Below are 55,669 nucleotides of genomic sequence, written 5' to 3' on the forward strand. Positions count from 1 at the left end.
GGCCTTGACCTCGGCCGGGGTCTCCTCGGCCTTGACCTCGGCCGGGGTCTCCTCGGCCTTGACCTCGGCCGGGGTCTCCTCGGCCTTGACCTCGGCCGGGGTCTCCTCGGCCTTGACCTCGGTGGCAGCCTCGGCGGCTTCCGGCGCGGTCTCGATGACGGCGTCGGTCGCGACCGGCTCGGTCAGGACATCAGCGGCCGGGGCTGCTGCCTCGGCGGCCGGGGCGGCCTTCTCGTCGGTCTTGGCGGTGCCGTTCTGGCTCTCCAGCAGCTCGCGCTCCCAGGCGGCCAGCGGCTCCTCCTGGCCCAGCTCCTCGCCGGACGCGGCAGCACCCTGGCCGGAGCGGCCCATCAGGCCGTCGGCGACGGCGTCGGCGACGACCCGGGTGAGCAGGCCGACCGAGCGGATCGCGTCGTCGTTCCCCGGGATCGGGTAGTCGACCTCGTCCGGGTCGCAGTTGGTGTCCAGGATGCCGATGATCGGCAGCTTCAGCTTGCGCGCCTCGTCGACGGCGAGGTGCTCCTTCTTGGTGTCCACGATCCACACGGCGGCCGGAACCCGGGCCATGTCGCGGATACCGCCGAGGGTCTTGAGCAGCTTGTCGTGCTCGCGGCGCTTCTGCAGCAGCTCCTTCTTCGTGACACCGGAGGCGGCGACGTCGTCGAAGTCGATGAGCTCGAGCTCCTTGAGGCGCTGGAGCCGCTTGTTCACGGTCTGGAAGTTGGTCAGCATGCCGCCCAGCCAGCGCTGGTTCACGTACGGCATCCCGACGCGGGTCGCCTGCTCGGCGATCGCTTCCTGGGCCTGCTTCTTGGTGCCGACGAACAGGATCGCCCCACCGGAAGCAACCGTGCTGCGGACGAACTCGTACGCGCGGTCGATGTAGGACAGCGACTGCTGCAGGTCGATGATGTAGATGCCGTTGCGCTCGGTGAGGATGTAGCGCTTCATCTTCGGGTTCCAGCGACGGGTCTGGTGCCCGAAGTGCACGCCGCTCTCGAGCAGCTGCTTCATGGTGACTACGGCCATGATTGTGTGGGTCTCCTGTCACGCTTTCCCGGGTGCTCTTCCGGGTCGGCGCGTATCTCGGTTGTCTCACCACGCACCGGGTGGTGCGCTGTGCCTGATGCCCGTCGCGCCGGTCCACCCGAAGTAACTCCGGGACCGAGGATCGTCACAGTTTGTGCGGGCATGCGTAGTCGCCCCACCTAGATGGGGCGCCACCGGAAGTGTACGTGACCACCCGCGGGCAACGCGAACCGGCCCTGGTTATCCACAATCCCGCTCGAGCGGGTCCGCGGCCGGTGCCGACAACGGCATCTTCCCTGGCATGAACCTCGCCCTGCTCTCCCTCGCCATCCTGCCCGCCACCGCCTCCGACTGGCCACTCCAGCCCCGCCCGGAGGTGGTGCATGGCTTCGAACTGCCCGCGAAACCGTGGCTCCCCGGCCACCGCGGCATCGACCTCGCCGGCCACCCCGGCCAACCCGTCCTCGCGGCAACTCCCGGCACGATCACGTACGCCGGACCGCTCGCCGGCCGCGGCATCATCACGATTACCACCGGGACTCGTCGTACGACGTACGAGCCGGTCGTGCCTGTGGTGTCGGTCGGAGCCACCGTCACGACCGGAACCATCATCGGCCGCCTGTCCACCGCCGGCTCGCACTGCCTACCGAGAACCTGCCTGCACTGGGGCCTACTCCAGGGCAAGCAGTACCTGAATCCACTGACCCTCGTACCCAACCGCCCGGTCCGCCTACTCCCCCTCACAAACCAACTCCCACAACCAGCCCAGCCGATAGGCGCCCTAACTCAGCCGGCTCAGCCGGTGGGCGCCCCAGCCCAGCCAGCTCAGCCGGTGGGCGCCCCAGCTCAGCCGCCACCACAGCCACTAGCCCAGCCGCCAGTCCAGCCACCGCCGTCCCCACCACCGGCTCCGGCTCCGGCGGATGCCTCGGCGGCCCGCGCCCGCGCCGCGGAGGCGTCCGCTGCGACCAACCAGCGAACGGCCAAGCTGATCATCGCGGCGACGGCAGCCCTCACCCTCACCGCCGGCCTGCTGATCAGACGCGAGTAGCCGCCACAGGTGCGCCCGGCTCAGCCGATCAGCTGCCGGGGACGCGGGCCTGCCAGGCGTCCTCGTCCTTCGAGCGGCGTTCGACGCCCGCCGGGAGCTTGTTCTTGGCGAGATCGATCAACGTCGTGTTCTCGAGTACGTCGCGCAGGCTGGCGCGCGCCGCGATCCAGACCCGTTGGAGGACCACCGCATGTTCGTTGTACGAAACGCTCTCCGGCCGGACACCGGAGATGCTCACGATCGGACCGTCCACCGCGCGCATCACGTCGGCGACGGAGATGTCGTTGGGGTCGACGGCCAGCCGCCACCCACCCGACTGTCCACGCTGGCTGGAGAGCACACCGGCCCGGCGCAGGTCGGCGAGGATGCCCTGCAGGAAGCCGTGCGGAATGCCCTGCGCCCGGCTGAGCTCCTCGGCCGACACGACCGAAGGGTCGTCGGCCACCCACCGTTGGGTGATCTCGATCAGAGCTCGCAACGCATAGTCAGACTTCGCCGAAACCCGCATGTCCCGCAGTCTGCCGCATCCGGCCACCCGCGCGCCGCATCCCCCGCAGACAGACCCGTTCTGAGCCGGGTCTCGTGGTCAAGCGCGCGGATGCGCCTGCTGGTAGGCCTTCCGCAGCCGATCGCTGGAGACGTGGGTGTAGACCTGCGTCGTCGCCAACGACGCGTGCCCGAGCAGTTCCTGCACGCTCCGAAGGTCTGCCCCACCTTCGAGAAGATGCGTGGCCGCCGTATGCCGCAACCCGTGCGGACCCAGATCCGGTGCGTCGACGACCGCGATCCGCTCGTGCACCATCCGCCGTACCGCTCGTTGATCGATCCGGCCACCACGAGCGCCGAGGAACGCGGCCGGTCCGCTTCCCTCGCGCGCCAGCTTCGGCCGCGCCTCGGCCAGCCATCGCTCGAGCGCCTCCCCGGCCGGTACGCCGTACGGCACCGACCGTTCCTTGCGGCCCTTGCCGAACACGCGGACGACGCGACGCGACCGGTCGATGTCATCGACGTCGAGCGCGCACAGCTCGCCGACCCGGATCCCGGTCGCGTACAGGAGTTCCATGATCGCGAGGTCACGCAGCCCGACCGGACTTCCGTCGGCGGCGGCAACGGCTGCCGCATCGAGGACAGCTCGCGTGTCCGCCTGGCCGAGCACGCCCGGCAGGGTTTTGTGCGGCTTGGGGCTGGCGAGCAATGCTCCCGGATCCGTACCGATCCGCCCGGTCCGCTGCGCCCAGGCCGTGAACACCCTTGCGGCCGTGGCCCGCCGAGCCATGGTGCTGCGGGATTTCCCCAGACTTTGCTGTTTGGCCAGCCAGGACCGCAGCCCCCGGATGTCCAGCCCGCCCAGATCATCGTGACCAAGCCGAATCAAATGTTCGAGTAAATCCGCGACATCCCCGATGTAGGCTCTGACCGAGTGAGTGCTGAGATCTCTTTCCGCCGTCAGATGCCGTTCGTAGTCAGCCAGTAACTGAGTGAAACCTTCCGGCCAGGAAGGGTTCCCGCTGACATCGTCCGGCGTCATGCCACGACGATGCGTGAGGCGACCCGGCATCGCAAGCCACCGCGCGGAGACCGGCGAGAGGAGGTCTGGTCGATAACCCGACGGTCGACTACTGTTCGGCCCGATTGCCCTAGTAGCAACGGAGGCACCCCTGACCATGGCCCCCTCAGCGAACGGACAGACCGTAGGCCGGCGCCTGCCGGTCGAGTCGGCGTTCACTCGAGTCGAGGACGCGCGGCACCGTCTGCCGCGCTTGTTCGGTCGTCGCGACCTGGTCGTACTCGGCCTGGGCGTGATGATCGGCTCCGGCATCTTCAGCATCAGCGGCGTCCAGGCGGCCAATGTCGCCGGACCGGCAGTGATCCTGTCGTTCGTCATCGCCGCGATCGTCTGTGTGCTGGCCGCGGCCTGTTATGCCGAGCTGTCCTCGACGATCCCGGTCTCCGGTAGCGCGTACACCTTCAGTTACGTGACTTTCGGCGAGATGTGGGCCTGGCTGGTCGGTTGGGCGCTCGTGCTCGAGCTCGTCACCGCGGCGGCGATCGTCGCCCGCGTCTGGTCGGCGTACTTCCTGGCCACGCTGGACGGATTCGGAGTCACGCTGCCCAGTGGGGTAGCGCAGTTCTTCGGTCCCGAGGCCAAGGTGAACCTCGTTGCCCCGTTGCTCCTGCTGGTCCTGACCGCGCTGATCGTCACCGGTACCAAGCTGTCGTCGCGGGTGCTGACCGTCGTCGTGATCGCGAAGGTCGCGGTGATCCTGCTCGTGGTGATCGTCGGTGCGGCGCATGTCAGCATGTCGAACTACCACCCGTTCGTGCCGCCGGCCCGCGCCGCGCCCGCGACCGCGAGTCCGACCTTGCTCGGCTGGATCCTGGACTCGTCGTTCGGCTCGTTCGGGACGATGGGCATCTTCACGGCCGCGAGCACGATCGTGTTCGCGTACATCGGCTTCGACCTGATCGCGACCGCGTCGGAAGACGCCCGCAGCCCGCGGAAGACTGTCCCGCAAGGGATGCTGCTCGGCGTCGGCGCGGTGACGATCCTGTACATCGCGATGGCGGTTGTCCTGGTCGGCATGCGCCCGTACGGCAAGCTCGGTGGAGCCGCACCGGTCTCCGAGGCATTAGCCGCGGTCGGAGTCGGATGGGCCGCAAAGGTCGTCAACCTAGGAGCTTTGCTCGCGTTGATGACCGTGATCATGGTTGTTCTGATCGCGCAGAGCCGCGTCCTGTTCAACATGGGTCGTGACGGCCTGCTGCCGAAGAGCCTCGGCCGGGTCAGCCGGGTGTACTCCTCCCCTGCCCGCGCCGCAGCCTTCGCAGGTCTCGCCGCGCTCGCACTCACGCTCTACCCGAAGGTCCTCGAACTAGAAGAGCTCCTGGTCATCGGCGCCCTGTTCTGCTTCGCTTTCTGTGCCGTCGGCGTATTGACCCTCCGTCGCTCCGAACCCAACCTCGAACGCGGCTTCCGGGTCCCGATGGTCCCGCTGATCCCGCTGCTGTCGCTGGCCGCGACGGTATGGCTGATGCTCAACCTCAAAACGAGCACCTGGACCAAGTTCGGCGTCTGGATGGTCATCGGCATCGCGATCTACGCCCTCTACGGCCGCTGGCACAGCCGCCTGGCCAACGAAGACAGCTGGGACTTCGACCTGGGCGACACCGACCCCGGCACCGGCGGCCTACAAGCCATCCGCCCCGACCCCGACCGCGAACTCCGAGCCATCCGCACCCCACCCGACCAGCAACACCCCCCAAAACCCACCCGCGGCAAACACATGCGCAACTAACCCACCCCACCTGCAGCACGCTGTTCCAGCCACTCCGCGGTGCCCCAATCGCTGTACCCGCGCCACCCACGCCACGGCCCTCTACCCGCTCCGCAGTTCCCCACCTGCAGCACTTGCTCGCCGGCGAGCAAGTGCTGAGATGCGCATCCTGAGCACGCGCCGAAGTCCACGCACCACAGGGGACGCGGGAGCTCGATCATGACGCCAGGCTGGTCAGGGATGTCCCGCCCACCGCGCCATTGGCTCCGGGCCCGAGGCGGCGCCGCCTTTCGGGCCTCAGCTACCCACCCAGGGAGCGCGCCCGAGGCCGCGCGGGACCAGCTGGCCGTACGCGATCACCGCGCGGGACATCGCCGGCTGGTCGCTTGGCCGATGCGCGATCAACGGGAGGGGCCAGGTGCCTGATCAGGAGACCGCTGTTCGCTCGGCCGGTGCGGTCAACGGGCGGGTGGGCGCAGGTGCTCGGTCGGGATGTCGTGCTGTTTGGTCAGTCGTTCGGTGATCAGGGAGCGATGGCAGGCCGCGGGCTCGGCCTCGATACATAAGAGGGCCGCGGTCCCGTTGGTCGGCAGTGCTGAGACGATTGAGGTGAGGTCAGCGTCGTCGAGGATCTCGGTGGTGTAGCGCTGGATGTACTCGGCTGCGAGTTCGCGGCGTGAACGCTTGCCCACCCCTTGGCGATCATCCTCGGCGTACTGAAGCGTCCGCAGTTCGGTGGTTGGCGCGAGTTCAGGGTGATGTTCGTAAGCGATCCCCGCATCTGCCAGAGCCGCCTGCAGCCGACGCGAGTTCGCCCAGGCGTACTCAGCCCCCCGCACACCGCGCCGCTGGCGCACGTCGAGCAGCAACCGGACGTCGGCGTCCCGCAGCCGGTGGAGAAACGACGCCCAGTCGAACCCGTAGACGCCGATCGTCACCACCCTCAGCACCGGAAATCACGCACCGCCAGCCGAGGGCACGACGACGCCCGCATCAGCCCGTCGCTTGTGCCTAGCAACGAATTCACCCGACAGCCGTCCCCTCGAGTTCGACCATCAGCGTGGGGATCGCGAGTCGTGTCACGCCGAGCATCGTGGTCGGCGGTGCCACCCCGGCAGCACCTAACCGCGCCGCCAGCACTCCGTAGTGCTGGAACAGTAGCTCGATGTCCGTCGAGTACACGTTGAGTCGGACGAGGTTCGCCAGGGACATACCCGCGTCACCGAGAACGGCCTCAAGGTTGTCGAGGCTCAGCGCCAACTGTGCCGCCATGTCACCGTCGTGCTCGGGCTTGCCGTCGCCGCTCATCGCGGTCTGACCGGCGCAGTACAGCGTCCGGGTCTGCCCGGAGACGATCTCGCCCTGGTTGTACCCAAGCTCCAGCGACCACGTCCACGGGTTGACGGTCGTTCGCTCCACAGCCACATCCGCTCCATTCGATTGATCGACAGTACGTAGGCCGACCGGCCCAGCAGCCGGCCCACGTCGTACTGAAAGCCTCCCAACGAATCACGACATCTCGTGTCGTGTATGGCGGTAGAGTCTTCGGATGCGCGCCGACCGGTTGGTCTCACTGGTCCTGCTGCTGCGCCAACGCGGTCGGCTGTCCGCGCCGACGATCGCTCGCGAGCTGGAAGTGTCCATCCGCACAGTGCTGCGCGACATCGAGGCTCTGTCCGCGGCGGGCGTGCCTGTTTATGCCGAACGCGGGAGGTACGGCGGGTTCGAGTTGCTGCCTGGTTTCCAGACGGAGCTCACCGGACTGAACAACGACGAGGCGCTCGCGTTGCTCGTCGCCGGATCGCGCCGCGGAGCGCAGGTGTTCGGACTTGGCTCGGCGCTCGCTTCGGCCATGTTGAAGGTGGTTGACGCCTTGCCAGAGGGATATCGGGACACGGCGGCCGGCGCAGTACAGCGGTTGTTGATCGACCCGGATACCGATCTTCTCTCGCGTCGGCAGGTCGTCGAGGAGGTGTCGGACGCCGTCGCGGCCGAGATCCGGAGCGCTGTGTTCGCCGGGCACAAGCTGCGGATCCACTACGCGGCCGTGGATCAGGCTCCGAGGTGGCGCACGGTGGACCCGATCGGGCTGGTTACCGTACGAGACCAGGGCTACTTGCTGGCCACGAGGTCTGGCGAGGACCGCACGTATCGGCTGTCGCGGGTGCTCGCCGCTGAGGAACTCGAGGAACCCGCGCAACGATCGGATCGGGTTGATCTGCAGCGCACCTGGCAGGAACGCAGCACAAACTTCCGAACCGGCGGCGACCAGATCACCGTGCTCCTGCGCGTCAACCCAGCACGGCGGGAGGATCTCATGCTCACCGTGCTAGCCGTCACTGCGGACGAGGTCGATCCAGACGGCTGGCTGCGCCTCGAGGTCACCTTCCAAGACACACGCCATGCCGAGTGGGCCCTCTGGCAACTCGCCACCAACGCAGTCCTAGCACCCCAGTCCCTACGCACCACCCTCCACACCCGAGCCACCACAATCGCCACCCGCTACGCCCCACCCTCCTAACAGTTGCCACCAGCACCAACCGAAGCCGAAGCGGACCCAGAGCCGCCGCTCCGGACGAAGGGCGGGTGGGGTGGTGGTCAGGCCGGTGGAGCGGGGCACGCCCGCCGGAGTGGGTCAGGCGCGTGGAGTGGGCGGGGTGCGCTAGGTGGGTGGGGGTGATAGGTGGTAGCCGGTTGGGGTTTGGGTTATGAGGGTTAGGGCTGTCAGGGCTTCTAGGGATTGTTGGGTGGTGGGGAGGTCCAGGCCTGCGGTGACGGCTATGCGGGTGGCGGGGGCGGGGTGGTGGACGGGGACGGCGTCGAGGGTGCGTTGTAGGTCGGCGTCGAGGGTGTCGGTGAGGGATTGGGGGGCTCGTGGGGGTTGGGTGAGGCCGCTGCCGTACGGGGAGATTGCTTCGATGATGTCGGCGACGTTGGTGGCCAGTACGGCGTTGCGTTCGCGGACCAGGAGGTGGCTGCCGGCGGACATGCGGGAGGTGACGGGGCCGGGCACGGCGAGTACGGCGCGGCCGCATTGTTCGGCCCAGCCGGCGGTGTTGAGGGCGCCGCTGCGGATGGCGGCTTCGATGACGACCGTGCCCTGGGTGGCCGCGGCGATCAGGCGGTTGCGGGCGAGGAAGCGGAGCTTGGTCGGCGAACACCCGGGAGGGAGCTCGGCAACCACCAGACCCGCCTCGGCGACACGGCTGAACAGGGCTGAGTTGCGTTTCGGGTAGCTGACGTCGACACCGCAGGCGAGGACGGCGATCGTCGTCCCGGGAACTGCGAGCGCGCCGCGATGGGCAGCCGCGTCGATGCCGAATGCGCCACCCGATACCACAGTCACACCGGCCTCGGCCAGGCCGGCGGAGAGCTCGGTGGCGACGTGTTCGCCGTACGACGAGCAGGCGCGGGCACCGACCACCGAGACCGCACGAGTCAGGGATTGGCGGAGGTTGGCTTGTCCGCGGACCCACAGGCCGAACGGGACGCCCGCGCGGCGGGTCAGCTGTCCGGCCTCCTCGAGGATCTCGACCTGGTCCGGCCATTCGTCGTCGCCGGGAATCACGAACCTGGCTCCGGCGGTCGCAGCTCGCTCGAGGTCGCGGTGAGGGTTGGCGTCGGCGAGCCGGGTGGACCAGCGCTCCAGGCCGGGCGCGTTCTGCTGGAGGCGATCCCAGATCTCCACCGCCGGCAGCCCGTCGAACACCTTCAGCGCGGCAAGGTCTCCCGGCTCGATCACGCGGGACAGACCGGCCCGGGCCAGCCGTTCTTCATCGCCGTTGCCGCCAGCAACAACCGGGCTACCGCCGTCGCCTCCCCCGGAGCCGGCTTCCGCACAGGTGAGTGTGGTGTTCGTGATCATGCGGGGAGTCCTTTGAGGGAGCGGACATCGGCGAGCGGCGTCAGCGACTCGCCGGAACGGAGTTGGAAGGCTTCGTGGGTCTGGTCGGTGGTGGGCGTCGTCAGACCGGCCAGATCGGTGAGGGTCCAGGCCAAGCGGACTACTCGGTCGAAACCTCGGGCCGTGAGGCGGCCGGCGGCGTAATGGTCTTCGAGGAGTTTCTGGCTGGCGTCGTCGATCGGGTGCTCGCGGCGCAGAACAGGTCCGGGGACTTCGCTGTTGAGGGTCCAGGCGGTATCGCGGTATCGATGCGCCTGGCGGTCGCGGGCGAGCTGCACCCGGTCGGCAACGGTGGCGGTCGACTCCGCAGGTTCGCCGTCGGTGATGGTGCGCGCCGCCGGGAGGATCTGGCGCTGGATGTCGAGGCGGTCCTTGATCGGGCCGCTGATCCGTTGGCGGTAGCGAGCCAGGACCTGCGGCGTGCAGCTACAGATGCCCTGGTTGGTGCCGGACAGGCCGCAGGGGCACGGGTTCGCGGCCAGCACGAGCATGAAGCGGGCCGGGAACTTCGCGACCGCGGCGGCTCGATGGACCTCGACCATCCCGGACTCGAGCGGCTGTCGCAGGGTGTCGAGCGTGAGCGGATGCATCTCGGGCGCCTCGTCGATGAACAGGATGCCGCGATGGGCGCAGCTGATTGCACCGGGCCTCGGCACACCTGAGCCCCCGCCGACGAGGCTGGCAAGGGAGGCTGTGTGGTGCGGCGCAATGAACGGTGGCCGGACGACGAGCTCGGCGTCGTTGGTGAGCAGGCCGGCGAGTGAGTGCACGGCCGATACCTCGAGCGAGTCGTCCGTGCTGAGGTCGGGCATCAGCCCGGCGAGGCGTTCGGCGAGCATGGTCTTGCCAGAGCCGGGCGGCCCGTGCAGGAACAGGTGATGGCCACCGGCCGCCGCCGCTTCGATGGCGCGGCGGCCTTCGCGCTGGCCGATGACGTCGTCGAGATCGACCGCTGGGACTCGGGTCAGCGACTCCGACACGAGGCGTGGCTCGGCGCGGGGTGGCGCCTCGTCGGGGACCTCGGTCCCGCGGAGTAGGGCGAGGACCTGACGCAGCGAGCGTGCGCCGTACACCTCGATGCCTGGGACGAGGCGTGCTTCGCCGACGTTGAGGTCTGGTACGACGATCCGGTGGAAGCCGGCTCGGGCAGCCGCCAGGGTCATCGCCAGAGCGCCGCGGACCTCGCGGATGCGGCCGTCGAGGCCGAGCTCGCCGATGATCGCCGTCTGACGGAGAGCACCGCGATCGACGACGCCGGCCGCTGTGAGGAGTGACAGGGCGATGGCGACGTCGTAATGCGAGCCGGTCTTGGGCAGCGTGGCAGGTGAGAGCCCGATGGTGACCTTGCGGTCAGGGAATCGCTCACCGCTGTTGACCACAGCCGCGCGGACGCGGTCGCGGGCTTCGGACAGGGATGTGTCGGGGAGACCGATCAGGGTCGTCTTCGGCAGGCCTTGGGCGATGTCGGCCTCGACTTCGACGAGATGGCCTTCCAGACCGACCAGTGCGACGGACCAGGTCTGTGCGAGCGCCATCAGGCCACACCTCGCACGTGGTCCACGGTGGGTGGCGTGTTGTGGTCGAACAGCACGCCGACGACGTCGATCCGGATCGCCGCCGGTTTGAGCTGATGGGCCTGCAACCAGCGGCCGGAGAGCTTCCTGAGCGTGGCCAGCTTCCGGTAGGTGATCGACTCCAGCGGGCTCCCGTAGTTGAGCCCGCGCCGGGTCTTCACCTCACAGACGACGAGCGTGTCGCCTTCGCGCGCGACGATGTCGATCTCGCCGAGCTCGCAGCGCCAGTTACGCTCGAGCACAGCGAAACCGTGCTCGCTGAGATACCTCACGGCGAGATCCTCGCCGTACCGTCCGACGGTGTTCCTGGTCCGCATCGATGTCCACCTCCGGCAGAGAAGATGCCGGGATCAGGCCATCGAAACGGGCCTCCGCTTCAGAATGTGGAAAAACTCAGCGACCGAAGTCGGAGTCCTTCGGGACTTCCAGGTCGGACTTCGCGAGCTCTTCGATGTTGACGTCGCGGAAGGTGACGACCTTGGCGTTCTTCACGAACCGGGCCGACCGGTAGACGTCCCACACCCACGCGTCGGCCATCGTCACCTCGAAGTACACGTCGCCGCCCTCGGTGCGCACCTTCAGGTCGACCGCGTTGCAGAGGTAGAACCGCCGCTCGGTCTCCACCACGTACTTGAAGATCCCGACGACGTCCTTGTACTCCCGATAGAGCTGCAGCTCCATATCGGTCTCGTACTTCTCGAGGTCATCGGCACTCATCGATTGCTCTCCACTCCGGTGGGACTGGTCACATTCTGTCCCATATCGGGCCGCAGACTGCGGCGGACATTCTCAAACCGCCGTCGATGTTGCGGGCACGGGCCGTATTCGTCCAGTGCCGCCTGGTGTTCGGGCGTGCAGTACCCCTTGTGGATCGCGAACCCGTACTGCGGGTACACGGTGTCCCAGTGCTGCATCACCCGGTCCCGGGTCACTTTGGCGATCACGGAGGCGGCTGCGATACAAGCCGCCACGCGGTCACCCTTCCAGATCGCCAGTCCCGGTACGCCGAGACCGTCGACACCGAACCCGTCGGTCAGCACGTACGACGGGCGCACGTCGAGGCGGAACAGCGCCCGGCGGAGCGCCTCCACGTTCGCGACGTGCATGCCGAGCCGGTCGCATTCGGCGGCCTCGATCGAGACCACCGACCAGGCCAGGGCCCGCTTGCGGATCTCCTCGTAGCAGCGGTCCCGCGCCTTGGCGGTCAGCAGCTTGGAGTCGGCCAGCTCGGGGATCTGACCCCGTTTGCCCTCCGGCAGGATCACCGCAGCCGCCACCAGCGGGCCCGCACACGGCCCGCGACCGGCCTCGTCGACACCGGCGATCGGATCCAGGCCGACGCGGCGCAGGGCACGCTCGTACCCGTACAAGCCGGCGTCTCGCCGTACCGTGCTACCGCGCGGCAACGCGCTCATTCAGCCCTCCGCATCACACAACTCACCCTAGGCGTCAGAGGCGACAGGTTCTCACTTAGGTGGTGGCGTGAGCGATATCGAAGGTTTGTTCGGCGCCGGGCCGGGGGCCGGGACCGCCTTGAACGTGTCGGGTACGCCGAGTTTGCTCCAGCGACCCGCCGGCCAGACGATCGCGATCGCCCGTCCGGTGACCTTGTCGAGCGGCACGAACGCCGCGTCGCCCTGGTTGCCGCCGTTCGCGTCGAGGTCCTGCAGGTGCACACGGGAGTCTCCGGAGGCGGACCGGTGGTCGCCCATCACGAAGATCCGGCCGGCCGGGACGGTGACCTGGAACTCCATCTGGGACGGGGCATCGCCCGGATACAGGTACTTCGTCTCGTCGAGCGGCTGACCGTTCACCAGCAGGCGGCCCTTGGAGTCGCAGCAGGCGACCTTGTCGCCGGGCATGCCGATCAGGCGCTTGATCAGGTGACCGTGGCTGGAATCCGGCAGCAGGCCGACGATCTCGAAGAACCGGCCGACCGAGCCGCGCTTCTGGCCGCTCTCCTCCGGGCCGAGCCAGCCGCCCGGGTCCTCGAACACGACCACGTCGCCACGCTTGACGTCGGTGAGCTTCTCCACCACGACCCGGTCACCGACCAGCAGCGTGTTCTCCATCGACTCGCTCGGGATGATGAACATCTGCCCGACGAACGCCCGCAGGATCGACGAGACGATCAGGGCCCCGACCACGATCAGCACGAACTCCCGGGCTGCAGCCCCGAAGCCCGAACGATGGGCGGGTTTGGGGTCCGTCTTGGTCGGTGTATCGGTCACTTCTTCAGCCCCGGCTTCTTGAAGGTTTCCGGAGGACGCAGCATCGTCATCCGGTCAGACGGCCAGATTACGCAACAGGCCCGGCCAACCACGTTCTCGACCGGCACGAATCCGCCACCGGGGCCGCCCATATGGGCACGCGAGTCGGCGGATTCGGCGCGGTTGTCCCCCATCACCCACAGATGGCCGGCCGGCACCAGCACGTTGAACGGCACCTCGGACGGCTTGGCGTCCTTGAGCAGGTACTCGCGCTCGTCCAGCGCGATCCCGTTGACGGTGATCTGGCCCTGCTTGTTGCAGCAGATCACCCGGTCGCCGCCGATGCCGATCACCCGCTTGACCAGGTGACCCTCGCCGCTGCGGGGCAGGATGCCGACGAACTCACCGATCCGGCGGAAGGTCCCGGGCTGGGTCTGGGCCTCGTTCAGCCAGTTGCCCGGGTCCTTGAACACGATGATGTCGCCGCGGTCGACGTCCCGGTGCAGGTAGCTGATCTTCTCGGCCAGGATCCGGTCGTCCTTGGTCAGCGTGTCGTACATCGACTCCGACGGGACGTAGAACGCCTCCGCGACGAACAGCCGCAGGACCACGGTGATGACGAGCGCGAGCACCGTGACGGTGCTCATCTCGACGAGCAGGCTGAGCAGCGGATTCCGCTGCTTCAGCCTGCGGTGACGTCCCTTGCTGCGACGTGCCCTCGTGGCTACCGGGCGAGGGCGAGCTCGAGTCGCGGTGCTCGGCGCCATAGGAGACGGTCGTCGTTACGCGGCGTCAGGAGGCCGGGATCTCGCGCTTCTCCTTGATCTTCGCCGCCTTGCCGCGCAGCTCGCGCAGGTAGTACAGCTTGGCGCGGCGGACGTCGCCGCGGGTCACGACCTCGATCTTCTCGACGATCGGGGTGTGCAGCGGGAAGGTCCGCTCGACGCCGACGCCGAAGCTGACCTTGCGGACCGTGAAGGTCTCCTGCAGGCCGCCACCCTGGCGCCGGATCACGACACCCTTGAACACCTGGACGCGGGACCGGTTGCCCTCGACGACCTTGACGTGCACGTTGACGGTGTCGCCGGGCCGGAAAGCGGGGATGTCGTCACGCTTGCTCGCGTTGTCGAGCTCATTCAGGATGTTGCTCATCAGGTGTCTCTTCCTCGCGCGTGCCACAGGTCACCCACGAATGTCGGTGGTGATGAAGTCATCAGAAGGCTGCCGGTCGGTGGTCACCCCCTGTGGCAGGAGCACCGAAGGGCAGCAGCAGACAATCTTGCCACACGCCCCGCACCGTGACGAAATCCGCCCGTTCGATCAGCGCAGGGTGAGCGTGACCCCGGCGTGACCACCGTCACTTTCGGCGACGGCGTTTGGTCAGGTAGACCAGATCGACCTTCGGCGTCTGGGCCTCCCGGTGGCTCTCACGGTAGCCCGCCTTCCGGTACAGGGCGAGGTTGCGGTCGCTCTGCGCACCGGTGTTCAGGGCGTACGACGTGACGTCGGCCGGCGCCAACTGCTCGGCAGCTCGGAGCAGGCGGGCGCCGAGCCCACGTCCCTGCCAGTCGGGGGCGACGACGAGCCGCTCGATGTGCCCCAGCGCGCCGTCAAGAGTCAGCTGGACGGATCCGACGATGCGGGCACCGGCCACCGCCTTGAGGGCCATAGGGCGCTCCAGGCGGTCCGCTGTGTCGGCGACGTCCGCTGTCAGCGGCGGGAGCGTGTAGTCGTCGTACAGCCGCGCCTCGGACAGGAAAGCGGCCAGCTGCAGCACGTGGATCTCGCCCGCGTCGGCCGCAGTGGCCGGGAGGATGCGTACGGCGTCGGAGTCGTCCTTGCCCGCCAGTACATCGCCCCACGCCGCCAGCAGGTCCGGCCGGCGTTCCGCAGTACGTCGTACTGACTCCTCGTGGCGCCAATCGGCGATCAGCCCGTGGTTCCCGGACAGCAGCACCTCAGGTACGTCGTGCCCGCGCCAGCTCGTCGGCTTCGTGTAGACCGGGTACTCCAGCAGGCCGTCGCCCGAGTGCGACTCCTCCGCGAGGGACTCCGGGTTGCCGATGACGCCGGGCAGCAGGCGAGCTACTGCCTCGACCATGACGAGTACGGCGACCTCACCGCCGTTCAGCACGTAGTCGCCGATCGACACCTCATCCACGCGCATCCGCTCACCCGCGTACGACGCCACGCGCGCGTCGATGCCTTCGTACCGGCCGCAGGCGAAGGCTAGCCACGGCTCGGCGGCCAGCTCGTACGCGAGCTCCTGGGTGAACGGCCGCCCCGCCGGAGTCGGCACGATCAGCCGCGGCTGAGCCGGACCATCAGCAGGAGCGATCGCGTCGAGCGCGAGACCCCACGGCTCCGGCTTCATCACCATGCCCGCTCCCCCGCCGTACGGGGTGTCGTCGACGGTCCGGTGGCGGTCGTGGGTCCACTCCCGCAGGTCGTGCAGGTGGACGTCCAGGAGGCCGCTCTTGGCGGCCTTGCCGACCAGGGAGACATCCAGGGCAGCCAGGTACTCCGGGAAGATCGTGACGACGTCAAGCCTCATCGGTCGGGACCACCTCGGCGCCCTCCGGGTCCAGCAGACCGGGCCGGTCGGCCACGACGACGTACTGCTTCTCCAGGTTGAGCTCCGGGACCAGCTCCTCGACCAGCGGGACGAGTACGGCGTTTCCCGCGGGACGACGGATCTCCAGGAGATCCTGCGACGGGAGGTGGACCACGTCGATCACCTCACCGACGTCGGCGCCGTCAGTGGTGCGGACGGCGAGGCCGATCAGCTCGCGGTCGTAGTACTCGTCCGGGTCCTCGGGGCGCTCGTCCTCGTCGATCTCGGCCTGCACGACCAGGTTGCGCAGCTGCTCGGCAGCGGTCCGGTCCGGCACCTCGGCGAACTTCACCAGCAGCCGCCCGCTGTGCCAGCGGCTCGAGGCCACCGTCAGCGTGCGGGACACCTTGGCCTCCGTCACCAACGTCGCGCCGTCGGCGAACCGGCGGTCCGGCTCGTCGGTCCGCACGTCGATGCCGACCTCGCCCTTGATCCCATGCGCGCGGCCGATCCGCCCGACAGTAACCAGCACCTGCACAAACCCTTCTCGGGAGTTCAACTGAGGGAAGAATAGGACGAAGGGCCGCACCCCAGACCGGGTGCGGCCCTTCGAAGGACTGCTGAGCTCAGCGGCGCGGGCGCCGGTTGAACTCGTCGACGAAGTCGATGCGCAGCGAGGACTCGGAGCTGAGGGCGCCGACGACGGTACGGATCGCGGTGGCGGTCCGGCCGTTGCGGCCGATCACCTTGCCGATGTCGTCGGGGTGGACGTGCACCTCGAGGGTGCGGCCGCGGCGCAGGTTCCGGGACCGGACACTGACGTCGTCGGGGTTGTCCACGATGCCTCGGACCAGGTGCTCGAGCGCCTCGGTCTCCATCATCGTCAGGCCTCGGTGGTCTCGGCCGGCGCCTCGTCAGCCTTGGCCGCGGGAGCCTCTTCGGCCTTGGCGGCAGGGGCCTCCTCGGCCTTGGCCTCGGCGGCGGCGTCGTCCTTCTTCTCGGCCGGCTTGTCAGCGGTCTTCTTCGCCGCGGACTTCTTCGCGGTGACCGCCTCGGTCTTCAGCGAGCCGTGGGCCTCGGCCAGCGCCTCGTTGAAGATCTCCTGCTTGTCCCGCTTCGGCTCGGCGACGCGGAGCGGCGCCGGAGCGGCCTCGCCCTTGAACTTCTGCCAGTCGCCGGAGGCCTTGAAGATCGCCTCGACGGCCTCGCTCGGCTGCGCGCCGACGCCCAGCCAGTACTGCGCCCGCTCCGACTCGACCCGGATGAACGAGGGCTCGGTCTTCGGGTTGTAGATGCCGATCTCCTCGATCGCCCGGCCGTCCCGCTTGGTGCGGGCATCCATGACGACGATGCGGTAGTGCGGGGTGCGCTTCTTGCCGATGCGCTTCAAACGGATCTTGACTGCCACTTTCGGGTGGTCTCCCTCGGAATTACGTCTGGGTGAGCAGCACGGGTCGTCGTGGGGACAACGGGGTGACCGCTCGGATGGGCCGGCCGGGCAGTGGAGTTAGAGGGCTGCACGAACCTGGACGGACTCAGCAGGCCATTGTGCCAGATCCGGCGCGCCGGATACCAATCGGCGTCAGGCGCGGAGGTAGGCGAGGTCCGGCAGGCTCTCGACGTACGTATCCAGGAGGCTACGCGCCACCGTCACCGAGTCGATGAGCGGGTGATAGGCGAGAGCCTTCAGCGCGGCGGACTTCGAGCCCGTCGTGGCCGCCTCGATCGTGGAGCGCTCGACGGCCTTCACCGAGCAGACCAGACCGGCCTGGTGGTCGGTGAGCTGGGACACAGCCACCGGCAGCGCACCGTTGGCGTCCACAGTGCACGGGATCTCCACCACCGCGTCGTCGTCCAGATGATGCAGTACGCCGCGGTTCCGCACATTCAGGATCAGCGAGGCCCGCTCGTTGTGCGCGATCGCCCGCATCAGCGACAGCGCGACCTGCTCGTAGCCGCCTGCCTCCATGTCGCGCTCGTCCCGCTCCCCCGCGTCCGCGACCTCACGGCTCTCCACGCCGTACGTCGACTCGCGCTCGGCCCGCGTCTTCTGCCACAGCTCGAGCGCCTGCTCCGGGTGCTTCCCGGTCTCGGCGTAGAACGCGGACTGCTGCTCCAGCAGGAACGTGCCCCGCGTCTGCCGCACAGCCTGTACGGCGGCCAACGTCTCGCGGGCGAAGTAGTAATAGTGCAGGTACTCGTTCGGGATCGAGCCGATCGACCGCAGCCAATCCGGACTGAACAGCCGACCCTCCTCGAAGGAGCTCAGCGCGTCGTCGGACTGCAGCAGGTCAGGCAGCCGATCCACACCGCCGGACCGCAGACCGCGAAGCCAGCCGAGGTGGTTGAGGCCCGCGTAGTCGTAGAACGCGGTCGACGGGTCCACTCCGAGCGCCAGCGCCGCCCGGCGCCCCAGCCCCGACGGTGAGTCGCAAATGCCGATCACCCGGTCGCCGAGGACCGGGATCATCGCCTCGGTCACCATGCCGGCCGGGTTGGTGAAGTTGATCGTCCACGCTTCCGGTGCGACCGCTGCGATCCGCTGAGCGATCTTCAAAGCCACAGGCAGGGTCCGCAGGCCGTACGCGATCCCACCGGCGCCAACCGTCTCCTGACCGAGTACATCGAGGCCCAGCGCGACCCGCTCGTCGATGGTGCGGCCCTCGAGACCGCCGACCCGGATGGCCGAGAAGATGAAGTCGGCGCCACGCAGGGCTTCGTCCAGGTCCGTTGTCTCCGTCACCACCGGAGGCGGCAGCGGATGCTCAGTGCTGGCCGCCTGCTGACGCAGAACGGCGCCGATGGCTCCGAGGCGGGTGCGATCGGTGTCGTAGAGGACCACGTCGGTGATCCTTCCGGCGCCGCGGTCGCCGAGCAGTGCGTGGTACACGAGCGGAACCCGGAAGCCGCCCCCGCCCAGGATCGTCAGCCTCATGCCAGCACCACCTGTACTCCCGCCTCAGTCAGTTGGGTCCGGGTTGCCTCGTCGGCGCCTGGCTCGGTCACCACCATGGAGAGCTCCCCCGGCTCACACACCCGGGCCACCCCATGGCCCGGGAACTTCGTCCTGTCCGCCAGCAGCACGACCTGGTCGGCCGCCTTGATCATCGCCCGCTTGACCGGCACCTCGATCATCGTGCTGTCCATCACCCGGCCGTCCGGCCGCACCCCGCTCGTCCCCAGGAACAGCCAGTCGACGTGGATCTGCCGCAGGCTCTCCTCGGTCAAGTATCCGACCAAGGACCGGTAACTGCGCCGTACGAATCCACCGAGCACGATCAGCTCGATCTGCTCGTCGTTCTGCAGTTCTTCGAGTACTGCGAGGTTGCTGGTCACCACGGTCAACGAGCGCCCGTGCAGGTGCTGCGCGACCCGGAGTGCCGTCGTACCGATGTCCAGCAGGACGGACTCGCCGTCGTGGACCAGTTCGGCAGCGCGGCGGGCGATCCGGTCCTTCTCCTCGGCATGTACGGCGTTGACGTCCGCGAACGGCTCGTCGCCGCCGTCGACGGCGAGCGCACCGCCGTACACCCTGGTCAGCCGGCCCTCGGCGTGCAGCTGCTCCAGATCGCGCCGGATGGTCGCCTCACTGACGCCGAGTTTGCTGGCAAGCACCTTCACGCCCCCGGCCCCATCGGCCCGGAGCGCGCGGACGATCTGATCCTGTCGCTGCTTCGGCAACACATCGCAGACGGTATCACGCAAACTCCGTCATTCTCAGTCAAATCATTGATCAGGTATTGCGGATCTTGCGCAACCGACTTTAGATTCATGCACGAGTTTGATCGACCCTGCAGGAGTGTGCTGACCATGCACGAACTGGACGTACTGGTGTCCGGTCTGGTCTTCCAGGACCTGGTGCTCGGCCTGCCCACTGCCCCGCGTCCGGGTACCGAGGTCTGGGCCACCGAGTCGCACGAGAGCCCCGGCGGCATCGCGAACTTCGCGGTCGCGCTGGCCCGGCTCGGCCTGCGGACCGGGATGGCCGCCGTATTCGGCGCGGACGACCTCGGCGACCGCGTCTGGCGCCGGCTCGTCGACGACGAGGGCATCGATCTGACCCTGTCCCGCAGACTCGCCGGCTGGCAGACCCCGCTGACCGTTGCCCTTGCCTATGACAACGATCGGGCTCTGGTGACGCGTGGGTCGGACCCCCTGCTGTCGGCCGACGAGCTGATCACCACGCTGCCGACCACCCGAGCCGTCGCCGCCCACATCGGACCCTGGCGCAACGAGTGGCTGGCGAAGGCGAAGGCGGCCGGCAGCGTGGTGTTCGCCGATGTCGGCTGGGACCCGTCCGAGCAGTGGGACCCGGCGGTGCTCGACCAGCTCGAGCACTGCGACGTGTTCCTGCCGAATGCCGACGAAGCGATGGCCTACACCCGTACGACGTCACCTGGCGACGCACTCGAAGTACTGGCGGAGAAGGTCCCGCTGGTCGTGGTGTCGAAGGGCGCTGACGGCGCGGAGGCCCTTGACGCCGTCACCGGCCAGCGCATCGCCGTACCTGCGTATCCGGTCTCGGCGGCGGACACCACCGGGGCGGGTGATGTGTTCGCCGCCGGCTTCATCGCCGCCACGCTCTGGGAGCTGCCGCTGGAGCAGCGGCTGCGGTTCGCCGCGCTCACCGCGGCGCTGTCAGTCACCCGGCTCGGCGGTGCGGACGCGGCACCGCGCTGGGACGACCTCGCGGACTGGCAGGCCGCGCACCCCGAAGACCAACACCTCCACGCGCTGATCAGCGCAAACTCAGGAAGGTAGAACCATGGAGCTCTCACGTCGGACCTTGCTCGGGGGCTTCGCAGCCGTAGCCGGTGGCACGCTCGTCGGCTGCTCGTCCGGGATGGACACCGGGTCGACGGCCAAGAAGAACACCACCACCGAGTTGACCATGTGGTGCTGGCCGGGCGGTCTGGGCAAGTCGGTCCTCGACGACACGATCGCGCACTTCCCGGACCCGAAGATCAAGTACTCCGAGATCGGCGGTGACTTCAAGCAGAAGCTGGTCACCACGTTCAACGGCGGTACCGGCATCCCGGACATCACCGGCATCAAGGGCGAGGACATCGCCTCGCTGCTGCCGCAGGCGTCGCGGTTCGTGGACCTGAAGAGCGTCGGCGCGGACTCGGTCCTCGGCGACTACCTGGAGTGGAAGGTCAACCAGGCCACCACGCTGGACGGCAAGGTGATCGGTCTGCCGATCGACGTCGGCCCGACCGGGCTGTTCTACCGCGAGGACATCTTCGCCGCGGCCGGTCTGCCCAGCGACCCGGCCAAGGTGGCCGACCAGCTGAAGACCTGGGACGACTACTTCGCCGCCGGGGTCCAGCTGAAGGCGAAGAACCCGAAGGCGCTGCTGGTCTGGGACGCGACCGACCTGTACGACATGGTCGTCGGCCAGGGCACCGAGCGGTACATCTCCAAGGACAACAAGTTCATCGGCGACCAGGACCACATCCGCAAGGCGTGGGACACCTCGGTCAAGGCGATGACGATGAAGATCGACGGCAAGACGCCGAGCGGCAGCCCGGACTGGAACGCCGGACTCGACCAGGGCACGATCCCGACCCACATCGGCGCGGCCTGGGTCGCGCTGGACATCAAGTCCGCGGTGAAGACCAGCGCCGGCAAATGGCGGCTGGCGCCGACTCCGAGCGGACCGGCGAACTTCGGCGGCTCGTTCCTGGCAATCACCAAGAACGCGGCCGACCCGCAGAAGGCGTTCGACGTGATCAAGTACATGCTCAGCGCCGACAACGAGGCCAAGGCGTTCACCGACGCGCAGATCTTCCCGTCCGCGCCGGCGGCGTACGACAAGCCGCAGCTGAAGGCGGCGGACAAGTTCTTCGGCGGCCAGGTGCCGATCGACGTGTTCGGTCCGGCCGCGAAGTCGATCCCGGTCGCCTACCAGAGCCCGTACGACGACGCGGTCGCCGCACCGTTCCACGACGAGCTCAAGACCGTGCAGACCGGTTCGAAGACCTCGGACGCCGCCTGGGCCAGCGCAGTCTCCAAGGCGAAGGCGATCGCCAAGCGGCAGGGGGTTCAGTGACCAGTACGGCGACTGTGTCGTCTGCCGCGACGGAGCCGCTGGCCGGAAAGGGTCAGCGGCCCCGTCGTGGGATCTGGTCGTACTGGCGGTTCTACGTCGCGCTGTCGCCGTTCTACGTGTTGTTCGCGGTGTTCGGGCTGTACCCGATGGTGTCGACCATCGTGCTGGCGTTCCAGCGCTGGGACGGGCTGAGCGCCCGTAAGTTCACCGGGCTCGACAACTTCGCGTTCCTGATCCAGGACCCGACGTTCTGGACCGCACTCGAGAACACCGTCGTGCTGTTCTTCATGTCGACGGTCCCGACGCTGGTCCTCGCGCTGCTGCTCGCGGTGATGCTGCAGTCGGCCGTCCGGTTCACCAACGTCTACCGGATCGCGTACTTCATCCCGAACGTCACCTCGCTGGTCGCGATGGCGATCTTCTTCAGCTCGATCTTCAGTACGAACTTCGGTCTGGTGAACGCCGCGCTGCGCTCGCTCGGCATCCCGCAGCAGGACTGGCTCGGTCAGCCGTGGGGGATCAAGATCGCGATCTCGACGATGATCGTGTGGCAGTGGGTCGGGTACAACACGCTGATCTACCTGGCCGGTCTGCAGGCGATCCCGAAGGACCAGTACGAGGCCGCCAAGGTGGACGGCGCCGGCGCCGTACGGACGTTCTTCTCGATCACGCTGCCGCAGCTGCGTCCCGTCGTACTGTTCACCGTCATCATGTCGACGATCGGCGGACTGCAGACGTTCACCGAGCCGCAGGTGATGGTCGGCAACAGCGGCGGTACCGGGCAGAGCGGGATGACCGTGGTGCTGTTCTTCTACCGGGCCGCGTTCCTCGACAACGACTACGGGTTAGCCGCCGCGATCGCGCTCAGCATCTTCGTACTCGTGTTGTTGTTCACGGCAATCAACTGGCGGATCTTCCGGGGCCGGGGTGAGGACAGATGATGCGTTACCGGCTGCGCGGGATCGCACTGCACGCCGCGCTCGTGCTGGCGCTGCTGGTGTTCATGTTCCCGTTCGTGTGGACGATCATCATGGCGTCGAACACGACCGCGGACATCTACCGGTTCCCGCCGAAGTTCACGTTCGGCGGGCATTTCGGCGACAACGTCCGGCACGTGCTGGACAACGTCGCGTTCTTCCAGTCGATGGCGAACACCGCGACGGTGGCGGTCTCGACCACGCTGCTGGTGCTGTTCTTCGATTCGCTGGCGGCGTTCACGTTCGCGAAGTTCCGGTTCCCGGGGCGGAACGCGTTGTTCGTCGTACTGCTCGCGACGATGCTGTTGCCGGCGCAGCTGGCCGCCGTACCGCAGTTCCAGACGATGGCGTTGCTCGGCTGGGTCGGGTCGTTGAAGGCACTGATCATTCCCGGCGCGGCGAACGCGTTCGGCATCTTCTGGATGCGGCAGTACTTCCAGAACTCGATCCACGACGAGTTGATCGAGGCCGCGACGCTGGACGGCTGCGGGTTCTTCGGCACGTACTGGCATGTCGCGCTGCCGTCGGCCCGGCCGGCGCTCGCGTTCCTCGGCATCTTCACGTTCGTCGGTTCGTGGAACGACTACATGTGGCCACTGATCGTGCTGACCAACCCGGACCACGTGACGCTGCAGGTCGCCCTGTCGACACTGAACCGGTCGCACGGTGTGGACTACAGCATGGTGATGACCGGTGCGTTGATGGCGATGGTGCCACTGGTCATCATCTTCGGGATCTTCGCCCGCCAGTTCATCAAGGGTGCGACGGAAGGGGCCGTCCGCGGCTGATGAGCACACCGATGACGATCAGTAGGTTGCCGAACAGACCGGTGAGGAAGTCGGCCGGCGAGTGCCCCTGGGTCAGGGCGGGTATCCCGCCGATGGCGCTGATCACCGAGTAGGTCACCACGGCCGCGGTCAGCCAGGTCTTCGTCCTGGCCTCGACCGCGGCCAGGGCCGGCCAGGCGAGCGCGAGCGCCACGATCGGGTCGAGGAGCGCCAGCGGGGTGATCTTGAAGAACGAGATGCCGTCGCTGTGCGGGACGACCGCGCTCACCACCAGCAAGATGCCTCCGGCAACAACCATCGCGGCGGCCGGGGGCCAGACCGGCCAGAGTCGGCGGACCTCCGGCTTCAGGACGATCACCAGTACGACGGACATCACGATCGCGATCAGGGCCGAGAGTACCCAGGCGGCGGTCTCGTCGGCCGAGATGCCGCCGCCGACGATCAGTGCGGCTCCTTCGATCGCGGAGACCGCGCAGCCGACCACGACGCCAAGGGCGATCGGGCCGGCCCAGCGTGCGACCAGGGCGGCGAACAGAGCGATGAAGGCACCCCAGATGGCGGGGTCGTACCAGGTTCGGTAGAGGTACCAGCCTTGGTTGGAGTCGTACCAGAGCTTGCGGGAGTAGGCCGCGCCGGGCCAGTTCAGGTAGACGAGGACTGCGCTGCCGGCGATCAGTACGGCAATCAGCCACCAAGGCGGGAGAGCTGATTCGCCGGGCAGGGATGCGGACACAGGTTGAGGAGTCGGCCGCTCGGCTCGGGCCGCTGCAGGTTCGGGCCGTGCGGCTTGGGGCCGTGCAGGCTGCGGCCATGCCGGTTGGGGCGATGCGGCTTGGGTTGGTTTGGCTCGGGGTGGTTCTGGGACGGGAGCCGGTGTGGGGTCGGGTTCGGGTTCAGGCGGTGGGGCGGGCGGCTCGGACTCGGTGTCGGGGATGGTCAGGCGCACGGGTACGACGCGTTCGCCGACCGGGCCGGCCAGGATGACCGAGCTGTCGTGGACACCCGGAGCGGATTGCTCCGCGCGAACCCGGATGACTTCGCCTTCCTGTTCGAGCTTCAGCCACGGATCGCCGGGAGATGCTGCCGCCGTCAAAGCAAGCGGCGGGCCGGCCAGGTGGAGGTCGGCAGACGTGGCGCCGGTCAGGTCCACAGACTCCGGCGTGACCCGCAGTTCCGCCGTCGACAATGCCTCGGACGCGGCCTCGGAGACCTTGCGGCTGTCGTCGTCGGTCATCTGGTGCAGCGCCTGCCAGGCGGCGTATGCCTGCCCGAGGTCCGCGTCGTACAGACGTTCGCGCAGGTAGTCGACCACGCCGAACCTTGCCGCTGGCAACGGACTCTCCATCGCCTGGGTCAGCTCCGGGGCGAGCGGCGCGGGTGTGATCCGGCGTACCCGGCTGCGGGCGATCAGCAGCTCGCCCTGTGAGCCGAAGGTCCACATCTGCGGGTTCTGATTCGGCGTGACCCGATGGATCCGATCGGTGACGAACCCGACCAGCTCGGTCAGTCCGACCCAACCGTCGCCGTCCCGGTCCGCCTCGCCGGTCGTGAGTCCGTCGACCACAGCACCGGTGAAGACCGACGGTGCCGGCTTCGACGCATCCGACGCCAGCTGGCCGCCCTCGAAGGCATACTCCATCGCGCTCGACGCGGTGATCACCACGCGCCCGCGACCGCCGCCGACGTCAGCCTGCTTGGCAAATGCGTCCTGCACCTGTGCCTCACCGGCCGCCCGTACGACCATGCCGCGCGGGAACGCACCGCCGTAGCAACAGTCCAGGAACAACGCGATCCGCTGCGCCCGGCTGTCGGCCATCTGCCGGTTGACGAAGTCCGCGGCCACCGCGGTTGACGCGAGCCGGGCGGGTTTGGTGTCGGCGACCGCCAGGAACAGTTCGCCGGCCGAATTCTTCAACCCGTGGCAGGAGAAATGCAGCAACAGCAGGTCTTCCGGATTGCGATCGGCGAAGAAGTCCTCGACCGCGAACCGGATGTCCTGCGCCGGCGCGTTCTGCAGTACCTGGACCTCGAACCCACCGACCGCCGGATCCGCGAGTACGCCGGCCAGCGCGGCCGCGTCCTGCGCCGGTGCGACCAGTCGCTTCAGACCGGGATCGTCGTACTGGTCGTTCGCCACCACGAGCGCGATACGCGAGCCGTCCATGTCACCCGTCCGCCCCGGCGTGCCGTCGTACGAAGGCATCGACCAGCTGCTGCTGCATGTCGCCGCTCGCCCGGGTCAGCTCGATCACGTCGCCGTCGATGGTCAGCTTGACCGTCCGCCCGTCACCGACTCGACCGAGCCACTCGCGCACGACGGCAACGACCGAACCGAGCACCTGCAGACCCGGCGCCAGCGAAACGCTCAGCACACCTGCCACCGCGGCCAGAGCACCACGGGTGCCGTCCGGCGCCTCACCGTCGCGCAACGGTTCGACCGCGCGTACGTCGAGCACCAGCAACTCCTGCCGCAGCAGCAGCGCCAGCTCCTCGAGCCGTGCGTCGTCCGCCCCGTCCTCGGTGACCCCCACCAAGACCCCGCTCACAATGCTGTCCCCCATCGCCCCTCCCACACCCCCAGGCCGACGTTTACACAATGCCGTCGTCCTGCTTCGACGACAAGGCGTGACAACGTAGGCTTCGGGAACTGGATCGTGCGCTGCTACGTCGGAGGGGCAACATGGTAGGCAAACGGGGGCGGGTGATCGGGCGGATCGCACCCGGGATCGTCGGCGAGGTGATGCTGCCGGTCCGCGGTGCCACCGAGGCCTTCTACGCTTACCCCGCGACCGACGAGGTGCTCGAGGTGGGAACGCAGGTCGTCGTCGTCGACTACGACCCACCCCGCACCGTCTACGTCGCTCGCGCCATCTAATTACGTTCCCTTGGAGGGGAAATGCTCTGGACGTACGTGGCCGTCGCCGCTGTCGCGGTGGTGGTCCTGCTCATCGTGTTCCGGATGGTCTGGCGGGTGGCGGAGCCGAACGAGGCGCTGATCATCTCCGGCCTCGGCGCGCACTCCAGCACCGAGCAGGTCAACGAGACCCTCGGCTTCAAGATCGTGGTCGGCCGCGGCACCGCAGTACTGCCGGGCTTCCAGACGGTACGGCGGTTGCCGCTGGACATCCGCGCGACGCCGTTGACCGTGACGTGCGTGTCCAGCCAGGGCATCCCGCTGCACATCAAGGGCGTCACGGCGTACAAGGTCGGTGACGACTACGGCTCGATCGCGAACGCGGCCCGCCGGTTCCTGGAGCAGAGCGACGAGCAGGTGATGAGCACGATCCACGAGCTGTTCGCCGGTCACCTCCGCGCGATCGTCGGTTCGACCACGGTCGAGGAGATGCTGCACGACCGGGAGACGCTGACCACGAACATCCGCGGCTCGCTGGCCGGCGACATGGAGAAGCTCGGTCTCGTGGTCGACTCGCTGCAGATCCAGGAGATCGACGACGAGTCCGGCTACATCCGGAACCTGGGCCGCCCGCAGGCCGCAGCCGTCGAGGCCGCGGCCCGGATCGCACAGGCCGAGCGGGACCGGGAGGCGACCGAGCGCGAGCAGGTTGCCGCCGCCGCGAAGGCGGCCGCGATCCGCGAGAGCGAGATCGCCAAGGCCGGTTACCAGGCCGAGGTCGACCAGGCCACGTCGAAGTCGTTCCAGGCCGGACCGCTGGCGGCCGCGCTGGCCAAGCAGGAGGTCGTCGTCGCCGAGACGGAGACCGCGAAGCTGAACGCGTCGCTGGCCGAGAAGCAGCTGGAGTCGTCGGTGCTGAAGCCGGCCGACGCCGAGGCGTACAAGCAGCGCACGCTGGCCCAGGCTGCCCGGGACGCGCAGATCGCGGCCGCCGAGGCGAACGCCCGGGAGGTCCAGCTGCGTGGTGAGGCCCAGGCGAAGGCGACCGAGCTGAACGGTAAGGCCGAGGCGTCCGCCGTCGAGGCGAAGGCGATGGCCGAGGCGGCCGGTATCAAGGCGCGCGCCGAGGCGCTGGCCACGAACACCGACGCGGTCGTCGCGCAGCAGCTCGCCGAGGCGTACCCGGAGATCGTCCGGGCCGCGTCGTCGTCGTTCGACAAGGTCGGCAACATGGTCGTGCTGAACGGCGCGCAGGGCATCGAGGACACCCTGGTGAAGACGATCACGATGGGCGGCTCCGGCTTCGCGCTGGCCAAGCAGCTGATCGAGTCGCTCTCCACCAAGAAGGACCAGGACGAGAAGCCGGCGCTCGAGTCGGTGCCGGACAACCCGGCCTGATCGCAGACCTGTGGATCCCCTTGCACGCAAGGGGATCCACAGGCATTTCTACGCGGTCTGCAGCGTCAGGCCGTACGCCTGCAGGATCTCGTTGACCGGCTGGAACCACGTCTCGCCGCCGCTGGTGCAGTCACCCCAGCCGCCCGACGTCACGCCTTGCGCCTGGTCGCCGGTGATGAACGACCCACCAGAATCGCCACCCTCGGCACAGACGTTGGTCTTGGTCGCGCCGTAGAACAGAGCGCCGTTGCCGTAGTTCACGGTCTCGTTCTTGGCCAGGATCGTGCCGCAGTGCCAGTGCGACGTCGAACCACTCCGGCACACCGACGAACCGATCGGCGCCTCCCACGACCCGCGGACGAGCTGGTCACTGACCTGTCCCCAGCCGAGGACCACCGGGACGGTCCACCAGCCATAGCCGGTCGCCACCCACGCATAGTCGTTGTCCGGGAACGACCAGCCCTGGAACGAGCCCTGGTCCGACCCGTCCCAGCCGCGGACGATGCCGCTGCGACCACAGTGGCCCGCGGTGACGTATCCGCCGTACACCGAGAAGCCGATCGAGCAGCGGATGTTGCTGACGTAGTACGGGTCGCCGCCGACCGTGCCGGCGGCGTACGTGCGTGGTGCCTGCGCGGCCACCTCCTTGACCGTCACGGCTCCGGTCTTCGCGACCTTGGCCACGAACGCGTCGACGGCCGGGGATCGCTTACCTGCTTGGACGTTGATGACCACGCTGCCGGTCTTCGGGTCGGCAGACCAGCCGCTGACCGCGTTCGGCACGGCCTTCCCGGCCAGCTTGTCGACAGCGGCCTTCCGGTGGTCGAGCGTCTTGGCGGTCACAGGTACGGCGGTCACCGCGGCACCTGTTGCTCGCACGGCGGCCGCGCGGTCCGGGCCTACCACGCCGACAACGAGCTTCTGTGTGGTTGCGTCGTACCAGGCACCGCCGTAGGCAGCTCCGGCGGCCTTCTGGGCTGCGGGCAACAGCTTCGCGGCTGACGTCTCGGCCTGCAGTCGTTGCTGCAGCTGCTGGTCGCTCAGCCCGAAGTCGCGCTGCATCGCGGCTGCCTGCCCGGGCACTGCGAGCGGTTGGGCTATCGCTTGTGCAGGCACGGTCAGTAGACCCGCCGTGATCACGGCGGCCAATAGGACCTTCATCTGAACTCTCCTCACCTAGGGGCGGTTCGGTGGATGAGAGCGCTCTCGCGATCGAGAGTGGCGTACTGCGGACGGCCCGTCAAGGGCGAATGACCGACGTTGTCAGCTGGCCAGGGCCTGGAGGGTGGGCTGCTCACGCTGGACGACGACGGTGCGCGCCGTGGCGAGAGCGGTCTTGATGACGGCCGGCTCGGGTGACCTGGTCCAGTTCGACCACAGCACGACGAGCAGCTGGCTCCCGACGGGCACGGCGTACGAGTCGCCGCCCTGGCCGGAGCCGTGGGCCGAGATCGCCATCGAGCCGGCCGGCAGTTTCGCGCTCGTCGGCGCCGGCTGTACGCCGATCCGGTCCGGGCAGATCGTGCTCAAGGTCCGGAGGTCCTTCAGCGCAGCCTGTACGCCGCCCTGCTGGTAGACGATCCGCTCCTCGGACACGAACTCCGACGGACCCGCACTCCACACCAGCTGTCGCCGGGCCATCCGCAGCTTCTCGCTGGTCAGGCCTGCGGCGGTCGGCCCGCACAGGGCGGCAACGGTCGGCGAGTTCAGGCTGGTGATCGGCGCGCCCAGCGGCTGCATTCCCGGTACGTCCTTGACCCCAAGGCCCCCGGTCGCGAGCGCGGCGGCCGCTCGTGTGTCGTTCAGCGGCGTCGGCGTCGGTGTTGCTGACGTGGCAACCACCGGCGGCGGGGCTGCACCCTCCTTCTTCGACCCGCCGCACGCCGCTACACCGGCGACGCCCGCTACGGCCAGTACGACAACAACCGCTTTCCGCATTTTCACGAGCGTGAACATACCGACGCGAGGGTTCAGAGCCCGAGGTAGGCGAGGACGGCTAGGACGCGGCGGTGACCGGAGTCCGTCGGCGGCAGGTCGAGCTTGAGGAAGACGTTGCCGACGTGTTTGTGCACAGCGCCTTCGGAGATGACCAGCTTCGCCCCGATCGCCACGTTGCCGAGACCCTCGGCCATCAGGGCGAGTACTTCGCGTTCGCGCGGCGTGAGCCGATCGAGCGGGCTGCTCCGCTTGACCATGAGCTGGCTGACCACCTCTGGATCCAGCACGGTCCCGCCGGCCGCAACCCGGCGTACTGCTTCGAGGAACTCGTCGACGCGGGAGACCCGGTCCTTCAGCAGGTAGCCGACGCCTTCGCTGCCGGCGGCGAGCAGCTCGGCGGCGTACACCTCCTCGACGTACTGCGAGAACACCAGCACCGGCAGCCCTGGCCGGACCCGCCTGGCCTCGATCGCGGCACGCAGGCCCTCGTCGGTGAAGGTGGGTGGCAGTCGTACGTCGACCACGGCGATGTCCACCTGGTGCTCGGCGATCGCCTTGGCGAACTCGTCCGCGTCGGTGGCGACCGCGGCGACCTCGAAGCCGGAGTTGTTCAGCAGCAGGCTCAGGCCCTCGGCGAGGATCGGGTTGTCCTCGAGGATGATCACCCGCACGGAAGGATCACCTCGACGGTGGTCGGCCCACCGATCGGGCTCTGCAGCTCCATGTGACCGTCGATCGCCTGCACGCGGTGGAGCATGCCATGCAGCCCACTCCCGCGGCCCAGCAGGTCGGACTGGTCGCTGATCCGCGCTCCGCCGATCCCGTCGTCCATGACGGACAGGTAGAGCTCGGAACCACGCCGTTCGAGCTGTACGTCGACGTGTCCGGCCGCACTGTGCTTGGTGATGTTGGTGAGGGACTCCGCGACCACGAAGTACGCAGCGGCCTCTACTGCGGCTGGGACCTCGCCCAGCTCGCCGATGCGGAGCTGGACCGGCAGTGGGCACCGGGCGGCCAGTGCGGAGACCGCTCCGACCAGACCGCGGTCGGCAAGGATCGGCGGGTACATGGTCCGCAGTACGCCGCGGAGCTCCGTCATGGCCTGCTCTGCGCCGTCACGGGCGTCGTCGAGCAGTTTGGCGGCCTTCTCCGGGTCCTCGGCCATGGTCTGCTTCGCGATACCGATCCGCATCGCCAGTGACACCAGCTGCGCCTGCGTCCCGTCGTGCAGGTCCCGCTCGATCCGCCGCAGCTCGGCGCCATGCGAGTCGACAGCGCCTGCCCGGCTCTTGGTGAGCTCCTCGACCCGCTGCGACAGCCTGGCGGTCTCCAGCTGGTCCTGGCTGGGTGCCAGCAGCTTGAGTGCCGCTTTGGCGTGGCCGCGGGCCAGGGCCGGTGCAACCCAAGCCAGGAGGCCCAGACTGACCAACACCTGCAGCGGGCCCAGCGTGAGGGCCTCGAACCAGCTGTTGACGTCGAGGCCCATCAGGCTGAAGTTGCCCGGGGAAAGCCACCACAGCAACGTGCCGAGCACCGCCGACGGCACACCCATGATCGCGGCCACTGCGACGATCAGCTCCGGGATCATCACCACCGGCATCAGCAGACAGCGCAGGCTGCGCTTGAACGACTTGTCCCGGAACAACGTGACGACGTCGCCCGGCTGACGCGGTGTCGCGGCCGGCAGCGGCGCGCCCGCGGGTACGCCGAGGTACTTGGCGGCCCTGCGGCGCTCACTGTTCGCCAGCTTCACCAGTGCGCCGGTGAACGGCGTGATCAACCAGCCGAGGAGCACACCGTTCGGCACTGCCAGCAACAGCAGGAGCGCCCGTACGTAGCGAACCACCAGGTAGGCACATGCCCGTCCGCCCCGAGCCAGGATCTTGTTGACCATGACTCATATCCTCCGGGGCGGCCGGGCATGTGTCGGTACAGCAGGCTCTACCTTCTGCTGTCTAGCAGTCCGGAACGCCCGGGAGCTTGGCGTTCGGATCGTCGATGTAGATGTTGGTCATGTAGCCGCCCTGGTCGCGGAGCTTGGACCACCAGTTGTTCGTGTAGCCGTTAGCGGTCACGGTGTCGCCCTGGATCTGGCACTCGACGAAGACCTGCGTCGGGCCGGGCAGCGTGGTCACGACCGAGTCGGCCAGATGCGGCCCGGACCGGACGTTGACGCCGTTGCCATAGGTGGTGAAGTTGTACTGCGGCGGATTCGGGTCGCCGCCGTTCACCAGCTGCATGTAGTAGTCCCAGTTCCAGTTCGGTCCCGGGTCGGTGTGGTCGTTGCCGGGCATCTCGCTGTGACCCTTGATGTGGTTGCGGTCCTTCGGGATGCCACGGCGGTCGGCGATGTTGGCGGTCAGCGCGGCCGACGACCGGTACATCGCGTCGGTGAACCACGACGGCTGGTCGATGAACCCCTCGTGCTCGATGCCGATCGCGAACGGGTTCGCGCTGCGGGCGTGCCAGGCGGTGTCCTTCTCGGCGACCATCTGGGTGATCTGGCCGTCGCTGGACCGGACCACGTAGTGCGCGCTGACCTGGGCCGCCGGGTCCTTGAACCAGCTGATCGTGCCGGCGTACGACCCCTGCGTCACGTGGATCACGATCGTAGTGATCGCCTGGGTGCGGCCGACCGCGTAGTTGCAGGTGCAGGCCGGGTTCCAGATCGCGCCCGGGTAGTCGGCGGCCTGGACCGCTGAGGCGGACTTCGTGCCGAGCGGCGAGACCTTCGCGTAGGCGCCGAGGTCCGGCGTGACCTGCTTCGGCTCGGTCGAGACGCCCGCCGTGCTGACACCGCGGGCGATCACCCGATAGACCTCGTCGGTGTACAGGCGCGCGGTCGGGCCGTCGGCGGAGTGCGAGTACTTCGCGATCACGGAGTACCACTTGCCGAGATCGGCGCGATCCTGCAGACCCACTTGATCGGCGTACGAGTCGAGGACTGCGGCGGCGCCGAGGATGTTCGACTGGTCGTCCTTGGTCAGCTTCGCGACCGGGAGGCCGGTCAGTTTGCTTGCCTCGGACATCGTTGTGTTGGTGTTGTTGCTGGCCAGGTGCATGACGCCGTAGCCGTTCGCCTGGCTCGGCGCGCCGTCGTGGCCGTCGAGGTGCGTCTCGGCGAATCCGACGCTGACGAGCACCTCACGAGGTACGTCGTACCTCGCGGCGGCGGACTGGAACGCGGACGCCAGGTCCGGTTGGCCGGTGGGCTGAGGTGGTTGGGCTGCGTGGCTCGGGAGGGCTGTCAGCGCGAGTGCTCCGACAGCGAGCAGAATCGTGGCGGTGTTCCGCATGGGCGGCGGTCCTTCCTGTCCGGTCCGCCGAGGGGCGTCGGCGGTCCCGGAAGTCACGCTAAGGGAAGATCTTCCGTCCGATCCAGTGTTTGGGTGAATTTTTTCCCGTCACCGCCGGAACATCACCTGACCACGGAGCGCGATCAATCGCGGATGCGTGAGTACGGCGGGGTTCGCGCGCGGGTCATCGTCGTACACGACCAGATCGGCCGGGTCGCCGGGCTGCAGCTCGCTCGGCGCACCGAGCCAGGCGCGGGCGGCCCACGATCCCGCGGCCAGCGCCTGCTCCCCCGACAGGCCGATCCCGGTCAGCGCCTGGATCTCCTGGGCGACGAGGCCGTGCCCGAGGACACCGCCCGCGTCGGTCCCCGCATAGACCGGTACGCCGGCATCGAACGCGTCCCGCAGCCGGTGCAGGCGACGGTCGTACAGGTCGCGCATGTGCGCCGAGTAGACCGGGAACTTCGCGGCGGCCTGTTCGGCGTACTCGGGAAAGTTCTCGAGCTGGATCAGCGTGGGGACGACCGCGACGCCGTGGTCGGCCATCTGGGCGAGCATGTCCGGCTCGAGGCCGGTGCCGTGCTCGATGCAGTCGATGCCGGCGGCAAGCAGATCGGGCAGGGCGTGCTCGCCGAAGACGTGTGCGGTGACGCGGGCGCCGAGCTCGTGCGCACGGGCGATCGCCGTCGTCAGCGCGTCGGCCGGCCAGCACGGGGTCAGGTCGCCGGCCTCGCGGTCGATCCAGTCGCCGACCAGCTTGACCCAGCCGTCACCACGACGGGCCTCCTGCTCGACGTACGCGACGAGTTCTTCCGGCTCGATCTCCCAGCCGTAGTTGCGGATGTAGCGCTTGGAGCGGGCGATGTGGCGGCCGGCGCGGATGATCTTCGGCAGGTCGTCGCGGTCGTCGATCCAGCGGGTGTCGGCGGCCGAACCGGCGTCCCGGACCAGCAGCGCGCCGGCATCGCGGTCGACGATCGCCTGCCGCTCCTGGACTTCCGCGTCGACGGCGCCGTGCTGGTCGAGGCCGATGTGGCAGTGCGCGTCGACCAGGCCAGGCACGATCCAGCCGCCGGTATGCACGGTCGTCACATCACCTGCGGTGGGCCGGTCGACGACCAGCCCACCGCTGAGATGGAGCTCCCGCTGCTCACCGGCCGGCAACACCGTGCCGACGAGCTTGAGTACGGTCATGGATCCGACCGTATCGGGGACCTCTCAGCCGTGCGAGCCGCCGCCTGGCGTACAGGTCGGGGTGGTGGGTTCGTTGCCGGCGCACGGCGTCCCGGTCGGAGTCTGCGTCGGGGTGTCCGTCGGCGTCTGGGTCGGAGTCTGCGTCGGAGTCTCCGTGGGCGTCTTGGTCGGAGTCTTCGTCGGCGTCTTGGTGGGCGTCTTGGTCGGCGTCGACGTCGGCCGATGCGTCGGCGTCTCCGTCGGGGTGTCGATCGGCTTGGGCACGGTCGGCTTGTCCCACACCGTCGACGGCGGCGTGGACGGCAGGACCGGCGGCGGCACGGTCGCGGTCGGCGTCGCGGTGGTCGTCTTGGTGTCGTCCGGGACGTCGGGGACCTGTCGCGGGTCGACCTTGCGGTCGGCGTTGCCGGTCCACTTCGCGGCGGCGATGTTGCCGGTCGCGTTCGGGATCAGGACCGCGTTCTTGCTGTAGACCCGCATCCACTTCAGCACGGTGGCGACGAAGTCCTTGGAGTGCTGGTAGCGCAGCAGGGCCTCGACCAGGTCCCGCGGCTGCTTCAGGTCGTCACCCTCGGAGCAGAGCACCACGGCGACGGTGGTGACCGCGTCGTACACGTTGTTGGGGTTGCGGAAGCCGTCGCCGTTGCCGTCGGCCCCGAACTCGTCCCACACCTGCGGGATGATCTGCATCGGGCCGACCGCACGGTCGTACGTCGCGTCGGCGTCGAACTTGCCCTTGTCGGAGTCCATGATCCGGCCGTTGCCGTGCCGGCCGTTCAGCACCGGGCCGAGGATCCGGCCGCGGGTGGTGCCGGCTACGTCGACGCGACCGCCGCTGGCGTGGTCGGACTCGACCTTGCCGACGCCGGCGAGCAGCGGCCAGGTGAGCCCGCAGTTCGGCCGGACGACCGCGAGGTTGGCGGTGGCGCGGCGGTAGGCGGGGAACACCCCGCGCGGAATGCCGTTCACTGCTCCCGGCCGGCCGGGACGGACGACCGATCGGCCGTCGGTGGCCCCCTGCACGGGGACGTCGGCGCGGGCGGGTTGGTCGGATCCGAGCCGGCCGTCCACTCCCGGACGCTGCGGGACGATCATCGTCAGCTCGTCGAACTCACCACTGTTCAGCCCGGCTCCAGGCGATGGGGCGACCGGGTTGGTACCAGCGAGCTGGCCGGTGGCACCGGCCCCGCCCGAAGCAACTGTCACGATGGCCCCGACCAGGAGCGGGGCCGTGCACAGTGAAGCGATGATTATTTTGACCCGACGGTTACCACTACGGGTTAGGCGCATAGCCCCTTCAACGAACCATGCGCCACAAAGTTACATCAAGACGACGCAAAGTTACGGGCCACAGAAACCCCTCGGAAAACCGGCACCGAGGTAACGAACGCGGCTACCTGACGGCACCTCGGGAGAGAGCGTACAGCTCGCCTCAGCTGCCCGCCCTCGGGGCATCGCTGGGAGTGGCCGCCGCCGTCTTCGTCGGGTCGGACTCCGTACCTGTCGAGCTGCACGGGCTCGGCGTCGGAGTGGGCGTCGGCGTGACGGTCTCGCTCGGCGACGGGGTCGGCGTGTCCGACGGCGTCGGGGTCGGCGTACAGGTCGGGTCGCCCGGCGTGGTCGGCGGAGTCGTCGGCGGTGTCGTCGGGGGCGTGCTGGGCGGCGGGGTGTACGGCGGCTTGGTCGGCGAGGTCGACGTCGTACCCGGGCCGTTGGTCGGCCGGGCGACGGTCGGCTTCGTCGAGCTCGGACGGCTGCTGGTCGGCCGGGACGTGGTCGGGACGACCGTCGGCTGCGTGGTCGTAGGCGCTGTGGTCGGCACGGTGGTCGGTGCCGTCGTCGGCGGCGGCGTGGTGGGCGGCGGCGTGGTCGCCGTACGCTCCTCGCCGTCGCCGTTGTTGCCGCCGTCACCCGGGGTGTCGATCGTGCCCGGCTTGTCCGGCACCGTCACGGTGTCGTGGCTGTAGGACTGCATCCACCGCAGCACGGTCGACACGTAGTCCATCGAGTGGTTGTAGCGCAGCACCGCCTGGACCAGGCCCGCCGGGTCCGCCAGGTTCGCGCCGCCGGAGCAGAGGTAGTCACCCGTCGCCCGGGCCGCGTCGAAGACGTTGTGCGGATCCTTGATCCCGTCGCCGTTGCCGTCCGCGCCGAACGCCCGCCACGTGCCGGGGATGAACTGCATCGGGCCGACGGCGCGGTCCCAGGTGGTGTTCCCGTCGTACACGCCCTGGTCGGTGTCGGCGATCGCCGCCATCCCGGGGCTGCCGTCGAGGACCGGGCCGAGGATCTTGCCGCGGGTGTTGCCGTTCGCGTCGACCTTGCCGCCGCTGGCGTGGCCGGACTCGACCTTGCCGATACCGGCGAGCAGCGGCCAGGTCAGGTGGCAGCCGGGCATCGAGAGCGCGAGATCCCGCGCCGCCTTCTGGTACGCCGCGAGCACCGTGCCCGGAATGCCCGAGGTGTCGCCGATCGCACCGGGGATCGGCTGCACGGTGCCGTCGGTCGACCCGGTGACCGGGACCCCGATCGTGGACTTCTCCTGCGTCGGCAGGCTGCCGTCGACACCGGGCTGGGCCGGCACATTGTTGGCCAGGTCGTCGAACACCGCGTCCTGGCGCGGAGCGGCCAGCGCGTGTGCGTCGACGATGAACGTGTTCGAGGTGACGCCGCCGACGACGAACACGGCGACCATGGCAGTGGGAGGCGCCAAGCAGGTGCATGCGGCGGACAACTTGCCCCGCCACGTGTCCAGGTTCTTGAACTGCTGCCTCATCCGAACCGTCCTCGACGCATTCCGCAGGTGGTGTGTCTCTCGGGCGTAGGCACGATCTTAGCCGCCACGGGGTCGTGATCAACCGGTCACAGTGCGCCGCTGCGCACGGTTAAGGGTTTTCCGGCAGGCGTGTGCAGCCTGTGGTCGCCGAAAGTTCACACTGCGGACACTGCCCTTTCGGGAAGCGGGTCAGTTGCCGCCGAGCATCTTCTTCAGGTCGTCGGGCAGCTCGAAGTCGCCGGCGTCCTGACCGCCGCCGAACGCGGCCGGGAGCTGACCCGGCTGCGGCGCCTGCGGCTGGGGGTTGCCCTGGTTCGCCCGCTTGGCGGGGTTGCCGGAGCCGCGCTTCTTGCCCTTCTTCGCCTGCTGCTTGGCCTTCCGCGCCCCGCCGGCACCCGCGCCGGGCATCCCCGGCATACCGGGCATCCCCGGGATCCCCTTGCCGGACGCCATCGCGGACATCATCTTGCGGGCCTCGAAGAACCGCTCGACCAGACCGCTGACGGTCGCGACCTCGGTGCCGGAACCCTTGGCGATCCGGGCCCGGCGGGAGCCGTTGATGATGTTCGGATCGTTACGCTCGGCCGGCGTCATCGAGTGGATGACCGCCTCGATCCGGTCGATCTCGCGCTCGTCGAAGTTCTCCAGCTGGTCCTTGAACTGGTTCGCACCGGGCAGCATGCCGAAGATCTTCGTCAGCGGGCCCATCTTGCGCACCGACTGCATCTGGGCGAGGAAGTCGTCCAGGGTGAAGTCCTTGCCGCCCTTCTTCTGCAGCTTGGCGGCGGTCTTGGCCGCCTCCTCCGCGTCGAAGGAGCGCTCGGCCTGCTCGATCAGGCTCATCACGTCGCCCATACCGAGGATGCGCGACGCCATCCGGTCGGGGTGGAAGACGTCGAAGTCCTCGAGCTTCTCGCCGTTGCTGGCGAACATCACCTGGCGGCCGGTGACCTGCGCGATCGACAGCGCGGCACCACCCCGGGCGTCACCGTCGAGCTTGGACAGTACGACGCCGTCGAAGCCGACACCGTCGAGGAAGGCCTGCGCGGTGGTGACCGCGTCCTGACCGATCATCGCGTCGACGACGAACAGGATCTCGTCCGGGCTGACCGCGTCACGGATGTCCGCGGCCTGCTTCATCAGCTCCTCGTCCACACCCAGCCGGCCGGCGGTGTCGACGATCACGACGCTGTACTGCTTGGACCGCGCCTCGTCCATCGCCTTGCGGGCGACGTCCACCGGGTCGCCGACGCCGTTGCCGGGCTCGGGCGCGAACACCGGTACGCCGGCGCGCTCACCGACGACCTGCAGCTGGGTCACCGCATTCGGCCGCTGGAGGTCGGCGGCGACCAGCATCGGGGTCTGGTGCTGGGTCTCCCGCAGCCACTTGGCGAGCTTGCCGGCCAGGGTGGTCTTACCTGCACCCTGCAGACCGGCGAGCATGATCACCGTCGGCGGCCGCTTCGCCATCCGCAGCTCGCGGGTCTCGCCGCCGAGGATCTTGACCAGTTCCTCGTTGACGATCTTGATCACCTGCTGCGCCGGGTTCAGCCCGCCGCGCACCTCGGCCCCGCTGGCGCGTTCCCGCACCGCCGCGATGAACTCCCGCACCACCGGCAGCGCGACATCGGCCTCCAGCAACGCGATCCGGATCTCCCGGGTGGTCGCGTCGATATCGGCGTCGGTCAGCTTGCCCTTGCCCCGCAGATTCTTGAACGCGGTGGAGAGCCGATCGGAAAGCGTGTCGAACACGAGAAACAGTCCGTTTCGTCGAAGCGATGAACTCCCCGAGTCTACCGGCCCGGCAACCTGTGGATAACTCCGGCAGCGCGCGCCCCTTTCTCGCTACCGTGATCGCCATGCCCCTCGACATCCCAGCCTTCAACGACGCCTTCGGCAGAGCCCGCGACCGGGTGCGCGGCGGACAAGCCGCAGACATCCCCGCGGAGCAGGAGAAGCTGCGAGCCCTGGTACCAACCGACGCCTCGGAACACGACCAGACCTGGACCGCCCGCCTGATAGCCCGTCTGGCTGAGCCGCCCGCTCCGCCTCGTCAGTGGAGCGAGCTGTTCTACGAGGCGGACCGCATCCACGCGGCCGCATACCCGCCGAGGGGAAGCACCGAGGAGAAGATCGCGATGCTGGCGGACGCGCGACGACGGATCTGGGAAATCGCCGATCGCGCGTCGGAGGACGAAGAGTGGGACATCCGCGGGATGACAGAGGACCTCCAGTCCATGGAGGAGTGGCTCCGCGACCCATCGTTCCCGCTGACTGACGTCCCGTTCCCCACGTCCGATGCCTGAGTCCGGGCAGCGTGTCCCCGAGGACTCGCAGACATACCGCGAATTCGCCCGGTTGTACGACCTCGCGCGGCGGCTCCGGCCGACCGCCGTCGACCGCTGGAACCGCGAGCTGTACGCGACGAGCGACCTCGGTGGATTCGACCAGGCGTCTGGCGCGATCGGGATCCACGAGCAGCTACTTCGTGAAGGGCTGACGAGACATCCGGCGGCGAGGCCACAGTTGCAGGCGGCCGCGCTGGCGACGGTCCTGGATCGCGGTACGCGGGCCGGGATGGCGGTGAACGCGCCAGGCGAGGCCAACGCCGTCCAGACGACAGAGTCACGCGGGCTGCACTCCGGCGTCGCGTCGGTCCGGGCTGCCAACGACTTCGAGGCCTTTACCGAGCTGGCGGGGTACGAGGGCCTGGCCTTCGACGGTCAGCAACACAGCGGTGCGTATGCCGCGGCGAACGGGTTGATCGAGCAGGCGTCGGGGCCGCGTGTGGATCGGCGGGAGTTGATCGGGCGGCTCAGTCAGGGGCCGGCGGTGATGCATTTTGATCAGTTGGCGGAAGCTGTCGTGCGGAATCGGTTGCAGGAGGTGGCGCCGGCGGAGGGGCGCGATCGGGAGGCCGTTCGGCGGGAGTTGATTGGGACGATGTTGCATCCGCGGTGGGATTCGTTGGCTCAGCGGTCGCCGGAGGCTGGGCGGCAGGTGGCTGAGGAGATCGGGCGGGCGCTGAACGCGAAGGTTGAGGAGCTTCGGCGGACGCATCCGTGGACGGATCGGGAGGGTGCGGAGGACGGGGCTCGGCAGCAGGGTGTGGAGCAGACCGCTCCTCAGCCTGAGAAGAGGACTGAGCCTTCTGGGGAGCTGGCGGCGGCTCGGTTTCTGAGTGGGGTGGCGCCGGCCGCGGGGGCTGCGGGGCAGGGGTCGGCGCTTGGGGATGGGTCGCGGGCGGCGGCTGCTCGGGCCGCGGGGGCGGCGCGGGGTGCGTCGGTGCGGCGCGATGGTTCGGTGCCGGGTGCGCCGCGGGGGTCTGGTGGGCGCGGGTAGGTGGTGGTTGCCGATTGACAGGTGGGAGTGGGGCGTCGAGTATCTAACCGACTGATTGGCTTCCACCGGTTAGGAGCTTGGTGTGCGGGTTGTGGTGGACGGGCCTTCCAACTTGGGGTTGCGGCCGCCGGCGGCCGGGACGGTGCCGGGGTGTTACAAGTTGGCCGGCGCGCTGCGGGACAACGGGTTCGTGCGGCGGATCGGGGCGGAGGACGGTGGGTGTGTGACGCCGCCGCGGTACGACCGTGGGGACTGGAAGCCGGGCGACGGGGTGTTCAACGCGCAGGCGATGGCGCAGTACACGGTGAAGTTGGCGGATCGGGTGGCGGGGTTCGTCGAGCAGGGGAAGTTCGTTGTGCTGCTGGGCGGTGAGTGCAGCAACCTGCTGGGGCCGGCGTTGGCGTTGAAGCGGCTGGGCCGGTACGGCGTGGTGTACCTGGACGGGCACTCGGACTTCCGGACGGTCGACAACGCGCCGTACGTCGGAGCCGCGGGTGGCGAGGCGCTGGCGCTGGTCACCGGACGCGGGCAGGCGGATCTGACCGACCTCGAAGGGCTCACGCCGTACACGCGAGACACCGACGCGGTGCTGCTCGGGATCCGCGAAGACGACGAGTACGCGGCCGACGCGGTGAAGGCCGGGATCCCGGTGTGGCCGGCGTCGAAGATCGCCGACGATGCGAGCGCCGCGGCCGACGGCACGTTCGAGCATCTCGAGCGGGACGATCTGGACGGCTTCTGGGTGCACCTGGACGTCGACATCCTCGACGCCGAGATCATGCCCGCCGTCGACAGCCCGGACCCGGGCGGGATCGACCACGGCCAGCTCCAAGCACTCCTCCGACCACTGCTCGCCTCGCCGAAGTGCGTGGGGATCGACATCGGCATCTTCGACCCCGACCTCGACCCGGACGGCACCTACGCAGCCGAGCTCACCGACACCCTGGTCGCAGCGCTCAGCTGACGTCCCAGACGAGCGCCTGACCGTGCGGCCCGAGCGTACCGAGTGTGCGCAGGCTGCCATCGGGCCACCTCCGGAGGTCGACGCGGTACTCCCAGCCCTCGGCGCCGCGTTCGTGACTGATCGTTGCGTGCGGCTCGAGGCTCAGATGAGCCAGCGGTGCGGACTCGGTGGCCTGCGCGCCGAGCTCTTCCAGCCGGGCTTCGATCGCGGCCCGATCCGGCCGGCGGAGGTACTGCCACATGATCGAGTGCCACACGACCGTCACATGCCCCTCGGACAGCTCGAGGGCACGCAGGAACGAGACCGCGTCCTCCGGGCGTACGTCGGCCGGCACCTGCCGCGCCACTTCGACCGCCCCGCGCAAACGGGTCAAGCGGTCAGCCTGGTCCGGCCACACGTACGACGCCAGCGTGCGCGCCCCCTCCTCGGTCAGGGGGTTCACCGGCGCGATGTCGCACCCGACCCGTTCCGCGATCCGCACCTCGGCGGACGGCATCTCCCCGACCCAGGCCGGATCGAACACCACCGGACTGTCCGCCGGCCCGTACGACGCCCCGTCGCCGACGTAGCGGAAGTGGTCCGCGCGCAGGTTCAGTCCAGCCGATGCACCGATCTCGAACAACCGCACCGGCAGCGGCACGGTCTGAGCCAGTTGCAGGAGACCGCCGTACAGGGCCACCGACCGGTTGACCTCGTTCGTCTGTGGCGGCTGGGTCAGCAGCGACCGCACCTCCCCCACCCGCGACTGCAGCACCTGCTCGAACGCCTCCCAGCCGAGCACCGGGTCCCACGCACCGCCGGCGCTCGGGTAGAACGCCGCGAGCTCAGGCACCGTGCCCGACAGCACCAGACCGTGTACGGCGCCCAGCAACCGCAGGCCGATCGCCTCACCGAACGACCGGTCCTCGTACCCCTCCAGCACTTCGACCGACACGCCACCGACCTCGTAGTCGTCGACGAGCAGTCGGAGCAGCTCGGCGTACATCGAGGACCCGAGGTCCTCGCAGGCGACGGCTTGGCGCTGTAAAGCCTCTACGACATGCACAGCGCTGAGACTAGAACGTCAGGCGATCGAGGACAGACTTCGCCGTCGTTCGCGCGTCCTCTGCTTCGAGCGGAGCGCCGTGTTCGTCGGTCAGGTAGAAGACGTCCACACACTCGGCACCAAGCGTGCTGACGTGGGCGGAACGGATGTCCGCACCAGTGGCCGCGATGGCCGCGGTGACGTCGTACAGCAGTCCTGGACGGTCATGTGCTCGCACCTGCAGGACTGTCGCAGTCTCGGACGCCTCCGGCAGCAGGTCCACCCTGCTGGCGACACGTGCTGCAGACGAGTCCCGTGCAGCCAACCGGCGTACGACGTCACTGGAGTCGCGAAGCGCGACAGCAAGCCGGTCCCGCAGCCGCACCGGATCAGGCGCTGACCCAGCAACTGTCCACTGCGAGATACCAAGCCCTTCAACCGAAGTGATGACCGCGGACCGCACTGCCAGCCGCTCCACCGCGAGTACGGCGGCAACCGTCGACAGCGTGCCGACCTGGTCAGGCACGGCGACGTTGATGCGCAGATCGCCATGGTGGTCGGACACCGTCAGGCCAAGCCGCCCCACTCCAACCACCTGGTGCAGCACCGGCACCGGAACAGGAGGTGCCTCGGTCCACATGCTCTCGCCGCCACCGGACAGCTCTCCGCGCACCCGGCGGCACAGCTCGCCCACCAGCCGCATCCGCCACGGCGACGACGCAGCCGGTCCGGCAGCCCGCGCATCGGCGTACGTCAACGCTTCCAGCAGGTCGAGAGTCTCTGTACTGCGGACGATGCCGGCGACCATGTCCACGGTCATCGGGTCGTCCAGATCACGCCGGGTCGCGACCTGAGCGAGCATCAGGTGCTGCCGGACCAGCAGGGCGATGGTGTCCGAGTCCGCATCGTTGAAGCCGATGCGGCGAGCCAGACGAGCCGCGATAGCCGCACCGGTGACGCTGTGGTCGCCGTCGAGCGCTTTGCCGAGGTCATGAACCAGTGCGGCAACCAGCAACAGGTCAGGTCGGCGTACGTCGCGGACCATCGCCGACGCCTCGACACACGTCTCCAGCAGATGCCGGTCGACGGTGAACCGGTGGATCGCCGACTGCGGCGGCCGGAACCGCACCGAGTCCCACTCGGGCAGGATGCGCGAGATGTACCCGGCCTGGTCCAAGGCCTCCCACACTTCAAGCAGTCCGCTGCCCGCACCGAGCAGAGCGCACAGCAACCGCCGCGCCTCCCCCGGCCACGGCACCGGCAAGTCAGCAGCCGATGCAGCCAGTCGAGCACACACAGCCGGCGACAGAACGAGCTGACGATCCGCAGCGACCGCAGCAGCGCGCAGGCCGAGCACCGGGTCCCGCTCCGGTCGCGCGTCCGGCATCAGCACGACCTCGCCCTCGTGCTGCCCCACTCCTTCGTCCAGCGCGAGCAACAGCGGCCCACCGGACCGCTGCCGACGCCGGGAACGCGGCGGCTTGGTCATCAAGCTCTCGACCCGTCGCCAGGACACATCACACACATGCGCCAGCGTCCGGCCCGTCGCGTACACGTGCCGCAGCAGCTCATCCCGACCCGACAGACCGAGCCCCGCCGCCACCTCACCCGCCAGGTCAGCCACCAACCGGTCCGTCGCCCGACCAGCCACCTCATGCAGTACGTCACGGACCTCGAGCAGATCGCGCCGCGCCCGCTCCAGCACCGGGTGCGGTACGTCGACCAGCCAGGACGCCACCAACGCACGCAGTACGACGGCGTCCCGCAAACCGCCGTACGCCTCCTTGAGGTCGGGCTCTGCGAGATGGGCGAGCTCTCCGACCGTGGACGCCCGGTCGCGGCACGCCTGCGCCAGTCCGGGCAGCCGGGAACGCGCCGTACGACGCCAGTCCGCCATCAGCACGGACCGCAGCTGCAGCGTCAGGTGTGAGTCCCCAGCGACATGGCGCGCGTCCAGCAGACCGAGCGCGACCCGGTCGTCCGCTGCGGCCGCCTCCCGCGCTTCGGCCAGTGTGCGGACGCTGTGGTCCAGCTTGGTCCGCGAGTCCCACAGCGGATACCAGATCTGTGCGGCCAGCTCGTCCACCCGTGGGTACCCCTCGACGTGCACGAGCATCACGTCGAGATCGCTGTACGGCGACAGCTCCTCCCGGCCGTAGCCGCCGACCGCGACCAGCGCGACGCCCTCGGTAGGTACACCGAGGGCGTCACAGGCCTTGGAGAGGAGCAGGTACAGCAGCGCGTCGGCCTCCTCGGCACGGACGCGCCGCTGTTCTGCTCGATCAACCATCTACAGTGCGTCTCCGTCCAGTTCGCCCGTGCGAACCCGGACGATCGTGTCGACCGGGGTGACCCACACCTTGCCATCACCGATCTTGCCGGTCTGCGCGGCCTTGACGATCACGTCGACCACGTCGGCGCTGTCACCGTCCTCGACGACGACCTCGAGCCGGACCTTCGGGACCAGGTCCACCTCGTACTCGGCGCCACGGTAGACCTCGGTGTGGCCCTTCTGCCGGCCGTAGCCGCTCGCCTCGGTGACCGTCATACCGGTGACGCCGAACGTCTCCAGCGCGGCGCGGACGTCGTCCAGCTTGTGCGGCTTGACCACCGCGGTGACCAGCTTCATGCCTTGACACCTTCCTTCTCCGAGGCCTCAGTGGTGCCGTTCTCGGTCTCCGCGACGGCCGGCGCCGGGCGGGCCGACAGCGCGCCGCGCAGACCGGACGAACCGAGGTAGTCGTACGCCGTCTCCGCGTGCTCGACCTGGTCGACTCCGGTGACCTCGTCGTCCTCCTTGAGCCGGAAGCCGATCGTCTTGTCGATCACCTTGCCCAGGATGAAGGCGACGGTGAAGGAGTACAGGCCGACGACCACGTTGGCGACCGCCTGCCGGCCGAGCTGGGTGGCGCCACCGCCGTAGAACAGGCCGTCCACGGCCGACGGGGCCGCCGCCGTACCGAGCAGGCCGATCGCCAGCGAGCCGAACAGACCGCCGACGAAGTGCACGCCGACCACGTCGAGCGAGTCGTCGAAGCCCAGCTTGTACTTCAGCGACACCGCGAAGCAGCAGATCGCACCGGCCGCCAGGCCGAGGATGAGAGCACCGATCGGCGAGACCGCACCACAGGACGGGGTGATCGCGACCAGACCGGCGACCGCACCGGACGCGAGTCCGAGGGTGGTGGCCTTACCGTGCACGATCCGCTCGACGATCAGCCAGCCGATCACGGCCGCGGCGGTGGCGGCCTGGGTGTTCACGAACGTGACCGCGGCGGTGGTGCCGGCGCTCAGCGCGGAGCCCGCGTTGAACCCGAACCAGCCGAACCACAGCAGTCCGGCGCCGAGCAGGACCAGCGGCAGGCTGTGCGGCCGCATCGGGTCCTTCTTCCAGCCGACGCGCTTGCCGAGCACGATCGCCAGGGCGAGCGCGGCGGCGCCGGCGTTCAGGTGGACCGCCGTACCACCGGCGAAGTCGACCGCCTTCAGCTTGTCGCCGATCCAGCCGCCGTTGCCGTCGTCCAGGAACCAGACCGAGTGCGCGACCGGGAAGTACACCAGCAGCGTCCAGCCGACGACGAACGCGATCCAGCCACGGAACGTGGCCCGGTCCGCGATGGCGCCGGAGATCAGCGCCGGGGTGATGATCGCGAACATCAGCTGGAAGGCGACGAAAGCGAGCGTGGGCGTCGTCCCGCTCACCGCCTCCGGTGCGAGCAGGCCCTTCAGGCCCACCTCCGAGAAGTCGCCGATCACGTGCCCGGTGTCACCGGCGAACGTCAGCGAGTAGCCGACCACCACCCAGAGGATGGTGACGACGGCGATGGTGACGAAACTCATCATCATCATGTTCAGCACGCTCTTCATGCGCACCATGCCGCCGTAGAAGAAAGCCAGGCCCGGTGTCATCAGCATCACCAGGGCGGCACTGGCCAAGACCCAGGCGGTATCGCCGGCGTTGATCTCCATCAACGTCATCCCTTCCATCGATACAGGGGGTGGCCGACGTCCTCAGTCGGGAGAACTCCACAACGCCGGGGAGCCCGCGCCCAGCCACACCGCAAACGGTGTCGGCGCGCCGTTTCAGCCGATCGGTCCGTTTGTTTCAGGCATGTGACAAAGCGGGCTCCCAGGTGACATCGAGGTGACATGACTCACCGGAGGCCAACTTGTGGCACTCTGGCCTGGACCACACGGGACCGCAGCCGCGCCACTGCACCCGTCTTAGCTGGGGACGTAGAAATGGAGCCGATCTACGGGGTGAGGCCGCGCCGCGGCAGACCACGGGACCCGGAGGCGGAGCCGAGGATCCGCCGGTACGCCGTTCAGCTGCTGCTGGAGCGGGGATTCGACGGAATGACGGTTGACGACGTTGCCGAGGCCGCGGGGGTCGGCAAGGCGACGATCTATCGCAGATGGGCCAGCAAGGAACTGCTCGCCAACGACGCAATGGCCGACTTGTTCGACATGGAGATACCGGATGCGGATACCGGCTCGATCGCCGGCGACCTGCTGGAGGTCTACCGGACCGCACTGGCCTTCGCCAACAGTGAAAGGGGACTCGCACTGATCCGCCTCGCGGTCGCCGAGGCGAACCGCGACCCGCGGTCCGCGCAGATCTACCGGGACGTCCTGGACCGGCGGATCGAGCTGACCGAGGCCGCACTGGACCGGGCCAGAGCCCGGGGAGAACAGATCCGCGGCACCGCGGACTCTGTCCTGATGGTGGAGTGGATGGCCGGTGTGTTCGTCGTCCGGGCGCTGACCGGGCGAGCGATGCCACCGCCGGAGGACGCCGAGCGCCTGGCCGACGTCACCCTGCGGGCCATCCTGGACGGTTGGAGCGGCTCATGGCCGCAGACCGGGCCCGAGCGCCAGCTCGCCGACCGCGAGTTCGGTGACGCGCCGGACCCGTCCTGAGTAGAGGTCCCAGGCCAAGACCCAGCCTCGGACCTTTACCAGCAGGTTCTGCTCGTCGTACCAGCCCAGTACTGCGCAACAGCCGGGCTGGCGTACCTCGGCGAGGTCGGCCGCTCTCGGTGTCCGACCGGAACCCATGAACGGCTCACCCAGCATCAGCAACCGGCTGGGCAGCGACCGGAACGTGGAGATGACCGCCACGCCCTGTGGCTGCGAGACCAGCGTCGGGACCTGCGGCAGCTTGTTGGCGATGAACAGCCTCGCCACACCGCCGTCCGACGAGAAGGTCTGACCCACCCACGACTGGACCGGCAGTGTGAACGTGCTGTCCTCCACCCACTGACCGCTGATCATGTAGCGCTCCACGTGGCCGGTCTCGAGCCGGAACGGCGCGGTGACCGCATCCGGGTCGTTCGACGCCGCGATGCGCGCGATCTGCCGCTCGCCGTCGCCGCCCTCCCCGATGAGCACCCGGTACGCGACACCTGGCCCACTGACGAGGACGCGCTGCGCATCGTCGAGCCAGGACACGCTGCGGTAGTCACCGGCCGGCAAGGGGTACTGCGAGATCTCGGCCGTCGAAGCGTCGACGGTGACGAGTTGACCGGGCTGCGGGAAGGCAACGACCTTGCCGTCCGGTGACACCGCACCGGGGCTCAACGGCTGCCGGCCGTCGACCGCGACCAGTCCGACCGCTGCCTGCGACCAGGACGAGTCGCGGCCGAGCAGCAGCGGCACGTACGTATCGCCGTTCTTCGCGAGCAGGACGGCGGCGACGCGGTCGAGCTTGTGCTTCGCCAGCGAATGAACCTTGCCGGGGAACTCGAGGCGATCACCGAGCGGAGTCTCGAGCCGGTCGAGGAACTTCTCACTGCCAGGCGGCGGCGCCAGCCAGAAGTCGATGCCGGAGATCTGACCGGACGGTTCGACCGCGTCGGGCGCGGCAGTGTTGGTCAGTCTGTCCGGTGGAATGATGTCCGCGTTGCCGCCCGAGCCCACCTCGATCGTGATCGACACGACGAGCAGTGCGACCAGTACGACCAGGAAGCTGATCAGAACGGCGCGCCGCCGACGACGCCGTACCTTCAGACCGGCTGCCCAGGCCGCGTCGGCCAGGTCGGGCTCCGGCAACTGGTCGGCTGCCTGGAACAGCAGCGGCGGCACGTCCTCGCGCCTCATTGGGCATCACGCCAGTCCCCCGCGCCCAGCGCCGCGCGGAACCTGCCGAAAGCGGTCAGACCGTGCGCATGGACGGCGGTGTGCGACATCCCGAGCAGATCGGCCACCTCGAACTCGGTGAGCTCCTCGACGTGGAGCAGGACGAACACTGTGCGCTGCGTGGGTGTCAGCTCGCCCAGTGCGGCCTTCACCTGGTCGTCCTCGTCCGGGAACGCCGGCGCGCGGTTCCACGGCTTCAGCGCCGGCAGGTACAGCACCCGCTGGACGAACAGATCCGGGTCGTCCACTCTGGCCCACTGCATCGACAGCTGCGTGAACGCGCGCAACAGCGCCTTCTCGGCTCGTTCAAGGTCGCCGTACACCAGGTACGCCGTACGGAGCCATCTGCCCTGCCGTGCATCCACGAACGAGGCGAAATCCGGGTCGACCGTGTCGCGCATCCACCCTCCCGCCCCTATTCAACTCCTCAACTACTCCGCGCGGCCAGAGCCGGCTCGTGATCGCGCCAGACGGGTCTCTTCCGTGATCAGATCGAAGTTGATCCCGGCGCCCGCCATCAGGCCGGCCGCGGCGGACGGCATCACCTGCGCCATCGGATTGGTGACGTTGCCTGCCGCGAACACACCAGGCACCTCCGTCGCACCCATGGCGTCCACCTGGACCGCAGTACCGATCTCGATGCCGTTGTTCTCGATCAGCGTCGGCACCAGCCCCAGGTCGGCCAGGAAGCCCGCCCGGGCACGCACAGTGGTCTGGATCGCCAGTGCCTGCCGCGGAATGACCTTGCCGCCCTCCAGCCTCACTCCGGTGATGCGATCGTCGGATACCTCGATCTGCTCGACCTTTCCTTGTACTACGGAGATTCCGCGCGCAGCCAGATCCTCCCACTGCTCGTCGGTCAGCTCCGGCGCCGTGTGCAGGAACAGCGTCACGTCGTCACTCAACTGCCGGAACAGCTGCACCTGGTGCAGCGCCATCGCGCTGGTCGCCAGTACGCCGATCGCCTGGTCCCGCACCTCCCAACCGTGGCAGTACGGGCAGTGGATCACGTCCTTGCCCCACCGCTCGGCCAGACCGGGTACGTCGGGCAGCACATCGGTGAGCCCGGTCGTCACCAGCAGCCGCCGGCTCCGGTACGTCGTACCGTCGGCCAGCTCGACCGTGAAGTCGTCCTCGTTGCGGCGGGCGGTTGTCACGGTGCCTTCGGCGACCTCGCCGCCGTACCCGATGACCTCGTCGCGGCCGAGCGCGTAGATCGCCCGGCGGCGTGCCGTCGCGGGTCAGGAAGTTGTGCACGCCCTCCGCGGGCGCGTTGCGCGGCGTACCGTCGTCGACCACCAGCACCGAGCGGCGGGACCGGACCAGGGCCAGCGCTCCACTCAGGCCGGCGGCGCCGCCACCGATCACGATCACGTCGTACTTCGTCATCTCTCGGACTCCTCTGCTCAGGGTGTGCTCCGAGGATGCGTGGTGATTTTCATTTTCGACAAGTAATGTTGCCGGTATGGCAAACGACGACGATGTCCTCGAGTCGGTCGGGCCCCGGCTGCGGACGCTGCGGGTCGAGCGCGGGACGACGCTGGCCCAGCTGTCCGAGTCGACCGGCATCTCGGTCAGCACGCTGTCCCGGCTGGAGTCCGGTCAGCGGCGGCCGACGCTGGAGCTGCTGCTGCCGCTCGCCCGCGCGCACCAGGTGCAGCTGGACGAGCTGGTGGACGCGCCGCCGACGGGCGACCCGCGGATCTATGCGAAGCCGATCAAGCGGCACGGCACGGTGCACATCCCGCTGAGCCGGCGTCCGGGCGGGCTGCAGGCGTTCAAGCAGATCCTGCCGGAGGGCTATCCGGGCAACGACGTGACGCAGAAGACGCACGAGGGCTACGACTGGCTGTACGTGCTGTCCGGGCAGGTCCGGCTGAAGCTCGGCGACCAGGACTTCGTGCTGAAGGAGGGCGAGGTGGCCGAGTTCGACTGCCGGGTGCCGCACTGGTTCGCCAATCCCGGTCCTGGACCGACGGAGGTGCTATGTCTTTACGGCCCGCAAGGGGAGCGGATGCACGTCAGAGCCCGCACCACATGACAGGAGACTCGTAGTGAGCGTCGCGTTGTTCACGTTGGGTGGAACGATCTCGATGGCCGGCAACCAGCGCCTGACCGGTGACGACCTCACCGCCGCGATGCCGGGCCTCTCCGGGCTCGGTCACCCGGTGGAGATCCAGGACATCGAGAAGATCCCCAGCGCCAACCTGACCGCCGCCAAGGTCCTCGAGGTCGTCGACGCCGCCTCGAAGGCTGTCGCAGCCGGTGCAGCCGGGGCGGTGGTCACGCAAGGCACGGACACCCTCGAAGAGACTGCGTTCCTCGCCGACCTGGTCTGGCCGCACCCGCAACCGCTCGTCTTCACCGGAGCGATGCGCAACCCGACGCTCGCCGGTCCCGACGGCCCAGCCAACCTCCTGGCTGCCCTGCGCGTCGCCTGCTCCCCCGCGGCCCGCGACCTGGGTGCACTGGTCGTCTTCAAGGACGAGATCCACGCCGCGCGCTGGGTACGCAAGACCCACAGCACGAGTACGGCGACCTTCGTGTCACCGAACACCGGACCGATCGGCCACGTCGTCGAGGACCGCGTCAGCGTCCTCACCCGCCCGCTCCGGCTGGACGGCGTACAGGGCAGCGCCGAGCCGGTCGAGCTCGACAACCTGCGCGTAGCGCTCTACACGGTCACCATGGACGACGACGGCCTGCTGCTGAAGGGTTTGGCCGACACGCATCAGGGTCTGGTCATCGCTGGGTACGGCGTAGGGCACGTGCCGGCCGCACTCGCACCGGTGCTCGGCGAGCTGGCCGCACGGATGCCGGTCGTGCTGACCTCACGTACCGGCGCCGGCTCGATCGTCCGCAACACCTACAACTCCCCCGGATCGGAGATCGATCTGCTGCAGCGCGGGCTGATCGACGGCGGATTCCTCGACCCGTACAAGGCGCGCGTGCTGCTTCGGTTGCTCTTGGCAACAGATGACGACATCGCCGGGGCGTTCGCGCAGTACGTCTAGGTGAGCGACGCGGCCTTGGTCATCAGGTAGTCGCGCTCGGGCAGGCTCGTCGTACCGCGGGCCGCCGCACGGAAGTGTTCGGCGGCGGTCTCGTGGTCGCCGCGCATCTCGTACAGGTGCCCGCGGGTGGCATCGAGGCGGTGGTGGCCGGCCAGCTCCTCGTCCAGTGGTTCGAGGAGCTTCAGCCCGGCGTCGGGGCCGTCCACCATGGCGGCCGCGATCGCGCGGTTGAGCTTCACCATCGGGTTGCCGGACAGGTCCTCGAGGAGTCCGTACAGCGCGAGGATCTGCGGCCAGTCGGTGTCCTCGGCACGGTCCACCTCGTCATGCAGTGCAGCGATGGCGGCCTGGATCTGGTACTCGCCGAGTGGCGGTGTGTTGAACGCTTCGACCGCTAGTGCCACGCCTTCGGTGATGTGGTCGTGGTTCCACAGCGACCGGTCCTGGTCTGCGAGCGGGATGAGCTCTCCCCCCTTACCGGTCCGGGCAGCGCGGCGTGCGTCGGTCAGCAGCATCAGGGCCAGCAGTCCGGCCACCTGGCCGTCTTCGGAGAGCTGGGCGCGTACTGCGCGGGTCAGGCGGATCGCCTCGGTCGACAGGTCGCTGCGGTGCAGCTCCGGGCCGCTCGTACTCGTGTAGCCCTCGTTGAACATCAGGTACAGCACGTGCAGCACGTTGCGCAGCCGATCCGGGTCGGCGTCCAGCTCGAAGCTCGCGCCTTTCAGCTTCTGCTTCGCCCGGCTGATCCGCTGCGCCATGGTTGCCTCAGGCACCAAGTACGCCGTGGCGATCTCGGCCGTGGTCAGACCCCCGACTGCCCGCAGGGTCAGCGCGATAGCCGAGGCCGGCGTCAGCGCGGGATGGCAGCACAGGAACAGCAGCCGGAGGGTGTCGTCGTGCTCCTCGGTCTCCCCACCGGGCACCTCGCGCAGTGCGGCGCGCTCCTCGCGACGCCGGCGCGCCTGCTCCTGTCGTACTTCGTCGATCAGTCGCCGCGAAGCCGTCTGGATCAGCCAGGCCTTCGGCTTGTCCGGGCGACCGTCCCGCGGCCAGGTCGTCGCAGCAGCCAGCAGCGCCTCCTGGACGGCGTCCTCCGCCGCGGCGAAGTCACCGGACCAGCGCACGACCGCGCCGAGGACCTGCGGCGTCAGCTCGCGGAGCAGGTCCTCGAGGCCGTGATCCGGGTCAGAAGTCGTGGAGATCGGCATCCGACTCCATGACCCGGCGGATCTCGATCGGCTGCTCGATCGGTACGCCGTTGGGCCCCGGCGCGGAGGACAGCTCGGCGGCGATCTCGATCGCCCGCTGCTCCGACTCGACGTCGACGATCTGGTACCCGGCCAGGACCTCTTTCGACTCGGCGTACGGACCGTCGGTCAGCACCGGCGCGCTCACACTGGCGGCACGCACCACCTTGGCGTGCGACGGCCAGGTCAGCGCAGTCTCCTCGACCAGCTCACCACTCTGCCGCAGCCGCTCCAGATGGTCGGTGAGGAACTGCATGTGGGCCTTCATATCGGCCTCGTCCCACTCCAGCATCGGCGTCTCGCAGTTCCCGCCGTCCATGTTCACCAGCAGCATGAACTTGGTCATCTCATCTCCTCATTCGAGCAGCGCGTCGACGAACTGCTCGGCGTCGAACGGCGCCAGGTCGTCGGGTCCCTCGCCGAGACCGACCAGCTTCACCGGTACGCCGAGCTCCCGCTGCACCGCGATCACGATGCCGCCCTTCGCCGTACCGTCCAGCTTGGTCAGGACCAGTCCGGTCACGTCGATGACCTCTGCGAACACGCGGGCCTGGGTGAGGCCGTTCTGACCGGTGGTCGCGTCGATGACCAGCAGTACCTCGTCGACCTCGGCCGTCTTCTCGATGACGCGCTTGACCTTGCCGAGCTCGTCCATCAGACCGGTCTTGGTGTGCAGACGGCCGGCGGTGTCGACGAGTACGACGTCCGCCTCCTCCGCGATGCCTTCCTTGACCGCGTCGAACGCGATGCTGGCCGGGTCTCCACCCTCCGGACCGCGCACGGTGCGGGCGCCGACGCGCTCGCCCCAGGTCTGCAGCTGGTCCGCGGCGGCCGCACGGAAGGTGTCCGCAGCACCGAGCACGACGTGCTTGTCCTCGGCGATCAGCACGCGAGCCAGGCGGCCGACGGTCGTGGTCTTGCCGGTGCCGTTCACGCCGACCATCAGCATGACGGCGGGCTGTCCGTCCTTGCGGCTCGCCTTGAGCGACCGGTCCATCGAGGGGTCGACCAGGGCGACCAGCTCCTCGCGGAGGATGTCGCGGGCCTGTGCGGCGCCGACACCCTCCACGCGCATCCGGGTGCGCAGCTTCTCGACCAGCTCCTGCGTCGGCGCGACGCCGACGTCAGCGGTGATCAGCGTGGTCTCGATGTCCTCCCACGCCTCCTCGTCGAGCTTGTCGCGGGACAACAGTGCGAGCAGCCCCTTGCCGAGCGAGCCCTGCGAACGCGCCAGCCGGGCGCGCAGCCGGACCAGCCGGCCCTGTGCGGACTCCGGCTTCTCGAGCGTCGTGGCGGGAGCGGCCTCCGCCTCCGGCAGCTCCGCGTCCTCCAGCGTCCGGGTCGGGGTGTCCCGGGGTTCCTCGGCGTCCTCACCGACTGTCGGCTCCGGCGCCTCGACGGCCGGCTTGGTGGCCGGAGGCAGCTCGGAACGGCGCCGCCGGGCGACGACCAGACCGGTCGTACCGACGACGAGAACGACCGCGATCACCACGACGATCGTGATCAAGGCCTGGTCTGTCAGGAGGGAGACAAGCAAAGGGGTCAACACGGTTCCCCATCTTGACAGACACCCGGCCCGCCGCCCGCATTTGTCACGTCAGGCAAACCAGCTGTCGCGGTACGTGAGGAGGCACCAGCTCGGGCCGGTGCGTGAGCAGTACGACGGTCCGGTCGCCGGCCGCCGCGAACAGGTCGGCGAGCAACGCCCGGCCGGTCTCCTCGTCCAGGTGCTCGGTCGGCTCGTCCAGGACGAGTACGTCGCGGTCCGCGAGCAGGAGCCGCGCGAACGCGAGCCGCTGGCGCTCACCACCGGACAACCGGGCGCCGTGCTCGCCGACCATCGTGTCGAGCCCGTCCGGCAGCTTCTCGACGAACGGGCCGAGCCGTGCGCGGTAGAGCGCCTTCCACAGCTGCAGGTCGCTCACGCTGGGCTTCGCGAGCAGCAGGTTCTCGCGGATGCTCGTGTCGAACACGTGGCTCTCCTGGGTCAGCAGGCCGACGACAGACCGCACCTGGTCGCCTTCGAGCCTGGCCAGGTCCACACCGTCCAGCAGCACCTCGCCCCCGCGCGGCTCGAGGAACCGCAGCAGTACTGCGGCCAGTGTGCTCTTGCCCGCCCCACTCGGCCCGGTGATCACGACGCGGCTGCCGGCAGGCATGTCCAGGCTGAGCCCGTCCAGTACGTCGGTGTCGTCGTACCCGACCCGCAGCAGCTTCACCTGCAGGTCGCGTCCGGTCGGGAGCGGGAGTGGGTCGGCCGGCTCGGTGACGGGATCTGGGGTGTCTACGAGTTCCTGGACTCGGCCGAGTGCGGCTCGGACTCGGATGGCCAGTTGGGCGGCGGCCGGGATGCCGCCGAGGACGTCGGCCAGGGCGAGTGGGGTGAGGACCAGTACTGCGAACACTGCGCCGGTGATGTTCGCCGTACTGCCGAGAAGCAGAGCGGCGATGCTGGCGCCGCCGATGCAGAGTACAAGGAGGGCGCTGCCGAGGCCGGTGCTCCAGGCGGAGCGGCGTTCGGCGGCTGCCAGGCGGGCGTCGTGGCGGGAGAATTCGGCCAGGACTTCATCGACGGCGTTGTAGGCCAGTACGTCGGCTGCGGTGAGCAGGGTCTCGGTGGTGACGGCTGCTACGTCGCCCCGGGCGGCGGCGATGTTGCGCTCGGCTCGCTGAGCGGTCTGAGCGGTCAGCCACGGTACGACGGTGCAGGCGACGAGGACCGCTACCGCGACTGCTGCGCCGGCTGCTGGGAGTAGGAGCGCAAGGAGGGCCACTGTCGCAGCGGCTGTTATTGCTGCGACGGCGACCGGGAGAAGTACGCGGAGCCAGAGGTCGAGGACTGCGTCCACGTCCAGTACGAGCCGCGCGAGCAGGTCGCCCTGCCGCCGGGATGTTGGTGCAACGCTCTCGAGTCGTCTGGTGACGCGAGCCCGAGTCTCGCCCAGAACCCGATAAGCGGCATCGTGCCCGACCAGGCGCTCGACGTACCGGAAGACACCGCGGCCGACGCCGAACGCCCGCACCGCCACGATCGGCACCAGCAGCAGAAGCACAGGCGGCTGAGCCGAAG

56 protein-coding genes and 1 pseudogene (1 of these 57 running past the window's edge) are annotated in these 55,669 nt (G+C 68.7%); 15 read left to right on the plus strand and 42 right to left on the minus strand.

Going from position 1 to position 55,669, the window contains the following annotated elements; translation table 11 throughout:
- Positions 1-1,029 (minus strand): 30S ribosomal protein S2 (gene rpsB / locus ACFWUU_RS34635; protein WP_380182124.1); only part of this gene is annotated, 1,029 nt, incomplete at its 3' end.
- 301 nt (positions 1,030-1,330) lie between these two features.
- On the opposite strand from rpsB, the gene ACFWUU_RS34640 reads away from it, so the two are divergent.
- Positions 1,331-2,080, plus strand: a complete 750-nt coding sequence (locus ACFWUU_RS34640) for a peptidoglycan DD-metalloendopeptidase family protein (RefSeq protein WP_380182126.1) — start codon at positions 1,331-1,333, stop codon at positions 2,078-2,080.
- A gap of 28 nt (positions 2,081-2,108) precedes the next feature.
- On the opposite strand, the gene ACFWUU_RS34645 is transcribed toward ACFWUU_RS34640, so the two are convergent.
- Together ACFWUU_RS34645 and ACFWUU_RS34650 are read right to left on the minus strand one after the other, a co-directional pair.
- Positions 2,109-2,588, minus strand: a complete 480-nt coding sequence (locus ACFWUU_RS34645; RefSeq protein WP_130449293.1) for an Rrf2 family transcriptional regulator — start codon at positions 2,586-2,588, stop codon at positions 2,109-2,111.
- 78 nt (positions 2,589-2,666) lie between these two features.
- Complete coding sequence (locus ACFWUU_RS34650; protein ID WP_380182129.1) at positions 2,667-3,608, minus strand: tyrosine recombinase XerC; 942 nt, start codon at positions 3,606-3,608, stop codon at positions 2,667-2,669.
- A 136-nt stretch (positions 3,609-3,744) separates the two neighbouring features.
- On the opposite strand from ACFWUU_RS34650, the gene ACFWUU_RS34655 reads away from it, so the two are divergent.
- Complete coding sequence (locus ACFWUU_RS34655) at positions 3,745-5,376, plus strand: APC family permease (protein ID WP_137259196.1); 1,632 nt, start codon at positions 3,745-3,747, stop codon at positions 5,374-5,376.
- A 437-nt stretch (positions 5,377-5,813) separates the two neighbouring features.
- Here ACFWUU_RS34655 and ACFWUU_RS34660 read toward each other — a convergent pair whose 3' ends face one another.
- Positions 5,814-6,305 carry a DUF488 family protein gene (locus ACFWUU_RS34660; protein ID WP_380182131.1) on the minus strand — a complete coding sequence of 164 codons (492 nt, stop codon included), beginning with the start codon at positions 6,303-6,305 and terminating at the stop codon, positions 5,814-5,816.
- Between the two features lie 73 nt (positions 6,306-6,378).
- Positions 6,379-6,774, minus strand: coding sequence for a RidA family protein (locus tag ACFWUU_RS34665; protein ID WP_380182889.1), 396 nt, complete (start codon positions 6,772-6,774; stop codon positions 6,379-6,381).
- 130 nt (positions 6,775-6,904) lie between these two features.
- On the opposite strand from ACFWUU_RS34665, the gene ACFWUU_RS34670 reads away from it, so the two are divergent.
- Complete coding sequence (locus tag ACFWUU_RS34670; RefSeq protein ID WP_380182133.1) at positions 6,905-7,876, plus strand: helix-turn-helix transcriptional regulator; 972 nt, start codon at positions 6,905-6,907, stop codon at positions 7,874-7,876.
- Between the two features lie 141 nt (positions 7,877-8,017).
- Here the strand turns inward: ACFWUU_RS34670 and dprA are convergent, their stop codons facing one another.
- The 14 genes from dprA to ACFWUU_RS34740 form a co-directional block, all read right to left on the minus strand.
- Entirely contained in the window at positions 8,018-9,220 is a 1,203-nt protein-coding gene (gene dprA, locus ACFWUU_RS34675; protein WP_380182135.1) for a DNA-processing protein DprA, read from the minus strand.
- Positions 9,217-10,794 carry a YifB family Mg chelatase-like AAA ATPase gene (locus tag ACFWUU_RS34680; protein ID WP_380182137.1) on the minus strand — a complete coding sequence of 526 codons (1,578 nt, stop codon included), beginning with the start codon at positions 10,792-10,794 and terminating at the stop codon, positions 9,217-9,219. Before ACFWUU_RS34680 ends, dprA begins: the two co-directional genes overlap by 4 nt.
- Positions 10,794-11,150 (minus strand): YraN family protein, encoded by a 357-nt coding sequence (locus tag ACFWUU_RS34685; RefSeq protein WP_380182139.1) that lies wholly within the window; start codon positions 11,148-11,150, stop codon positions 10,794-10,796. The genes ACFWUU_RS34680 and ACFWUU_RS34685 overlap by 1 nt, the downstream gene beginning before the upstream one ends.
- 76 nt (positions 11,151-11,226) lie before the next feature.
- Entirely contained in the window at positions 11,227-11,550 is a 324-nt protein-coding gene (locus ACFWUU_RS34690) for a DUF2469 domain-containing protein (RefSeq protein WP_012922325.1), read from the minus strand.
- Positions 11,547-12,248, minus strand: a complete 702-nt coding sequence (locus ACFWUU_RS34695) for a ribonuclease HII (RefSeq protein WP_134111609.1) — start codon at positions 12,246-12,248, stop codon at positions 11,547-11,549. Before ACFWUU_RS34695 ends, ACFWUU_RS34690 begins: the two co-directional genes overlap by 4 nt.
- Before the next feature lie 51 nt (positions 12,249-12,299).
- The gene (gene lepB, locus ACFWUU_RS34700; RefSeq protein WP_380182141.1) at positions 12,300-13,064 is read right to left on the minus strand and encodes a signal peptidase I; all 765 of its coding nucleotides are present in this window, start codon (positions 13,062-13,064) and stop codon (positions 12,300-12,302) included.
- Complete coding sequence (lepB, locus tag ACFWUU_RS34705) at positions 13,061-13,690, minus strand: signal peptidase I (protein WP_233715186.1); 630 nt, start codon at positions 13,688-13,690, stop codon at positions 13,061-13,063. The genes lepB (ACFWUU_RS34700) and lepB (ACFWUU_RS34705) overlap by 4 nt, the downstream gene beginning before the upstream one ends.
- 145 nt (positions 13,691-13,835) lie before the next feature.
- Entirely contained in the window at positions 13,836-14,195 is a 360-nt protein-coding gene (gene rplS, locus ACFWUU_RS34710; protein ID WP_130449271.1) for a 50S ribosomal protein L19, read from the minus strand.
- Positions 14,196-14,400: 205 nt separating this feature from the next.
- Entirely contained in the window at positions 14,401-15,597 is a 1,197-nt protein-coding gene (trmD, locus tag ACFWUU_RS34715) for a tRNA (guanosine(37)-N1)-methyltransferase TrmD (RefSeq protein ID WP_380182143.1), read from the minus strand.
- Positions 15,587-16,129 carry a ribosome maturation factor RimM gene (rimM, locus tag ACFWUU_RS34720; protein WP_380182145.1) on the minus strand — a complete coding sequence of 181 codons (543 nt, stop codon included), beginning with the start codon at positions 16,127-16,129 and terminating at the stop codon, positions 15,587-15,589. The genes trmD and rimM overlap by 11 nt, the downstream gene beginning before the upstream one ends.
- Before the next feature lie 94 nt (positions 16,130-16,223).
- Complete coding sequence (locus ACFWUU_RS34725) at positions 16,224-16,475, minus strand: RNA-binding protein (protein WP_134111728.1); 252 nt, start codon at positions 16,473-16,475, stop codon at positions 16,224-16,226.
- A gap of 5 nt (positions 16,476-16,480) precedes the next feature.
- Positions 16,481-17,005 carry a 30S ribosomal protein S16 gene (gene rpsP / locus ACFWUU_RS34730; RefSeq protein WP_137259205.1) on the minus strand — a complete coding sequence of 175 codons (525 nt, stop codon included), beginning with the start codon at positions 17,003-17,005 and terminating at the stop codon, positions 16,481-16,483.
- Positions 17,006-17,179: 174 nt separating this feature from the next.
- Entirely contained in the window at positions 17,180-18,532 is a 1,353-nt protein-coding gene (locus ACFWUU_RS34735) for a 6-phospho-beta-glucosidase (protein ID WP_137259206.1), read from the minus strand.
- A complete protein-coding gene (locus tag ACFWUU_RS34740; protein ID WP_380182147.1) occupies positions 18,529-19,281 on the minus strand; it encodes a DeoR/GlpR family DNA-binding transcription regulator in 753 nt (250 codons plus the stop codon). Before ACFWUU_RS34740 ends, ACFWUU_RS34735 begins: the two co-directional genes overlap by 4 nt.
- Before the next feature lie 126 nt (positions 19,282-19,407).
- On the opposite strand from ACFWUU_RS34740, the gene ACFWUU_RS34745 reads away from it, so the two are divergent.
- Genes ACFWUU_RS34745 through ACFWUU_RS34760 form a run of 4 tightly spaced genes read left to right on the plus strand, consistent with a single transcriptional unit; the run spans position 19,408 to position 23,414 of the window.
- On the plus strand, positions 19,408-20,358 hold the full coding sequence (locus ACFWUU_RS34745; RefSeq protein WP_380182149.1) for a carbohydrate kinase family protein: 951 nt from the start codon (positions 19,408-19,410) through the stop codon (positions 20,356-20,358).
- A 4-nt stretch (positions 20,359-20,362) separates the two neighbouring features.
- Positions 20,363-21,649 carry an ABC transporter substrate-binding protein gene (locus tag ACFWUU_RS34750; RefSeq protein WP_137259209.1) on the plus strand — a complete coding sequence of 429 codons (1,287 nt, stop codon included), beginning with the start codon at positions 20,363-20,365 and terminating at the stop codon, positions 21,647-21,649.
- Positions 21,646-22,590 (plus strand): carbohydrate ABC transporter permease, encoded by a 945-nt coding sequence (locus ACFWUU_RS34755; protein WP_380182152.1) that lies wholly within the window; start codon positions 21,646-21,648, stop codon positions 22,588-22,590. The genes ACFWUU_RS34750 and ACFWUU_RS34755 overlap by 4 nt, the downstream gene beginning before the upstream one ends.
- Positions 22,590-23,414 carry a carbohydrate ABC transporter permease gene (locus ACFWUU_RS34760; protein ID WP_380182892.1) on the plus strand — a complete coding sequence of 275 codons (825 nt, stop codon included), beginning with the start codon at positions 22,590-22,592 and terminating at the stop codon, positions 23,412-23,414. The genes ACFWUU_RS34755 and ACFWUU_RS34760 overlap by 1 nt, the downstream gene beginning before the upstream one ends.
- Here ACFWUU_RS34760 and ACFWUU_RS34765 read toward each other — a convergent pair.
- On the minus strand, positions 23,380-25,617 hold the full coding sequence (locus ACFWUU_RS34765) for a caspase domain-containing protein (protein WP_380182155.1): 2,238 nt from the start codon (positions 25,615-25,617) through the stop codon (positions 23,380-23,382). The genes ACFWUU_RS34760 and ACFWUU_RS34765 overlap by 35 nt on opposite strands.
- Entirely contained in the window at positions 25,580-25,975 is a 396-nt protein-coding gene (locus tag ACFWUU_RS34770; RefSeq protein WP_380182158.1) for a hypothetical protein, read from the minus strand. The genes ACFWUU_RS34765 and ACFWUU_RS34770 overlap by 38 nt, the downstream gene beginning before the upstream one ends.
- 119 nt (positions 25,976-26,094) lie before the next feature.
- On the opposite strand from ACFWUU_RS34770, the gene ACFWUU_RS34775 reads away from it, so the two are divergent.
- Both ACFWUU_RS34775 and ACFWUU_RS34780 read left to right on the plus strand, forming a co-directional pair.
- Positions 26,095-26,289, plus strand: a complete 195-nt coding sequence (locus ACFWUU_RS34775) for a hypothetical protein (protein WP_130449247.1) — start codon at positions 26,095-26,097, stop codon at positions 26,287-26,289.
- Between the two features lie 21 nt (positions 26,290-26,310).
- Positions 26,311-27,666, plus strand: a complete 1,356-nt coding sequence (locus tag ACFWUU_RS34780; RefSeq protein ID WP_137259213.1) for a flotillin family protein — start codon at positions 26,311-26,313, stop codon at positions 27,664-27,666.
- Positions 27,667-27,714: 48 nt separating this feature from the next.
- On the opposite strand, the gene ACFWUU_RS34785 is transcribed toward ACFWUU_RS34780, so the two are convergent.
- The 9 genes from ACFWUU_RS34785 to ffh all read right to left on the minus strand — a co-directional run bounded on the left by ACFWUU_RS34785 (position 27,715) and on the right by ffh (position 38,622).
- Complete coding sequence (locus tag ACFWUU_RS34785) at positions 27,715-28,827, minus strand: S1 family peptidase (RefSeq protein ID WP_380182161.1); 1,113 nt, start codon at positions 28,825-28,827, stop codon at positions 27,715-27,717.
- Positions 28,828-28,929: 102 nt separating this feature from the next.
- Positions 28,930-29,604, minus strand: a complete 675-nt coding sequence (locus ACFWUU_RS34790; protein ID WP_380182163.1) for a hypothetical protein — start codon at positions 29,602-29,604, stop codon at positions 28,930-28,932.
- Positions 29,605-29,636: 32 nt separating this feature from the next.
- Positions 29,637-30,275 (minus strand): response regulator, encoded by a 639-nt coding sequence (locus tag ACFWUU_RS34795; protein WP_380182165.1) that lies wholly within the window; start codon positions 30,273-30,275, stop codon positions 29,637-29,639.
- The gene (locus ACFWUU_RS34800; RefSeq protein ID WP_380182167.1) at positions 30,266-31,498 is read right to left on the minus strand and encodes a sensor histidine kinase; all 1,233 of its coding nucleotides are present in this window, start codon (positions 31,496-31,498) and stop codon (positions 30,266-30,268) included. The genes ACFWUU_RS34795 and ACFWUU_RS34800 overlap by 10 nt, the downstream gene beginning before the upstream one ends.
- A gap of 61 nt (positions 31,499-31,559) precedes the next feature.
- A complete protein-coding gene (locus tag ACFWUU_RS34805) occupies positions 31,560-32,900 on the minus strand; it encodes an N-acetylmuramoyl-L-alanine amidase (protein WP_380182169.1) in 1,341 nt (446 codons plus the stop codon).
- Between the two features lie 108 nt (positions 32,901-33,008).
- Positions 33,009-34,094 (minus strand): amidohydrolase family protein, encoded by a 1,086-nt coding sequence (locus ACFWUU_RS34810; RefSeq protein WP_380182171.1) that lies wholly within the window; start codon positions 34,092-34,094, stop codon positions 33,009-33,011.
- 24 nt (positions 34,095-34,118) lie between these two features.
- Positions 34,119-35,300: a lytic transglycosylase domain-containing protein gene (locus tag ACFWUU_RS34815; RefSeq protein WP_233715237.1), complete on the minus strand. Its 1,182-nt coding sequence runs from the start codon at positions 35,298-35,300 to the stop codon at positions 34,119-34,121.
- A gap of 226 nt (positions 35,301-35,526) precedes the next feature.
- Positions 35,527-36,870 (minus strand): lytic transglycosylase domain-containing protein, encoded by a 1,344-nt coding sequence (locus ACFWUU_RS34820; protein ID WP_380182173.1) that lies wholly within the window; start codon positions 36,868-36,870, stop codon positions 35,527-35,529.
- A 189-nt stretch (positions 36,871-37,059) separates the two neighbouring features.
- Entirely contained in the window at positions 37,060-38,622 is a 1,563-nt protein-coding gene (gene ffh, locus ACFWUU_RS34825; RefSeq protein WP_380182175.1) for a signal recognition particle protein, read from the minus strand.
- Between the two features lie 107 nt (positions 38,623-38,729).
- On the opposite strand from ffh, the gene ACFWUU_RS34830 reads away from it, so the two are divergent.
- The 3 genes from ACFWUU_RS34830 to ACFWUU_RS34840 all read left to right on the plus strand — a co-directional run bounded on the left by ACFWUU_RS34830 (position 38,730) and on the right by ACFWUU_RS34840 (position 41,176).
- Positions 38,730-39,176, plus strand: coding sequence for a hypothetical protein (locus ACFWUU_RS34830; RefSeq protein WP_380182177.1), 447 nt, complete (start codon positions 38,730-38,732; stop codon positions 39,174-39,176).
- A complete protein-coding gene (locus ACFWUU_RS34835) occupies positions 39,169-40,212 on the plus strand; it encodes a hypothetical protein (RefSeq protein WP_380182179.1) in 1,044 nt (347 codons plus the stop codon). Before ACFWUU_RS34830 ends, ACFWUU_RS34835 begins: the two co-directional genes overlap by 8 nt.
- Positions 40,213-40,294: 82 nt before the next feature.
- Positions 40,295-41,176, plus strand: coding sequence for an arginase family protein (locus tag ACFWUU_RS34840; RefSeq protein WP_380182181.1), 882 nt, complete (start codon positions 40,295-40,297; stop codon positions 41,174-41,176).
- Here the strand turns inward: ACFWUU_RS34840 and ACFWUU_RS34845 are convergent.
- Genes ACFWUU_RS34845 through ACFWUU_RS34860 form a run of 4 tightly spaced genes read right to left on the minus strand, consistent with a single transcriptional unit; the run spans position 41,169 to position 46,178 of the window.
- The gene (locus ACFWUU_RS34845) at positions 41,169-42,221 is read right to left on the minus strand and encodes a DUF2332 domain-containing protein (RefSeq protein ID WP_380182183.1); all 1,053 of its coding nucleotides are present in this window, start codon (positions 42,219-42,221) and stop codon (positions 41,169-41,171) included. The two genes, ACFWUU_RS34840 and ACFWUU_RS34845, sit on opposite strands and share 8 nt — an antisense overlap.
- A 10-nt stretch (positions 42,222-42,231) precedes the next feature.
- A complete protein-coding gene (locus ACFWUU_RS34850; protein ID WP_380182185.1) occupies positions 42,232-44,490 on the minus strand; it encodes a [protein-PII] uridylyltransferase in 2,259 nt (752 codons plus the stop codon).
- Positions 44,491-44,829 (minus strand): P-II family nitrogen regulator, encoded by a 339-nt coding sequence (locus tag ACFWUU_RS34855; protein WP_130449218.1) that lies wholly within the window; start codon positions 44,827-44,829, stop codon positions 44,491-44,493.
- Entirely contained in the window at positions 44,826-46,178 is a 1,353-nt protein-coding gene (locus ACFWUU_RS34860; RefSeq protein WP_170990015.1) for an ammonium transporter, read from the minus strand. The genes ACFWUU_RS34855 and ACFWUU_RS34860 overlap by 4 nt, the downstream gene beginning before the upstream one ends.
- A gap of 264 nt (positions 46,179-46,442) precedes the next feature.
- Here ACFWUU_RS34860 and ACFWUU_RS34865 point away from each other — a divergent pair, with 264 nt between their 5' ends.
- Positions 46,443-47,120, plus strand: a complete 678-nt coding sequence (locus ACFWUU_RS34865) for a TetR/AcrR family transcriptional regulator (RefSeq protein ID WP_137259227.1) — start codon at positions 46,443-46,445, stop codon at positions 47,118-47,120.
- Here the strand turns inward: ACFWUU_RS34865 and ACFWUU_RS34870 are convergent.
- From ACFWUU_RS34870 to ACFWUU_RS34885, 4 genes and pseudogenes are all read right to left on the minus strand, one after another.
- The gene (locus ACFWUU_RS34870; protein WP_380182187.1) at positions 47,049-48,299 is read right to left on the minus strand and encodes a hypothetical protein; all 1,251 of its coding nucleotides are present in this window, start codon (positions 48,297-48,299) and stop codon (positions 47,049-47,051) included. The two genes, ACFWUU_RS34865 and ACFWUU_RS34870, sit on opposite strands and share 72 nt — an antisense overlap.
- Positions 48,296-48,739, minus strand: coding sequence for a sigma factor-like helix-turn-helix DNA-binding protein (locus ACFWUU_RS34875; RefSeq protein ID WP_137259229.1), 444 nt, complete (start codon positions 48,737-48,739; stop codon positions 48,296-48,298). Before ACFWUU_RS34875 ends, ACFWUU_RS34870 begins: the two co-directional genes overlap by 4 nt.
- Positions 48,740-48,769: 30 nt before the next feature.
- Positions 48,770-49,495, minus strand: a complete 726-nt coding sequence (locus ACFWUU_RS34880; protein ID WP_380182189.1) for an NAD(P)/FAD-dependent oxidoreductase — start codon at positions 49,493-49,495, stop codon at positions 48,770-48,772.
- A gap of 142 nt (positions 49,496-49,637) precedes the next feature.
- Positions 49,638-49,907: pseudogene (locus ACFWUU_RS34885) on the minus strand (hypothetical protein); the annotation flags it as partial.
- Between ACFWUU_RS34885 and ACFWUU_RS34890 the strand changes: the two are divergent.
- Positions 49,804-50,379 (plus strand): helix-turn-helix domain-containing protein, encoded by a 576-nt coding sequence (locus tag ACFWUU_RS34890; RefSeq protein WP_137259231.1) that lies wholly within the window; start codon positions 49,804-49,806, stop codon positions 50,377-50,379. The pseudogene ACFWUU_RS34885 and the gene ACFWUU_RS34890 overlap by 104 nt on opposite strands.
- Positions 50,380-50,392: 13 nt before the next feature.
- The gene (locus ACFWUU_RS34895; RefSeq protein WP_380182191.1) at positions 50,393-51,352 is read left to right on the plus strand and encodes an asparaginase; all 960 of its coding nucleotides are present in this window, start codon (positions 50,393-50,395) and stop codon (positions 51,350-51,352) included.
- Here ACFWUU_RS34895 and ACFWUU_RS34900 read toward each other — a convergent pair.
- The 4 genes in view from ACFWUU_RS34900 to cydC are tightly spaced (at most 43 nt apart) and all read right to left on the minus strand, a layout consistent with a single transcriptional unit that may run on beyond the window.
- Entirely contained in the window at positions 51,349-52,560 is a 1,212-nt protein-coding gene (locus tag ACFWUU_RS34900) for an RNA polymerase sigma factor (RefSeq protein ID WP_380182193.1), read from the minus strand. The two genes, ACFWUU_RS34895 and ACFWUU_RS34900, sit on opposite strands and share 4 nt — an antisense overlap.
- Complete coding sequence (locus tag ACFWUU_RS34905; RefSeq protein ID WP_137259234.1) at positions 52,538-52,945, minus strand: YciI family protein; 408 nt, start codon at positions 52,943-52,945, stop codon at positions 52,538-52,540. Before ACFWUU_RS34905 ends, ACFWUU_RS34900 begins: the two co-directional genes overlap by 23 nt.
- 9 nt (positions 52,946-52,954) lie before the next feature.
- Positions 52,955-54,148: a signal recognition particle-docking protein FtsY gene (ftsY, locus tag ACFWUU_RS34910; protein WP_380182195.1), complete on the minus strand. Its 1,194-nt coding sequence runs from the start codon at positions 54,146-54,148 to the stop codon at positions 52,955-52,957.
- 43 nt (positions 54,149-54,191) lie between these two features.
- A protein-coding gene (gene cydC / locus ACFWUU_RS34915; protein WP_380182197.1) for a thiol reductant ABC exporter subunit CydC crosses the window boundary here: on the minus strand, positions 54,192-55,669 show its 3' portion. It continues 151 nt past the right edge of the window; only the last 1,478 of its 1,629 coding nucleotides appear in the window; its start codon lies off the right edge, out of view — the gene reads right to left on this strand; the stop codon is at positions 54,192-54,194.

Source organism: Kribbella sp. NPDC058693, assembly GCF_042715335.1.
In the GTDB taxonomy this organism is placed as follows: domain Bacteria; phylum Actinomycetota; class Actinomycetes; order Propionibacteriales; family Kribbellaceae; genus Kribbella; species Kribbella jiaozuonensis.

Bases quoted from the DNA above. Each gene is read 5' to 3' on its own strand.
- ACFWUU_RS34790 (WP_380182163.1), bottom strand. From the start codon at position 29,604: ATGCGGAAAGCGGTTGTTGTCGTACTGGCCGTAGCGGGCGTCGCCGGT.
- ACFWUU_RS34865 (WP_137259227.1), top strand. From the start codon at position 46,443: ATGGAGCCGATCTACGGGGTGAGGCCGCGCCGCGGCAGACCACGGGAC.
- ACFWUU_RS34855 (WP_130449218.1), bottom strand. From the start codon at position 44,829: ATGAAGCTGGTCACCGCGGTGGTCAAGCCGCACAAGCTGGACGACGTC.
- ACFWUU_RS34860 (WP_170990015.1), bottom strand. From the start codon at position 46,178: ATGACGTTGATGGAGATCAACGCCGGCGATACCGCCTGGGTCTTGGCC.
- lepB (WP_233715186.1), bottom strand. From the start codon at position 13,690: ATGAGCACCGTCACGGTGCTCGCGCTCGTCATCACCGTGGTCCTGCGG.
- ACFWUU_RS34685 (WP_380182139.1), bottom strand. From the start codon at position 11,150: ATGCGGACCAGGAACACCGTCGGACGGTACGGCGAGGATCTCGCCGTG.
- rplS (WP_130449271.1), bottom strand. From the start codon at position 14,195: ATGAGCAACATCCTGAATGAGCTCGACAACGCGAGCAAGCGTGACGAC.
- ACFWUU_RS34850 (WP_380182185.1), bottom strand. From the start codon at position 44,490: ATGGTTGATCGAGCAGAACAGCGGCGCGTCCGTGCCGAGGAGGCCGAC.
- ACFWUU_RS34760 (WP_380182892.1), top strand. From the start codon at position 22,590: ATGCGTTACCGGCTGCGCGGGATCGCACTGCACGCCGCGCTCGTGCTG.
- ACFWUU_RS34870 (WP_380182187.1), bottom strand. From the start codon at position 48,299: ATGAGGCGCGAGGACGTGCCGCCGCTGCTGTTCCAGGCAGCCGACCAG.
- ACFWUU_RS34645 (WP_130449293.1), bottom strand. From the start codon at position 2,588: ATGCGGGTTTCGGCGAAGTCTGACTATGCGTTGCGAGCTCTGATCGAG.
- ACFWUU_RS34770 (WP_380182158.1), bottom strand. From the start codon at position 25,975: ATGGGGGACAGCATTGTGAGCGGGGTCTTGGTGGGGGTCACCGAGGAC.
- ACFWUU_RS34765 (WP_380182155.1), bottom strand. From the start codon at position 25,617: ATGCCTTCGTACGACGGCACGCCGGGGCGGACGGGTGACATGGACGGC.
- ACFWUU_RS34690 (WP_012922325.1), bottom strand. From the start codon at position 11,550: ATGAGTGCCGATGACCTCGAGAAGTACGAGACCGATATGGAGCTGCAG.
- ACFWUU_RS34780 (WP_137259213.1), top strand. From the start codon at position 26,311: ATGCTCTGGACGTACGTGGCCGTCGCCGCTGTCGCGGTGGTGGTCCTG.
- ACFWUU_RS34835 (WP_380182179.1), top strand. From the start codon at position 39,169: ATGCCTGAGTCCGGGCAGCGTGTCCCCGAGGACTCGCAGACATACCGC.
- ACFWUU_RS34900 (WP_380182193.1), bottom strand. From the start codon at position 52,560: ATGCCGATCTCCACGACTTCTGACCCGGATCACGGCCTCGAGGACCTG.
- ACFWUU_RS34810 (WP_380182171.1), bottom strand. From the start codon at position 34,094: ATGACCGTACTCAAGCTCGTCGGCACGGTGTTGCCGGCCGGTGAGCAG.
- ACFWUU_RS34800 (WP_380182167.1), bottom strand. From the start codon at position 31,498: ATGGTCAACAAGATCCTGGCTCGGGGCGGACGGGCATGTGCCTACCTG.
- ACFWUU_RS34750 (WP_137259209.1), top strand. From the start codon at position 20,363: ATGGAGCTCTCACGTCGGACCTTGCTCGGGGGCTTCGCAGCCGTAGCC.
- ACFWUU_RS34695 (WP_134111609.1), bottom strand. From the start codon at position 12,248: ATGAGCGCGTTGCCGCGCGGTAGCACGGTACGGCGAGACGCCGGCTTG.
- ACFWUU_RS34640 (WP_380182126.1), top strand. From the start codon at position 1,331: ATGAACCTCGCCCTGCTCTCCCTCGCCATCCTGCCCGCCACCGCCTCC.
- ACFWUU_RS34805 (WP_380182169.1), bottom strand. From the start codon at position 32,900: ATGCGGAACACCGCCACGATTCTGCTCGCTGTCGGAGCACTCGCGCTG.
- ACFWUU_RS34650 (WP_380182129.1), bottom strand. From the start codon at position 3,608: ATGACGCCGGACGATGTCAGCGGGAACCCTTCCTGGCCGGAAGGTTTC.
- ACFWUU_RS34905 (WP_137259234.1), bottom strand. From the start codon at position 52,945: ATGACCAAGTTCATGCTGCTGGTGAACATGGACGGCGGGAACTGCGAG.
- ACFWUU_RS34775 (WP_130449247.1), top strand. From the start codon at position 26,095: ATGGTAGGCAAACGGGGGCGGGTGATCGGGCGGATCGCACCCGGGATC.
- dprA (WP_380182135.1), bottom strand. From the start codon at position 9,220: ATGATCACGAACACCACACTCACCTGTGCGGAAGCCGGCTCCGGGGGA.
- ACFWUU_RS34670 (WP_380182133.1), top strand. From the start codon at position 6,905: ATGCGCGCCGACCGGTTGGTCTCACTGGTCCTGCTGCTGCGCCAACGC.
- ACFWUU_RS34890 (WP_137259231.1), top strand. From the start codon at position 49,804: ATGGCAAACGACGACGATGTCCTCGAGTCGGTCGGGCCCCGGCTGCGG.
- ACFWUU_RS34820 (WP_380182173.1), bottom strand. From the start codon at position 36,870: ATGAGGCAGCAGTTCAAGAACCTGGACACGTGGCGGGGCAAGTTGTCC.
- ACFWUU_RS34655 (WP_137259196.1), top strand. From the start codon at position 3,745: ATGGCCCCCTCAGCGAACGGACAGACCGTAGGCCGGCGCCTGCCGGTC.
- ACFWUU_RS34830 (WP_380182177.1), top strand. From the start codon at position 38,730: ATGCCCCTCGACATCCCAGCCTTCAACGACGCCTTCGGCAGAGCCCGC.
- ACFWUU_RS34875 (WP_137259229.1), bottom strand. From the start codon at position 48,739: ATGCGCGACACGGTCGACCCGGATTTCGCCTCGTTCGTGGATGCACGG.
- ACFWUU_RS34725 (WP_134111728.1), bottom strand. From the start codon at position 16,475: ATGGAGACCGAGGCGCTCGAGCACCTGGTCCGAGGCATCGTGGACAAC.
- ACFWUU_RS34745 (WP_380182149.1), top strand. From the start codon at position 19,408: ATGCACGAACTGGACGTACTGGTGTCCGGTCTGGTCTTCCAGGACCTG.
- ACFWUU_RS34680 (WP_380182137.1), bottom strand. From the start codon at position 10,794: ATGGCGCTCGCACAGACCTGGTCCGTCGCACTGGTCGGTCTGGAAGGC.
- trmD (WP_380182143.1), bottom strand. From the start codon at position 15,597: ATGAGGCTTGACGTCGTCACGATCTTCCCGGAGTACCTGGCTGCCCTG.
- ACFWUU_RS34785 (WP_380182161.1), bottom strand. From the start codon at position 28,827: ATGAAGGTCCTATTGGCCGCCGTGATCACGGCGGGTCTACTGACCGTG.
- ACFWUU_RS34735 (WP_137259206.1), bottom strand. From the start codon at position 18,532: ATGAGGCTGACGATCCTGGGCGGGGGCGGCTTCCGGGTTCCGCTCGTG.